Origin of the sequence: Pseudomonas sp. PDM01 (assembly GCF_014852325.1) — a bacterium.
GTDB classification, from domain to species: domain Bacteria; phylum Pseudomonadota; class Gammaproteobacteria; order Pseudomonadales; family Pseudomonadaceae; genus Aquipseudomonas; species Aquipseudomonas migulae.
In genome coordinates, this window is sequence record NZ_JACVBK010000006.1 from 114,321 (window position 1) to 171,991 (window position 57,671).

Here is a 57,671-nt window from a genome sequence, read left to right on the forward strand (position 1 = left end):
CAGGACTTTTCCTGACCGTTGCGTCAACGCGTAGAATGCGCCGCCTCGCGCATCAAAACCTTTTGGACGTTTTGCCTTTGAATTCCGTGACTGACCGCCCCGCCGCCATTTCCCTCAACCGCCCCGCCCGGGTTCGCCTCGAGCTGAAGAACCTGCTCGGCCTGGCGTTGCCGATCATGATCGCGCAACTGGCCACCACGGCGATGGGCTTCGTCGATGCGGTGATGGCCGGTCGCGTCGGGCCACGGGATCTGGCGGCGGTGGCGTTGGGCAACTCGATCTGGGTCCCGGTGTTTCTGTTGATGACCGGTACGCTGCTGGCCACCACGCCGAAAGTCGCCCAGCGCTTTGGTGCCGGCACCCACAGCGAGATCGGCCCGATCGTGCGCCAGGCGTTGTGGCTGGCGCTGGTGGTGGGCGTGATGGCGACTGGCATGCTGTTCAGCGCCGAACCGATTTTGCACCTGATGAAGGTCGATCCCGAGCTGATCGGCCCGTGCATGCAATACCTGCACGGCATCGCCAGCGGACTGCCCGCCGTCGCGCTTTACCATGTGTTGCGCTGTTTCAGTGACGGCCTGGGACGCACGCGCCCGGCGATGGTCCTGGGTTTGTGCGGGCTCGCGCTGAACATTCCGCTGAACTATGTCTTCATTTATGGCCACTTCGGTGTACCCGCCATGGGCGGCGTCGGTTGTGGCTGGGCCACGGCGATTGTGATGTGGGTGATGGCGCTGGGCATGGCCGGCTGGGAACGCTGGGCGCCGGCGTATCAGTCGAGCCAGTTGTTCAGCCGTTTCGACTGGCCACAATGGGCGGTGATCAAACGCCTGCTGAGCATCGGCTTGCCGATCGGCATCGCGGTGTTTGCCGAATCGAGCATCTTCGCGGTGATTGCCCTGCTGATCGGCAGCCTCGGCGCCACGGTGGTGGCCGGGCATCAGATTGCCCTGAATGTCAGCTCGCTGGTGTTCATGATCCCTTACTCCTTGGGCATGGCTGTGACCGTACGCGTCGGTCAGGCACTGGGACGTGAAGAGCCGCGCGAAGCGCGTTTTGCGGCGGGTGTCGGCATGGGCACCGCGCTGGCCTACGCCTGCCTGTCGGCGAGCATGATGTTGCTGATGCGCGAGCACATCGCTGCGATCTACACCGCAGACCCGACGGTGATCCATATCGCGGCGATGCTGATTGTGTACTCGGCGCTGTTCCAGTTTTCCGACGCCATCCAGGTGACAGCGGCCGGCGCCCTGCGCGGTTTTCAGGACACTCGGGTGACGATGATCCTCACCCTGTTCGCCTATTGGGGCATCGGCTTGCCGGTGGGTTACGCCCTCGGCCTGACCGACTGGTTCGGCGAACCCCGTGGCCCGAGCGGGCTGTGGCAGGGTTTGATCGTCGGCCTGAGTTGCGCGGCGCTGATGCTGTCGATTCGCCTGACGCGCAGTGCACGCAAGCGGATCCGCATGAGCCATTCGATGGGTTGACCGCACAAAAAAGGCCTGCAAATGCAGGCCTTTTTTTCGAATCGATTAATCCGATTTCTTGCGAATCCAGTACAGGTAAGTGCCGGCCTCTTCGTGCTGCGCGATCAGCTCGTGGTCGAGGAACACGCAGAACTTGGGAATGTCCCGACGGGTCGACGGGTCGGTGGCGATCACCTTGAGCAGGCCGCCGGGCGCCAGGTCACGGATGTGCTGGTGCAGCATCATCACCGGCTCCGGGCAGTTGAGGCCGGTGGCGTCGAGGGTGCCGTCTACCGGCGTATCAAGCATTTCACTCATGATTCACTCCTGAAACTGGCCGGCATTGTCGCGCATTGCCGGGTGTTCGGTCATCTGTGGCATGACGCCATCCCTGTAGGAGCGAGGCTTGCCCGCGAAGAGGCCCTTAAGGACGCCAAAAGCTTCGCGGGCAAGCCTCGCTCCTACACGGGTTGTGTACATCAGCGGGATTTTGGTTTCTTCACGTCCAGGCGGCGCAGGTGGCACGTCACTTCTTCGCGGTCGTGATACAGCTGCTTGCAGCCGATCTCGACGCGAATCCCGCGCTCCTTGAAACCGTCGGCAATGCGCTCCAGCAAGCGTTTCACTTCGGCGTAACGCTGCTTCATCGGCAGCTTGAGGTTGACCACCGCTTCGCGGCAATGCCCTTCGCCAATCCACTCTTCCAGCATCGCCGCGTTGCGTGCCGGTTTCTCGACGATGTCGCAGACCATCCAGTCCACCGGTTGCCGTGGCTTGAAGGTGAAACCGTCGGCCATCAAATGCTGCACCAGACCAGTGTCCATCAGGCTTTCAGCCATCGGGCCATTGTCGATGGCGGTCACTAGCATGCCACGATTGACCAGTTGCCAGGTCCAGCCACCCGGCGCCGCGCCGAGGTCGACGCCGGTCATGTCGCTGTGCAGACGCTCGTCCCACTGATCGCGCGGGATGAAATGGTGCCACGCCTCTTCCAGCTTCAACGTCGAACGGCTCGGCGCCTCGCGCGGAAACTTCAGGCGTGGAATGCCCATCGGCCACATGGCCGAGTTGTTCGACTCGGCCAGCCCCATGAACACTTCGCGGCCACTCTTGAACGTCAGCAGCAAACGCGGCTTGTTCGCGTCTTCCACCAGTTTGCCGGCCGCCATCAGCGCCTTGCGCAGGTGCACTTCGAATTTCTTGCAGAAGTTCGACAGCTCTTTGCCGTCGTTGGTGTCGACCATTTCCAGCCACAGGCTGCCGCACAGCGGGAAGTCGGCCATGTGCGCGAGAATCACGCTGATACGGTCGGTTTCCGGCAGGTCGATGAAAATCCCCCGCGCCCATTGGCGCGGGAAGATCAGATCGGCGAAACGCTGACCGCGCATCAGGCGCTCGGCGCCGTCTTCTTCGGTGCAGATGAATTCGGCGCAGGCGCTGGCGGTTTTTGCCTTGGCATAACCGGCCACGTTCAGCCGTGCGGCGTGTTCGGAAATCTCGGAACAGACTTCGCCTTCGAAGCCCGGCCGGCAATGCATAAAGAGGGTGTTCATTCTTACTCCTGGGCAGTTGGCGAAGAATTCAGCCACTGCGCGATGCCCAGACTTGCGTTGAAGCAAAGCCTGTCACGAAAACCGGCGCATGATAGCCGAGTTCGGAACCTCGGACTTGCCCATAGAGTCCGGTTATTAGCTTTAACGTTCAAACGGGGCTAGGTTGAAAGCTCTGTCCGTCCCCTCAGTCCGTAGCCGTGCGGACTTTAAGGAGTGATCGTAATGCCGTCCCTCGATAGCCTGAAAACCCTTAAAACCCTGCAAGTCGACGACAAGACCTACCATTACTTCAGTCTGCCCGATGCCGCCAAGAGCCTCGGTGATCTCGACAAGCTACCTATGTCGTTGAAAGTGCTGCTGGAAAACCTGCTGCGCTGGGAAGACGAAAAAACCGTCACCGGCGCCGACCTGCGAGCGATTGCCGCCTGGCTCAAGGAGCGCCGCTCCGACCGCGAGATCCAGTACCGCCCCGCCCGCGTCTTGATGCAAGACTTTACCGGCGTTCCCGCCGTGGTCGACCTGGCCGCCATGCGCGCCGCCATGGCCAAGGCCGGCGGCGACCCGCAGCGGATCAATCCACTGTCTCCGGTGGACCTGGTGATCGACCACTCGGTGATGGTCGACAAGTTCGGCAGCGCCAGCGCCTTCGAACAGAACGTCGACATTGAGATGCAGCGCAACGGCGAGCGTTACGCCTTTCTGCGCTGGGGCCAGAGCGCCTTCGACAACTTCAGCGTGGTGCCGCCGGGCACCGGGATTTGCCATCAGGTGAACCTCGAATACCTCGGCCGCACGGTCTGGACCAAGGATGAAGACGGCCGCACCTACGCGTTCCCCGACACGCTGGTCGGCACCGATTCCCACACCACCATGATCAACGGCCTCGGCGTACTTGGCTGGGGCGTCGGCGGGATCGAGGCGGAAGCGGCGATGCTCGGCCAACCGGTGTCGATGCTCATTCCAGAAGTGATCGGCTTCAAACTCACCGGCAAATTGAAGGAAGGCATCACGGCCACCGACCTGGTGCTGACCGTGACCCAGATGCTGCGCAAGAAAGGTGTGGTCGGCAAATTCGTCGAGTTCTACGGCGACGGTCTCGCCGACCTGCCGCTGGCCGACCGCGCGACCATCGCCAACATGGCCCCGGAATATGGCGCTACGTGCGGCTTTTTCCCGGTGGATGACATCACTCTGGATTATCTGCGCCTGTCCGGTCGTCCACTTGAAACCGTGAAACTGGTCGAGGCCTACAGCAAGGCGCAAGGCCTGTGGCGCCAGTCGGGCAAGGAACCGGTGTTCACCGACAGCCTGGCGCTGGACATGCGCAGCGTCGAAGCCAGCCTCGCCGGGCCGAAACGCCCACAGGACAGGGTGTCGTTGCCGAATGTCGCGCAAGCATTCAGTGACTTCACCGACCTGCAATTCAAACCTGCCAGCAAGGAAGAAGGTCGCCTCGAAAGTGAAGGCGGCGGTGGCGTTGCGGTGGGCAATGCCGACTTGGCCGGTGAAGCCGACTACGATTTTGAAGGTCAAACCTATCGCTTGAAAAACGGCGCGGTGGTCATCGCCGCAATCACCTCCTGCACCAACACCTCCAATCCGAGCGTGATGATGGCCGCCGGCCTGGTGGCAAAAAAAGCCGTGGAGAAAGGCCTCAAGCGCAAACCGTGGGTGAAAAGCTCGCTCGCTCCCGGTTCCAAAGTAGTGACCGACTACTACAAGGCTGCCGGGCTGACGCAATACCTGGATCAACTCGGTTTCGACCTGGTCGGTTATGGCTGCACCACCTGCATCGGCAACTCCGGGCCGCTGCCGGAGCCGATCGAAAAAGCCATCCAGAAAGCCGACCTGACCGTCGCTTCGGTGCTGTCGGGCAACCGCAACTTCGAAGGCCGCGTGCATCCGCTGGTGAAAACCAACTGGCTGGCCTCGCCGCCGCTGGTCGTCGCGTTTGCGCTGGCCGGCACGGTGCGCATTGATATCAGCAGTGAGCCATTGGGTGACGACAAGGACGGCAACCCGGTTTACTTGCGGGACATCTGGCCAAGCACCCAAGAAATCGCCGATGCGGTGAATCAGGTCAACACCGCGATGTTCCATAAGGAATACGCCGAAGTGTTTGCCGGCGATGAGCAATGGCAGGCGATTGAAGTGCCTCAAGCGGCGACCTACGTCTGGCAGGACGATTCGACTTACATCCAGCACCCACCGTTTTTCGACGACATCGGCGGACCGCCGCCCGTGGTCAAGGACGTCGCGGGCGCACGGGTCCTTGCGCTGCTCGGCGACTCGGTGACCACCGACCACATCTCCCCCGCCGGCAACATCAAGACCGAGAGCCCCGCCGGCCATTACCTGCGCGGTAAAGGTGTGGAGCCGCGGGACTTCAACTCCTACGGCTCCCGTCGCGGCAACCATGAAGTGATGATGCGCGGCACCTTTGCCAACATCCGCATTCGCAACGAGATGCTCGGCGGCGAGGAAGGCGGCAATACCCTTTACATTCCTACCGGGGAAAAACTGGCGATCTACGATGCAGCCATGCGTTACCAAGCCTCGGGCACGCCGCTGGTGGTGATTGCCGGGCAAGAATACGGCACCGGTTCGAGCCGCGACTGGGCGGCCAAGGGCACCAATCTGTTGGGCGTGAAAGCGGTCATCGCCGAAAGCTTCGAGCGGATTCACCGCTCCAATCTGGTCGGCATGGGCGTGCTGCCCTTGCAGTTCAAGCTGGATCAGAACCGCAAGAGCCTCAATCTGACCGGCAAGGAGACCCTGGACATTCAGGGCCTGAGCGGCGTCGAGCTGACGCCGCGAATGAACCTGACGCTGATCATCACCCGTGAAAACGGCAGCCGCGAGAAGATCGAAGTGTTGTGCCGGATCGATACGCTGAATGAAGTCGAGTACTTCAAGTCAGGGGGGATTTTGCATTACGTGTTGCGGCAGTTGATTGCGTCGTAAGTGTTTGCAGAAAAAGACACCGCCTTCGGGCGGTGTTTTTGTTTGCGGACACGCCTCTATAATCGCCGCGCTTTTATAGCCCCACACAAGACCACTGTGGGAGCGAGCCTGCTCGCGATGGGGCCGTAACATCCAATATCAGTGCCGCCTGACACTCCGCCATCGCGAGCAAGCTTGCTCCTACAGTGGACCGAGGCGACCCGCAGAATTTCGAACACAAGGACTTCAGATGTTTGCTTTGCCATGGACCTTCCTGGCCCTGCTCTCCCTCGGTTATGCCATGGCGCTGTCCTACGGCCATCTCGGCTGGCTGGCGCTTATCTCGGTCGCATTGCTACTGATCGCCGGTTTCGCCGTGCGTCAGCAACAACTCCGAATCGGCCATTACCTCGGTCACGGCCTGTTTATTTTCATGGCGCTGGCACTGGCGATGCACTGGCTCCCCGGCTTCTACAACGGTCGAGGTATCAATCCGCATCGTATTACCGACGATGCCGTACCGTTTGCGCTGTACCTGAATCTGGACAAACCGCTGATTGGTTTCTGGCTGTTGCTGGTCTGCCCGTGGATTGTCGGCCGGCATTCGCTGCGGCTTTCCATTCCCGCCGCGCTGCTGGGGCTGACACTGAGCAGCGTGCTGGCATTGGGTGGCGCGCTGTTGTTGGGTGTGATCAGTTGGGCCCCCAAATGGCCTGATCAGGCCTGGCTGTGGCTGTTCAACAACCTGTTGCTGGTGACGCTGGTGGAAGAAGCGCTGTTTCGCGGCTACCTTCAGGGCGGCCTCAGCCGGTACTTTAAACACCTGCCTTATGGTGAAAACCTGGCGCTGCTGCTCGCCTCGCTGTTGTTTGGCCTGGTGCATGCGGGCGCTGGCTGGCAATGGGTGTTGCTGGCGAGTCTGGCAGGTGTCGGCTATGGTCTGGCCTACCGTTTCGGCGGGTTAGGTGCGGCCATTGCCACGCATTTCGGTTTGAACCTGCTGCATTTCAGCCTGTTCACCTATCCGATGCTGGCGGGCTGACGCAACGGTCGTTTTGCGACGCGCCGCTGATTATTGAAAAATATTCTTCAATAAATCCCTGACGGTGCCGACAACCTCTCAAAGCCTTGCGGATTGAAAAAAGCCATGCGTAACAACCAGCCCATTACACAACGCGAACGGACCTTCCCGGCTCAGCAACGGTTGATCTCCACCACCGATGCCAAGGGCGTGATCACCTACTGCAACGACGCTTTCGTCGAAATCAGTGGGTATTCCCGCGAGGAACTGATCCGTGCACCGCATAACCTGGTTCGTCACCCCGACGTACCGGCCGCGGTGTTCGCGCACATGTGGGGCACATTGAAACAAGGCTTGCCATGGATGGGCATTGTCAAGAATCGCTGCAAGACCGGTGACCACTACTGGGTTAACGCCTACGTCACACCGGTGTTCGATGGCAACCAGGTGATCGGTTACGAGTCGGTGCGGGTCAAACCCACCGCCGAGCAGATCCAGCGTGCCGAAGCGCTCTACCAACGCATCAACCAGGGCAAGTCAGCGATTCCTTCCACCGATAAATGGCTGCCGGTCCTGCAGGACTGGTTGCCGTTCATTCTGGTCAGCCAGCTGAGCTTCATGATCGGTGCCACGCTCAACTCCCAATGGGGTTTTGCCTTGGCCGCCGGTCTTTCGGTGCCATTGGGCCTGCTGGGGTTGAGCTGGCAACAGCGTGGTCTCAAGCGCTTGCTGCGCCTGGCCGAGCAGACCACCTCCGACCCGCTGATCGCGCAGATGTACACCGACAGCCGTGGTGCCCAGGCGCGTCTGGAGATGTCGATCCTCAGCCAGGAAGCCCGCCTGAAAACCTGCCTGACCCGTCTGCAGGACACCGCCGAGCACCTGAGCGACCAGGCGAAACAGTCCGACACACTGGCTCACAGCAGCTCCACCGGCCTGGAACGTCAGCGCGTCGAAACCGAGCAGGTGGCCACCGCCGTCAATCAGATGGCCGCCACCACCCAGGAAGTCGCCAGCCACGTGCAACGCACGGCGGACGCGACTCAAGAAGCCAATCGCCTGACCGGGCGCGGCCGTGACATCGCCGGGGAAACCCGCGAAGCCATTCAGCGCCTGTCGGAGGTGGTCGGCGAAACCGGCCTGACCGTGACGCAACTGGCCAAGGACAGCGATGAAATCGGCGGCGTGGTCGACGTAATCAAAGGCATCGCCGACCAGACCAACCTGCTGGCGTTGAACGCCGCCATCGAAGCGGCGCGTGCCGGCGAGATGGGTCGCGGCTTTGCGGTGGTTGCCGACGAAGTTCGCCAATTGGCGCAACGCACCAGCGAATCCACCGGGCAGATTCACGCCCTGATCGCCAAGCTCCAGCAAACCGCCAGCACCGCCGTGCAAACCATGGAATCCGGGCATCGCCAGGCGGAAGAAGGTGTGGCGCGGGTACTCGAAGCGGATCAGGCACTGGTCGGGATCAGCGAAGCGGTGGCACACATCACCGACATGACCACCCAGATTGCGGCCGCGACCGAAGAGCAAAGCTCGGTGGCCGAAGAAATCAGCCGCAACATCAGCAACATCTCGCAACTGGCCGACCAGACGTCGGAACAGGCGCAACACTCGGCGTTGTTGAGTGAAGAGCTGACGAAAACGGCGAATACCCAGTATTCGTTGGTGGAGCGGTTTAACCGCTGATTGATGCTGGAAAAACAAAACCCGGACGGTGAAAGCCTCCGGGTTTTTTATTGCCTGATGAAAGTCAAAAATCGACAGCGCGCATTTGGCCGCCACTGCGCGAAATCCAGCTGAAAGTACGCACCCAACTGTCAGTTATGACAGTAGACACGCCAGTACGGTGGGGTAGCATTTAAATGCCGTTACACCCGGCATTTACTTCCTTCGACTTTAAACAGAAAAGGATTTTTTCGATGAGTGCTTTTCCTATTTTTTTCCCGGACGACCATAAAAGTCAGGCAGCTGGTAACGATTTTCACTGGAGATTCACAGGGGAACCGATCTACGCTGAATCTACTTTATTTACGGCGTTTCGTGGCGGACCTGGTATCGACCATTGGGTTTTCCAAGGTTCTACCGGCAAGACTGAAGACGGTACGTTCTTCGCGCTTCAATTCTCAGTGCCTTATGAGGGTGAAGACCTGCTAGAGAAAACCTACAAGATTGGGGATGGGCAGTGGTTTTACGTATTCCATATCCATTCAGTTCCCCCCGCACCTAACTTCACATCCACCCTGGCAGACAAAGCGGAACTTACTATCAGGCTCGATCCAGCCAAGGGGACAGTGCATGGCGATTTCAATGCAATTTTTTATAGCGGGGGCTATCGAATGAATCCGATAGGCACATTCGATTTGAAAAGAGCCGACCAATAACACATGAAGCAGGAAGGCAAAAGTGCCGATCCAAGAACGATGGCTCTCATGACCTCTTCGTGATCAGGCTCCTCGCACGTTTTTGTTGAGCGCACATGTGTGTGCGTGGCAAAACTTCGGAGCACCTGCTAGCGATGAGGTCATTTCTGTAAGGAATGACCTCGCTGAAGAAGCTCAGCCACCCTCCCCACCGCAGCCGCCAAATGCTGCTCATGGCTAAACCCCGAAGCCTTCAACGGCTTCAAATCATGATCCCCCGCCACCAGCCAGAACACCTCGATACTCGGCGCCAACGCATAGGCCTCTACCGCCTCACGATTCCCCAACGCATCGCGCTCGCCCTGGACAATCAGCGTCCGGGTCTTCAGCGCAGCCAGATGTTCGACCCGTGGCTTCTCCGGTTTGCCTACGGCATAGAACGGATAGCCGAGGCACACCAACGCATCGGCTTTGAGCTCATCGGCCAAAAGACTGGCCATCCGCCCGCCCATGGACTTGCCGCCAATGGCCAGGCGGCCAGTGACACGGCGTCGCACCACGGCATACACCTCACGCCAGCACTCCAGCAGTTTCGGCGCCGGGTTCGGGGGACGCTTGCCGCCATCGACACGTCGTTGCGCCATGTAGGGGAACTCGAAGCGCAGCACGTTGACGCCCTGCGCAGCAAGGCGCGCGGCCATGTCGTTCATCCAGGCGCTGTCCATCGGCGCCCCGGCGCCATGCGCAAGAATCAGCGTCACAGGTTCACCCGAAACCGTTGAAGCGGCTTCATTCCACAGCCATCCATGCTCCCGCACACACTGCGCCCATTGATCCCCGTCAATACTGGCCTTGTGCTCTTTGTCCATGCTTGCCTCGCTTTTAGTCTGCCTATAACTCCAGGCGAAGGGAGCGTCTGCCTTGCGCGAACGCCCTTTCGGCTGAACCGTGGATGGGGAACCATGAACACTTCTATCAGTACCGCCTACAACTACAAGGTGGTCCGCCAATTCGCCATTATGACGGTGGTGTGGGGCATCGTCGGCATGGGGCTCGGGGTTTTTCTCGCGGCTCAATTGGTCTGGCCCGAACTCAACTTCAATTTGCCGTGGACCAGTTTCGGCCGCTTGCGCCCGCTGCACACCAACGCGGTGATCTTCGCGTTCGGCGGTTGCGCCCTGTTCGCCAGTTCGTTCTATTCGGTGCAACGCACCTGCCAGACGCAACTGTTTGCGCCGAAAATCGCCGCGTTCTGCTTCTGGGGCTGGCAACTGGTGATTCTGCTGGCGGCGATCAGCCTGCCGCTGGGTTACACCAGTTCCAAGGAATACGCCGAGCTGGAATGGCCGATCGACATCCTGATCACCATCGTCTGGGTCGCCTACGCCATCGTGTTTTTCGGCACGCTGGCCAAGCGCAAGACCAAGCACATCTATGTGGGCAACTGGTTCTTCGGTGGTTTCATCATCACCGTGGCGATTTTGCACATCGTCAACAACCTTGAGCTGCCGGTGAGTTTCACCAAGTCCTACTCGCTGTACGCCGGTGCGACCGATGCCATGGTGCAGTGGTGGTACGGCCACAACGCCGTAGGCTTTTTCCTTACCGCCGGTTTCCTCGGGATGATGTATTACTTCGTGCCGAAACAGGCCGAGCGTCCGGTGTATTCCTATCGCCTGTCGATCGTGCACTTCTGGGCGCTGATCACCCTGTACATCTGGGCCGGCCCGCACCACTTGCACTACACCGCGCTGCCGGACTGGGCGCAGTCGCTGGGCATGGTGATGTCACTGATCCTGCTGGCGCCAAGCTGGGGCGGCATGATCAACGGCATGATGACGCTCTCCGGTGCCTGGCATAAGTTGCGCAGCGACCCGATCCTGCGCTTCCTCGTGGTCTCGCTCGCGTTCTACGGCATGTCGACCTTCGAAGGGCCGATGATGGCGATCAAGACCGTGAACGCCCTCTCCCACTACACCGACTGGACCATCGGCCACGTACACGCCGGCGCACTCGGCTGGGTGGCGATGATTTCCATCGGCGCGCTGTACCACATGATCCCGAAAATCTTCGGTCGCCCGCAGATGCACAGCATCGGCCTGATCAACGCGCACTTCTGGCTGGCCACTATCGGCACCGTGCTGTACATCGCCTCGATGTGGGTCAACGGCATCGCCCAGGGCCTGATGTGGCGCGCAGTCAACGAAGACGGCACGCTGACCTACTCCTTCGTCGAAACCCTGGTGGCCAGCCACCCAGGCTTCATCGTGCGACTGGTGGGCGGTGCGATCTTCCTCAGCGGCATGTTCCTGATGGCTTACAACACCTGGCGCACCGTGCGGGCCTCGCAGCCTGCCGAAGTCGCCGCTGCCGCGCAGATGGCCTGAGGAGTCCGAGATGAAACACGAAACAATCGAAAAAAACGTCGGCCTGCTGATGCTGCTGATGGTCCTGGCCGTGAGCATCGGCGGCCTGACGCAGATCGTCCCGCTGTTCTTCCAGGACGTGACCAATAAACCGGTGGAAGGCATGAAGCCCTACACCGCGCTGCAACTGGAAGGTCGCGACATTTACATCCGCGAAGGCTGCGTCGGTTGCCACTCGCAGATGATCCGGCCGTTCCGCGCCGAGACCGAGCGCTACGGTCACTACTCGGTGGCCGGGGAAAGCGTCTGGGATCACCCGTTCCTGTGGGGTTCCAAGCGTACCGGCCCGGACCTGGCCCGTGTCGGCGGTCGCTACTCCGAAGACTGGCACCGCGCGCACTTGTACAACCCGCGCAACGTGGTGCCGGAATCGAAGATGCCGGCCTATCCATGGCTGGTGGCCAATCAGCTCGACAGCAGCCACACCGAAACCAAGATCAAGGCGATGCGCACCCTCGGCGTGCCGTACACCGATGCCGACATCGCAGGCTCGGTCGAATCGCTCAAGGGCAAGACCGAAATGGACGCACTGGTCGCCTACCTGCAAGTGCTCGGCACTGCCATCAAGAGCAAGAGGTGAGCCATGCCCTTTGAAATAATGAGCGTAATGAGCAGTGGATTGATTCGCGGCCTGGGCACGGTCGTGGTGTTCGTGGCCTTTGTCGGCCTGACGTTGTGGGTGTTCAACAGCAAGCGCAATCCGGAGTTCGCCGAAGCACGTTTGCTGCCGTTCGCCGATGAGCCACAAGCCGATAGCACCCAAGAACCTGAAGCAAGGAGTACCCGGTCATGACCACTTTCTGGAGTACGTGGATCTGCGTACTGACCATCGGCAGCCTGATCGGCCTGACCTGGCTGCTGATCGGCACCCGCAAGGGCGAAACCAAGGGCAGCGTCGACCAGACCATGGGCCACAGCTTCGACGGCATCGAGGAGTACGACAATCCGCTGCCGCAGTGGTGGTTCATGCTGTTCGCCGGCACGCTGGTGTTCGCCGTGGGCTACCTGATTCTTTACCCGGGCCTGGGCAACTGGAAAGGCATCCTGCCGGGTTACGAGAACGGCTGGACCGGCGTTCACGAATGGGAAAAGGAGATGAACAAGGCCGACGCTAAGTTCGGACCGATCTTCGCCAAATTCGCCGCCATGCCGGTGGAAGAAGTGGCCAAGGACCCGCAAGCGCTGAAAATGGGCGGTCGCCTGTTCGCCTCGAACTGCTCGGTGTGTCACGGCTCGGATGCCAAGGGCGCTTTCGGCTTCCCGAACCTGGCCGACAGCAACTGGCGCTGGGGCGGTGACGCCGAGATGATCAAGACCACGATCATGGGTGGACGCATGGCGGCGATGCCGGCCTGGGGTGAAATCCTCGGTGAAGCCGGCGTGAAAAACGTTGCAGCGTATGTGCGTCATGAACTGGCCGGCCTGCCATTGCCGGCTGGCGACACCGCCGACCTGCAAGCCGGACAGCAAGCATTCAGCACCACCTGCGTAGCCTGTCACGGGGCAAACGGCCAGGGCACTGAAGCCATGGGGGCGCCGAACCTGACGCAACCGGCCGGTTTTATCTACGGTACAAGCCTGGCGCAACTGCAACAAACGATCCGCCATGGCCGCCAGGGCCATATGCCAGCGCAGAACGAACTGCTCGGCAACGACAAAGTGCAACTGCTGGCCGCTTATGTGTACAGCCTGTCCCACGGTCTGAATACAGAGCGTTTGCAGGCCGAAGGCAAAAGCGAATAATTCTTGACCGCTCTGCTGCCGCATTCTTCTCGGATGCGGCAGTTCCCTGCCCCTTTGCGACCCATTGTCGCACCCCTCCGTTAGTCCGCCTTTCGGTTCACCAGATTCGGGTCTAAGCTTGCCCCGATGCGGACTGGCTTGAGCCGGTTCCAGGTCGACCCGACCCGATGTGTTCGACGAATCAGCTCGATGACAAGCCGCAAAGGCTGGTAGATACCGGCTGTCGTGCCAATTGCCATCGGTCACCCGATCGTTGCGTTTGAACACACCCCGTTACAACTGACCTGACCCTCTCATCATTTTCGTTCGCTGCGACATTTTGTCCGAGGGCGATTTTGTCCTTACGCGGCGCATGGAAAGGCCGCAGAATCAGCTTTTGAAAGCATTGACCCAGGTCATGGCGCGTTGCAATGACCCCCTGCTTTCTCCATACTTGCGGCCGATTTTTACTCCTAATAAAACACCCAAACCGTGGAACCTTAGAATGAGCACAGCAATCAGTCCGACTGCTTATAACTATAAGGTAGTCCGCCAGTTCGCCATCATGACGGTGGTCTGGGGGATCCTTGGCATGGGGCTCGGTGTCTTCATCGCCTCGCAACTGGTCTGGCCGGAGTTGAACTTCGGTCTGCCGTGGACGAGCTTTGGACGCCTGCGCCCGTTGCACACTAACCTGGTGATTTTCGCCTTTGGTGGTTGTGCACTGTTTGCCACTTCTTATTACGTCGTGCAGCGAACCTGCCAAACGCGACTGATTTCCGACAGCCTCGCGGCCTTCACCTTCTGGGGTTGGCAAGCGGTGATCGTCGGCGCCATCGTTACCTTGCCGTTGGGTTACACCACCACCAAGGAATACGCTGAGCTGGAATGGCCCCTGGCTATTCTGCTGGCCATCGTCTGGGTCACCTACGGTCTGGTGTTCTTCGGCACCATCACCAAGCGCAAGACCAAGCACATCTATGTGGGCAACTGGTTCTACGGTGCCTTCATCGTCGTGACGGCGATGCTGCACATCGTCAACCACGCCTCGCTGCCGGTCAGTTTCTTCAAGTCCTACTCGGCCTACGCCGGTGCGACGGATGCGATGATCCAGTGGTGGTACGGCCACAACGCCGTAGGTTTCTTCCTGACCACCGGCTTCCTCGGGATGATGTACTACTTCGTTCCGAAGCAGGCCGAGCGTCCGATCTACTCCTATCGCCTGTCCATCGTGCACTTCTGGGCGCTGATCACCCTGTACATCTGGGCCGGTCCGCACCACCTGCACTACACCGCGCTGCCGGACTGGGCGCAGTCGCTGGGCATGGCCATGTCGATCATCCTGCTGGCACCAAGCTGGGGCGGCATGATCAACGGCATGATGACCCTGTCGGGCGCCTGGCATAAGCTGCGCACCGACCCGATCCTGCGCTTCCTCGTGGTATCGCTGGCGTTCTACGGCATGTCGACCTTCGAAGGTCCGATGATGGCGATCAAGACCGTCAACTCGCTGTCGCACTACACCGACTGGACCATCGGCCACGTACACGCCGGCGCTCTTGGCTGGGTAGCGATGATCTCGATCGGCGCGATCTACCACATGATCCCGAAACTGTTCGGTCGCGCGCAGATGCACAGCATCGGCCTGATCAACGCACACTTCTGGCTCGCGACCATCGGTACCGTTCTGTACATCGCTTCGATGTGGGTCAACGGCATCACCCAGGGTCTGATGTGGCGTGCAATCAACGACGACGGCACCCTCACCTACTCCTTCGTCGAAGCGCTGCAAGCCAGCCACCCGGGCTTCATCGTTCGCGCATTGGGCGGCGCATTCTTCGCCACCGGCATGCTGCTCATGGCCTACAACGTATGGCGTACCGTACGTGCCTCGAACCCGGCCGAAGCTGAAGCCGCCGAACAGATTGCTGTAGTTGGAGCTCACTGATGAAGCATGAAGCAGTCGAGAAGAATATTGGCCTGCTGGCCTTCTTCATGGTCATCGCCGTCAGCATCGGCGGCCTGACCCAGATCGTTCCGCTGTTTTTCCAGGACGTCACCAACAAGCCGGTCGAAGGCATGAAGCCTCGTACCGCCCTTGAACTGGAAGGCCGCGACATCTACATCGCCAACGGTTGTGTCAGCTGCCACTCGCAGATGATCCGCCCGTTCCGTGCTGAAACCGAACGCTACGGCCACTACTCGGTTGCCGGTGAAAGCGTCTGGGACCACCCGTTCCTGTGGGGTTCCAAGCGTACCGGTCCAGACCTGGCCCGTGTCGGCGGTCGTTACTCCGATGACTGGCAGCGTGCGCATTTGTACAACCCGCGCAACGTAGTGCCCGAGTCGAAAATGCCGGCCTACCCGTTCCTCGTGGAAAACAAGCTCGACGGCAAAGACACCGCCAAGAAAATGGAAGTCTTGCGCACGCTCGGCGTCCCTTACACCGACGAAGACATCGCCGGCGCCAAGGATGCTGTGAAGGGCAAAACCGAAATGGACGCGCTGGTGGCCTATCTGCAAGGCCTGGGCACCATCATCAAAAGCAAACGGTGATTTAGATGGATATCGGGATGATTCGTGGCCTGGGCACCGTTGTTGTGATGGTGGCCTTCATCGGTCTGGCGCTGTGGGTGTTCAGCCCCAAGCGCAAGTCGGAGTTTGAAGACGCGACCTTGCTGCCTTTCGCGGATGATCCCGAAGCCATCAAGCACGTCGAGCAAGCTTCTAGGAGTAACAAAGAATGACTACGTTCTGGAGTCTGTACGTCACAGTCCTCAGTCTCGGCACCATCTTCGCCCTGACCTGGCTGTTGCTGTCCACCCGCAAGGGCCAGCGCAGCGAAGCCACCGAAGAAACGGTTGGCCACTCCTTCGACGGTATCGAGGAGTACGACAACCCGCTGCCAAAATGGTGGTTCATGCTGTTCGTGGGCACCATCATTTTCGCCCTGGGTTACCTGGTGCTGTACCCGGGCCTGGGCAACTGGAAAGGCCTGCTGCCGGGTTACAACTACCTGGATAACGAGAAGCAGACCGCGTTCGCCAACGGCCAGAGCGGCTGGACCGGCGTTCACGAGTGGGAAAAGGAAATGGCCAAGTCGGACGCCAAGTTCGGCCCGATCTTCGCCAAATTCGCTTCCATGCCGATCGAAGAAGTCGCCAAGGACCCGCAAGCCCTGAAGATGGGTGGCCGTTTGTTCGCCTCCAACTGCTCGGTTTGCCACGGCTCCGACGCCAAAGGCGCTTATGGATTTCCGAACCTGACCGACGCCGACTGGCGCTGGGGTGGCGAAGCACAAACCATCAAGGCCACCATCATGGGCGGCCGCCACGCGGTCATGCCGGCGTGGGCTGAAGTGATCGGCGAGCAAGGTGTTGCGGACGTTGCTGCGTTCGTCCTGACCAGCCTCGATGGCCGCAAGCTGCCGGAAGGCACCAAGGCTGACCCGGCTGCCGGGCAGAAACTGTTCGCCGCCAACTGCGTGGCGTGCCACGGTCCGGCCGGCAAAGGGACGCCAGCGATGGGCGCACCTGACCTGACCCACCCGGGTGCGTTCATCTACGGTTCGAGCTTCGCTCAACTGCAGCAGACCATCCGTTACGGCCGTCAGGGCCAGATGCCTGCGCAAGAACAGCTGCAAGGCAACGACAAGGTTCACCTGCTGGCCGCTTACGTCTACAGCTTGTCTCACGGCGAGAAAGCTCCGGCGGCGGATGCCCAGTAAGGCAAACGCTTGATGCAAAAAAAGGCCCCGCCAGTGATCTGGCGGGGCCTTTTTTATGGGCTATTGGCCAGAATTCATGACACCGGCACTGTCGCTATCAGCTCACGTTTTTGCCACTGGTTGTTATCGACCGCATAGACGTGCAGGTTTTTGCGATCCTCGGAAAAACTGGCGATCAGATAGGTCTGCTGGGATGCACTGCCGCTGATGAAACCGGGCACACCGTTCGTGTACCACATGGAGCCGCTGTTCCCATGGAGATGACCGGCGAATATTGCAGTCACTTCATACTTATCGATCATATCCCTGAACCGTTTTTCCTGACTCCAGTCACCCATAAAATCATTGGGTTTATGCATGTTCAGTAGAATGATTTTCCCCTGCGCGCGTGCCTGCTGAAGGTCACGCTCAAGCCAATCGAGTGCAGGGGTAATTTCAAAAACCGTCGGACTGAAAAAAGTCCCCGAAGAGAAGGTCACCGAGTAAGTTGGCTCGTTATGTAACTGCACCAAGTGCACATCGCCATAATCCCTGGAGTACGCGAGACTTCCGTAATAAGTGGTGCTCGGCCATGAAGCCCGCGCTGCCAGATCCATACTGCCGACTTTTCCCCAATAGCGCTCCTTCAGATTTTCAATGCTTCCAGCGGCGCAACTATTCAGAAAACAATCATCCACGTTATTTTGATAGTCATGATTACCCAACCCGTAGTCATAATCCCCTTGAAGTTTCGCATCCAGCGTCTGCTGGACATAGGAACGCTCATCCGCATGACCGAAGGCAGTCATATCGCCATTGATCATCACGGGAACCGCCGCGCTCCCACCCTGTTGCCGCCTGAAGTCGGCAATACTGTCGTACTGCGTTTCGATCAGCCAACGGGAGCGCTCCCGCTTCTGCGAATCGGACTCCGGCAACCGGGCGTCAGTGTTATCGGTCCAGGGAAACTGCGGGTCCGAAGCGAACACGATATGCCGTGGCGTTTGCGCCGACGACACAACAGGAACTACCCACACACCTACCAGCAACATCAACAACTGCCATCCTTTGCTTAATTCCATCTTGTCTTTTTCCCTAATATTTAATAGTGAGCGCACTCACACAAATCCAATTTAAAAAATTACTTGCGACAAGCAAACTACAACAACACCCACCCAGACACCAACAAACAACATATTTGGAATCATGAAACATCAACTATAAAAACAAACGAACTTACCAGTTGAGCCCACAAACTTATTTAATCTAAATTCTGCCAAACCTTCAACGCAACCATCACATCAATGAAAATGGACTTCTATGAACTTTTATACATTACCGACCGCCCTGATATTGGCGCTCTCTGTAACGACCACCTTTTCCATGGCCTCTGACTTCGCGCCGCAACATATCGTCTTTGCCTCGGACCCCAAGTTCCCCTCAAGTGAAAAGTCCGACAATGGAGAAAGTGAATCCACCTCAAGCAAAGAAGAGCGTTCACGCTGGCTGATCGATGCGCAGTACTCCAGCATCGCTGACTTGCGCAAACAATCGGGCGGCGCCTCCGCTGTTCCCGTCATGATCAACGGCAACATGACTGCGTCGGGACAACCCGGCGAACGCACCTACCTCAACGCGGTATTGCAGAACAAACTGAGCAACCTCTATGACTACGGCCTGGGCAATCACGACTACGACTTCAATGTCGCCAGTTGCGCAAGTTGCGCCGCTGGAAGCGTGGACGACCTCAAGGACCGGTACTGGGGAAAAGTCGCCAACATGGACCTCGCCGCGCGGGCTTCCGGCCTGACGAAAACCTGGTACGGCAGCCTGGCTTACTCCCGGGATTACGGTGATGTTCACGTGGTTCAGTTGCACAACGAACCCACTTACACCACCAACTTTTCCACCAGTTCGTTCTTCCAGACCACCGCCTATGAAATCACGGCATCCCTCGACTGGCTGGAACGCGATCTGCAGCAGGCGCGGGCGCAAGGCAAAATCATTTTGCTGAACTTGCATCAGCCGTTTCACTGGCCGGTCAGGGAGACCGAGATTTTCCGGTTCACAAAGATGATCGAGGACTATGGCGTGACCGCTGTGTTTTCCGCGAATGCGAACAAGCAAAGCGGGAAATATGAGTCGAGCAACTACATCTACGGCGACATTCCCTTGTTCATGAGTGGCTCGGCGGTTCAGCAAAGCTGGTTGTATGCCACGTTCTCTGCCGATAGAACGCAAATGACAGTGAACGTCGTCGCGGGCAATGACTGGCGCAACCCCGTCGCGACTCACACTGTCCCGGTCAAGTAAGCGGCGATCGGCGCCAGGCATACAAGATGCTGGCGCCGATGAACAACCCCCAGCCGGCTATACTCCACAAGTCAATTGACCTGAATCATGTTTTGTTACATCTGCTACACCATTCATGATTTTTCCCCAACGCGACCAAAGGTCGCACCCTTGATCTAGAGCTACAGGCGTATCATTGCGCCACTGCAACACCCCTTTTTGACCGCGGTCGGCATGTACTGACCGAGGCATTTTTCCACTGCCGTGGGATGCAACTGATGAGCAACCAGATTCCGGTACACGACGTTACCCCGCCTGCCAAGAACGCGAACAACAGCGTCGACCTCTACGCCTCTCGAGAAAAGATCTACACCCGCGCCTTCACTGGCCTGTTCCGTAACCTGCGGATGATGGGCGGCGCGTTTTTGTTTCTGTTGTATTTCGGCACGGTCTGGCTGAACTGGGCCGGTCATCAAGCCGTCTGGTGGAACCTGCCGGAGCGTAAATTCTTTATTTTTGGCGCAACGTTCTGGCCGCAGGATTTCATCCTGCTCTCGGGCATTCTGATTGTCAGCGCGTTCGGCCTGTTCTTCATTACCGTGTACGCCGGTCGTGTCTGGTGCGGTTATACCTGCCCGCAGAGCGTCTGGACGTGGATTTTCATGTGGTGCGAGAAGGTCACCGAAGGCGATCGCAATCAGCGCATCAAGCTCGACAAGGCGCCGATGAGCGCCAACAAGTTCCTGCGTAAATTCAGCAAGCACTCGATGTGGCTGCTGATCGGCTTCGCAACCGGCATGACCTTCGTCGGTTACTTCTCGCCGATCCGCGAACTGACCATCGAATTCTTCACTGGCGAAGCGGATGGCTGGTCGTATTTCTGGGTCGGGTTCTTCACCCTCGCCACTTACGGCAACGCCGGCTGGTTGCGCGAGCAGGTGTGCATTTACATGTGTCCGTATGCGCGCTTCCAGAGCGTGATGTTCGACAAGGACACGCTGATCGTTTCCTACGATCCGCGTCGCGGTGAAAGCCGCGGGCCGCGCAAGAAAGGCATCGACTACAAGGCTCAGGGCCTGGGCGATTGCATCGACTGCACCATGTGCGTCCAGGTCTGCCCGACCGGCATCGACATCCGCGACGGCCTGCAAATCGAATGCATCGGTTGTGCTGCGTGCATCGATGCCTGCGACAGCATCATGGACAAGATGGATTACCCGCGCGGCCTGATCAGCTACACCACCGAGCACAACCTGTCCGGGCAAAAAACCCATAAACTGCGCCCGCGCCTGATCGGCTACGCCGCTGTATTGCTGGCGATGATGGCGTTGCTGGCGACGGCGTTCTTCATGCGTTCGCTGGTCGGTTTCGACGTCAGCAAAGACCGCGTGCTGTACCGCGAGAACGCCGAAGGCCGGATTGAAAACGTCTACAGCCTGAAGATCATGAACAAGGATCAGCGCGACCACACCTACGTGCTGGAAGCCGCCGGCCTGCCGGATCTCAAGCTGCAAGGCAAACGCGAGATCAAGGTCGCCGCCGGCGAAATTTTCAGCCAGCCGGTGGAACTGTCCATCGCGCCGGAAAAATTGCCATCGAGCACCAACGAGGTGAAATTCATCCTCAAGGATGCCGATGACGAGAGCATCCACGTTGAAGCCAAGAGCCGGTTCATCGGCCCACAAATTCGTTAAGAGAAGTGATCATGCCCGCAGCAAACGCCGCAAGTCCCTGGTACAAGCATCTTTGGCCGTGGATCATCATTGCCATCCTCGCCTGTTCGGTGACTTTGACCTTGTCCATGGTGACCATCGCGGTGAACAACCCGGACAACCTGGTCAACGACAACTACTACGAGGCCGGCAAAGGCATCAACCGCTCCCTCGACCGTGAGTTGCTGGCGCAAACCCTGCTCCTGCGCGCCAGCGTGCACCTGGATGACGTGACCGGCGAAGTCGACCTGCGCCTGAGCGGCAACAGCCAACCGAAAACCCTCGAACTGAACCTGATCTCGCCGACCCAGCCGGAGAAGGATCGCAAGATCACCCTCGCCCAAAGCGAAACCGAACAGGGCCGCTACATCGGCCAGTTGAGCGACAAGGTGGAAGGTCGTCGTTTTGTCGAATTGCTGGGTACTCAGGACGACCACATCTGGCGTATGTTCGAAGAAGAGCTGGTCAGCCATGACAAGGATCTGCTGCTGGGTGACGAACCGCTGCAGGGCGCCGAAGACCTGAAAAAGTAACAACCAGCGCTTCGCGCATCGCGAGCAGGCTCGCTCCCACATTAGATTTGTGGCGTTCACAAAACCCTGTGGGAGCGAGCCTGCTCGCGATGAGGCCCTTCCAGACGACATAGATCCAACATCATGACCACCCCAACCCCCTGCTACCACTGCGCCCTGCCCGTCCCGGCCGGCAGCCGCTTCACCGCGGCCGTCCTCGGTGAAACCCGCGAGTTCTGCTGCCCGGGTTGTCAGGCAGTGGCCGAAGCGATTGTCGCCGGTGGGCTGGAAAGCTATTACCAGCACCGCAGCGAAGCCTCGGCCAACCCCGAAGCGTTGCCGGTGCAGTTGGTGGATGAACTGGCGCTGTACGATCGCGCCGACGTGCAAAAACCCTTCGTGCGCCACGAAGGCGAACTCGCCGAGACCACGCTGCTGATGGAAGGCATCAGTTGCGCGGCCTGTGGCTGGCTGATCGAGAAACACCTGCGCGGCTTGCCGGCGGTGGCCGAAGCGCGCCTCAACCTGTCCAACCATCGCCTGCACGTACGCTGGGCCGATGCGCAATTGCCGCTGAGCCAGGTGCTCAGCGAGTTACGCCACATCGGTTACGCCGCCCATCCCTATCAGGCCGACCGCGCCAGCGAACAACTGGCCAGCGAAAACCGCCTGGCCCTGCGCCAACTCGGGGTTGCCGGGCTGCTGTGGTTCCAGGCGATGATGGCGACCATGGCCACCTGGCCGGAATTCAATATCGACCTCAGCCCCGAGCTGCACACCATCCTGCGCTGGGTCGCGCTGTTCCTCACCACGCCGATCGTGTTCTACAGCTGCGCGCCGTTCTTCAAAGGGGCGATGCGCGATTTGCGTACCCGCCACCTGACCATGGACGTCTCGGTGTCGCTGGCGATTGGCAGTGCCTACATCGCCGGGATATGGACTTCGATCACCGGGGTCGGCGAATTGTATTTTGATGCCGTCGGCATGTTTGCGCTGTTCCTGCTGGCCGGGCGCTATCTGGAGCGTCGTGCCCGCGAACGCACCGCCGCCGCCACCGCACAACTCGTCAATCTGCTGCCCGCCTCGTGTTTGCGCCTGAGCGCCAACGGTCAGAGCGAGCGGATCCTGCTCAGCGAACTGCGCGTCGGCGATCAGGTTCTGGTGCATCCCGGTGCGATCCTGCCGGCCGACGGTAAGATCCTCGACGGCCAGTCGAGCATCGACGAATCCCTGCTGACTGGCGAATACCTGCCACAGCCGCGCACGCTCGGTGATGCCGTCACTGCCGGCACCCTGAACGTCGAGGGCGCGCTGACCGTGGAAGTCCTCGCCCTCGGCCAGGACACCCGACTGTCTGCCATCGTCCGCCTGCTCGACCGCGCCCAGGCCGAGAAGCCACGACTGGCAGAGATCGCCGACCGCGCCGCGCAATGGTTCCTGCTGCTGACGCTGATCGCCTCCGCTTGCATTGGTCTGCTGTGGTGGGAGCTGGACTCATCGCGCGCCTTCTGGATTGTCCTGGCGATGCTCGTCGCGACCTGCCCGTGCGCCTTGTCCCTCGCCACACCGACCGCCCTCACTGCCGCCACCGGTACGCTGCACAAGTTGGGTTTGTTGTTGACCCGCGGCCATGTGCTGGAAGGCCTGAACCAGATCGACACGGTTATTTTCGACAAGACCGGCACCCTCACCGAAGGGCGCCTGGCGCTGCGCTCGATCCGCCCGCTCGGCGCGCTCGACAGCGATCAATGCCTGGGCCTCGCCGCCGCCCTCGAAAACCGTTCCGAACACCCCATCGCCCGTGCGTTTGGTCGCGCGCCACTGGCCGCCGAAGAAGTCCACAGCACGCCGGGGCTGGGCCTGGAAGGCGTGGTCGGTAAGCAACGCCTGCGCATCGGCCAACCGGGTTTTGTCTGCGAACTCAGTGGCGCTGCCATCCCGTTGATGCCGGATGAAGCCGGCCAATGGCTGCTGCTCGGCGACAATGCCGGACCGCTGGCATGGTTCGTCCTCGACGACCGTTTGCGCGCCGATGCACCCGCGTTGCTGGAAGCCTGCCGGGCGCGCGGCTGGCGCACGTTGCTGCTGTCGGGTGACAGCTCGCCGATGGTCGCCAGCGTCGCCGCCGAGCTGGGCATCGACGAGGCCCGTGGCGGTTTGCGTCCGGACGACAAATTGCAGGTCCTGCAACAGCTGCACAAGGAAGGACGCAAGGTGTTGATGCTCGGTGACGGCGTGAATGACGTGCCGGTGCTGGCCGCCGCCGACATCAGCGTCGCCATGGGTTCGGCCACCGATCTGGCGAAAACCAGTGCGGATGCGGTGCTGTTGTCCAACCGCCTGGACGCGCTGGTGCAAGCCTTCAGCCTCGCTCGGCGCACCCGTCGGGTCATCATCGAGAACCTGTTGTGGGCCGGGCTGTACAATGGCCTCATGTTGCCGTTCGCCGCCCTCGGCTGGATCACGCCGGTGTGGGCGGCGGTCGGCATGTCCATCAGTTCGTTGACCGTGGTGCTGAACGCCCTGCGCCTGACTCGCCTGCCGAGCACGCCGGCCGCCAGCGCCACGCCAGAAACCCGCCCGCTGCCGGCCTGAGCCGCGCGGGCATGGAGCCTCACCATGCCAGCTCTCTACGTGATGATCCCGGCCGCACTGCTGATCGTCGCCATCGCGGTCTACATCTTTTTCTGGGCGGTCGACAGCGGTCAGTACGACGACCTCGACGGCCCGGCCCACAGCATCCTGTTCGACGACCAGGACCCGAACCACACCGCGGCGGTCGACGAGGCCAGCGGCCATCCGGCCAAACCGGACGACAAGGCGCCCCCGCATGTTTGAGCTGGCGCCCCTGCTGGTGTCGGCGGTCATCCTGGGCCTGCTCGGCGGCGGGCATTGCCTGGGCATGTGCGGCGGTTTGATGGGCGCGTTGACCCTGGCGATTCCCAAGGAACAGCGCAGCCGCCGGTTTCGATTGCTGCTGGCCTACAACCTCGGGCGGATTCTCAGTTACGCAGCGGCCGGCCTGCTGATCGGCCTGGCGGGTTGGGCGGTGGCGAACAGTCCGGCGGCGATGTTCATGCGTATCCTCGCCGGATTGCTGCTGATCGCCATGGGGCTTTATCTCGCCGGCTGGTGGAGCGGCCTGACCCGCATCGAAAGCCTCGGTCGCGGTCTGTGGCGGCATATTCAGCCCGTCGCGAACAAGCTGTTGCCAGTGTCGAGCCTGCCGCGGGCCTTGTTGCTCGGCGCGCTCTGGGGCTGGCTGCCGTGTGGGCTGGTTTACAGCACGTTGCTGTGGTCGGCGAGCCAGGGCAATGCGCTGGACAGTGCATTGCTGATGCTCGCGTTCGGGCTGGGCACCTGGCCGGTGTTGCTTGCCACGGGGCTGGCGGCCGAGCGGGTCACGGCGCTGTTGCGCAAACGGTACGTACGCATGACGGGGGGGTTGCTGGTGATGCTGTTTGGCATCTGGACCTTGCCGGGGCCGCATCAGCATTGGCTTATGGGGCATTGATCGGCGGCGCGGCCTTCGCGGGCAAGTCGAATCGTCGCACCGCTCGCTCCTACAGGGGAATGTAATTCAACGTAGGAGCGAGGCTTGCCCGCGAAGAGGCCCGCACCGAAAACACAAATCCTGACCGTTGATGCAAATCAAGATGCCCCAACGCCGCACCCCATAGACTTGCCGACACTGCCAGCCTATCCGGGGGAATGCCCGCATGATGCTCGACGCCATTCGTTGGGATACCGATCTGATCCGCCGTTATGACCTGGCGGGACCGCGTTACACCTCCTACCCGACCGCCGTGCAGTTCGATGGTCATGTCGGCACCTTCGACCTGTTCCATGCGCTGCGCGAAAGTCGCAAGGCCCTGCGGCCTTTGTCGCTGTATGTGCACGTGCCGTTCTGCGCGAACATCTGCTACTACTGCGCCTGCAACAAAGTCATCACCAAGGATCGCGGCCGCGCCCTGCCCTACTTGCAGCGCCTGGAGCAGGAAATCCAGCTGATCGCCTGCCATCTCGACCCGGCGCAGAAGGTCGAGCAATTGCATTTCGGTGGCGGCACACCGACCTTTCTCAGCCATGACGAACTGCGTCAACTGATGGCCCAGTTGCGTAAAAGCTTCAATTTGCTGGAGGACGATTCCGGCGACTACGGCATCGAGATCGACCCGCGCGAAGCCGATTGGTCGACCATGGGCCTGCTGCGCGAACTGGGTTTCAACCGGGTCAGCATCGGCCTGCAAGACCTCGACCCGGCCGTGCAACGCGCGGTGAATCGCCTGCAAAGCCTGGAAGAAACCCGGGCGGTGATCGACGCCGCACGGACGCTGCAATTTCGCTCGATCAACATCGACCTGATCTACGGTTTGCCAAGGCAGACACCGGAGAACTTCGCCCGCACGGTCGACGAAGTGATCAACCTGCAACCGGACCGCCTGTCGGTGTTCAACTACGCGCACTTGCCGGAGCGCTTCATGCCGCAACGGCGAATCAACAGCGACGAATTGCCGACGCCGGCACAGAAGCTGGAAATGCTCCAGCGCACCATCGAACAGCTGACCGCCGCCGGCTACCGTTACATCGGCATGGATCACTTCGCCCTGCCCGACGATGAGCTGGCAATTGCTCAGGAAGAATCAACCCTGCAACGCAACTTCCAGGGCTACACCACTCACGGCCATTGCGACCTGATCGGCCTCGGCGTCTCGGCCATCAGCCAGATTGGCGACTTGTACTGCCAGAACAGCAGCGACCTGAATCAGTACCAGAACGCACTGGCCTCAGCACAACTGGCCACCAATCGCGGCCTGCTGTGCAATGCCGATGACCGCCTGCGGCGAGCGGTGATTCAACAATTGATTTGCAGTTTCAACCTGGAATTCGCCGAGATCGAGAAGGCTTTCAACATCGATTTTCGCGGTTACTTCGGCGAATTGTGGCCGCAACTGCAACGCATGGCCGAAGACGGACTGATCGAACTGAACAATGAACGGATCACCGTATTGCCGGCCGGGCGGTTGCTGGTGCGTTCGGTGTGCATGGTGTTCGACGCGTACCTGGAGCAACAGAATCGCCAGCGGTTTTCGCGTGTCATCTAACGTTCCAACAGCAGGGAAGTCGTCTTCAGCACTTGCTCAGGGCTCAGGCTCGCCTGCGAGATGGCTTTGGACAGCACCATATTGGCCGTGATCAGCCCGCCATTGAGGGTGGTGATGGTCGCTTGCAGCGCGCCGAGCTTGGCCCTGCGTTCTTCGGCAGAAAGTCGCTTGTCTGCCATTACCGCTTGCATGCTCGCGACTTTCTCGGCGATCTGCTTCTGTATTCGGCGAATCATTTTCAGGATCTGTTGAATGTTTTCCGGCAACCCGCTTTCTTCAATGTCCTTGTTGTCATCGTGGGAACTGGCAGCCTTGGTCAAACCGGCGCCAGACAACGAGACTTTGATGCCTTCAGCCACGGACGAAGTGGCCGGGCCAATGGCGATTGCCGAGTCTTCGCCGGCCAGGCCGTTTGCAGGCTCATGCAGTGTTTGCACACCACTGTTGCCGGGGTTGAGCACGCCGATAGTGGCCATGAAACGAGTACCTGCGCATAGGTTGATGCCAGGTTATCGGCCACCGGCAGCGGCGCTTTACCATGGCGTGACAAATCGGCACAGCGCTGGCCTGAACGTCTTCCGGTGAGGTACCCTTACGTCTTATGTGTGCTTTCCCACAAGGATTTAAGAAATGTCCGAGCCAGTAAAACTGCGCGCTCATAACCAGGCCCATTGCAAGGACTGCAGCCTGGCTCCCCTCTGCTTGCCACTTTCTCTGAATCTGGAAGACATGGATGCGCTGGACGAAATCGTTAAACGTGGCCGCCCACTGAAGAAGGGCGAGTTCCTGTTCCGTCAGGGTGACGTTTTCGACTCCGTTTATGCAGTACGTTCTGGCGCCCTGAAAACCTTCAGTCTCAGCGATGGCGGTGAAGAACAACTCACCGGCTTCCATCTGCCGAGCGAGCTGGTTGGCCTGTCGGGCATGGACACCGAAAAGCATCCGGTCTCGGCGCAGGCGCTGGAAACCACCTCGGTTTGCGAAATTCCGTTCGAACGCCTCGACGAACTGGCGCTGCAACTGCCACAACTGCGCCGTCAGTTGATGCGCGTGATGAGCCGTGAAATCCGCGACGATCAACAGATGATGTTGCTGCTGTCGAAAAAAACCGCTGACGAGCGCATCGCCACCTTCCTGGTCAACCTGTCGGCACGCTTCCGCGCTCGCGGCTTCTCGGCCAATCAGTTTCGCCTGAGCATGTCGCGCAATGAAATCGGCAACTACCTGGGCCTGGCGGTGGAAACCGTGTCGCGGGTGTTTACGCGCTTCCAGCAGAACGAGCTGATCGCCGCCGAAGGCAAGGAAATCCACATCCTCGACCCGATCCAGCTCTGCGCCCTCGCCGGCGGTTCGATCGAAGGCTGATTACGACCACGGCGGCTGAGCGAAACGGTTCAGCCGCCGTTATACTGCGACGTTTGCAGCCTGCCAGGACACCTAGACAATGGTCTTCGACTCCTTCGACATCAAATCCCTGATCCGCCCGGTGATCGACTTCCCGAAACCGGGCGTCATTTTTCGCGACATCACCCCGCTGTTCCAGTCGCCCACGGCTCTGCGTCTGGTGATGGACAGCTTTGCCCACCGTTATGTCGAGGCTGATTTCACCCACATCGGCGCCATGGATGCCCGCGGCTTCCTGATCGGTTCGGTGCTGGCCTATCAGTTGAACAAGCCGCTGGTGCTGTTCCGCAAGCAAGGCAAACTGCCGGCGGATGTGCTGGCCGAAGGTTATGCGACCGAGTACGGCGAAGCCTTCCTCGAAGTCCACGCCGACAGCTTGTGTGAAGGCGACTCGGTGGTGATGTTCGATGATTTGATCGCCACCGGCGGCACGCTGATTGCGGCGGCGAACCTGATTCGACGCATGGGCGCGCGGGTGCATGAAGCGGCGGCGATTATTGATCTGCCGGAGTTGGGTGGGTCGCAACGCCTGGAAGACATGGGGATTCCGACGTTTTGCCTGACGCAGTTTGCCCTGGCTGATAAATAAGCGGCGTCTGTACTGGCCTATTCGCGGGCAAGCCTCGCTCCTACAAGGGAACGCATAATCCTGTAGGAGCGAGGCTTGCCCGCGAAGGCGTCAGCCGCAACACCGCAGGATTCAAAGCCCCATCTGCTTACTGATGATCTCGTTCATCACTTCCCGCGTCCCGCCACCAATCGACAGAATCCGGTTATCCCGGTACAGCCGCTCCACCAGACTTTCGCGCATGTAGCCGAGACCGCCAAGAATCTGCACCGCATCCGTGGTAATCCGATCCGCCGTGTCCGTCGCGAAATTCTTCGCCATGGAAATCTCCTTGATCACACTCTGCCCCGCCGCCATTTTCGCCGCCTGGCGGTAAGTGAACTCCCGTGACACTTCCAGCGCCGTGGCCATTTCGGCGAGGCGATGCTTGAGCACCTGAAACTTGCCGATGGGCTTGCCGAATGCTTCGCGCTGACGGGCCCATTTCAGGCTTTCCTCCAGCGCCAGTTGCGCGGTCATGTTGGCCATCAGCGCCAACGCCAGGCGTTCGCTCTGGAAGTTGCCCATGATGCAAGCGAAGCCCATGTTCTCCGCGCCGATCAGATGGCCTACAGGTACGCGGCAATCATCGAAGAACAATTCAGCGGTGTCCGACGCCCACCAGCCCATTTTCTTCAACTGACGGCCTACGGTGAACCCTGGTGTGCCCTTCTCGATCAGCAAAAGGCTGATGCCACCAAAACCGGGCGCACCGGTGCGCACCGCGACGGTGTAGTAATCCGCACGCACGCCACTGGTGATAAAGGTTTTGCTGCCACTGACCCGGTAGACGTCGCCGTCACGCACGGCGCGGGTTTGCAGGTTGGCCACGTCGGAGCCACCGCTGGGCTCGGTGACGGCCAGGGCGCTGATCTTCTCGCCAGCCAGTACGGCCGGCACGACGCGATCGCGAACGTCCGGCCTGGCCCATTTGAGAATGGGCGGCAGACCGATGTCCAGCGAACCCAACCCGGCGACCAGACCGCCAGAGCCGCAGCGCATCAACTCTTCGCTGGCGGCGATCTTGGCGAACAGATCACCTTCATGGCTGCCACCCAGGGCTTCGGGGTAACCGATGCCCAGGATCCCCGCTGCACCGGCCTTGAGGTAGAGTTCGCGGGGAAAGCTTTCGGCTTCTTCCCACTGGTCGATGTCCGGAAGAATCTCGCGCTCGACGAAACGTCTGACGCTGTCGCGGACCAATTGGTGGCTGGGGTCGAAGTATTCCTGGAAGGCAGGCATCGGCGAACTCCATGGAAGGGTTCAGCGACGTTAACCGAGCGCTTGCTTGGTTTTCAACAGGATTGTGTGAATCAGATGGACCGAGGTGCTCCCTTCGCGGGCAAGCCTCGCTCCTACAGGTTTTGCATAGCCCCTGTAGGAGCGAGGCTTGCCCGCGAAGGCGTCAGTCCAGACGCCACACACTACAAAGCGATCGGCTTACGCCCCGCAAACGAATGCGCCAACGTCCCGCCATCCACCAGTTCCAGCTCGCCACCCAACGGCACGCCGTGGGCAATGCGCGAGGCGATCAGGCCTTTGTTGCTGAGCAACTGGGCGATGTAGTGCGCCGTGGCTTCACCCTCGACCGTCGGGTTGGTCGCAAGGATGACTTCGGTAAAAGTGCCCGCCTCTTCGATCCGCGCCATCAATTGCGGAATCCCGATGGCTTCCGGCCCGAGCCCGTCGAGCGGCGACAGGTGGCCCTTGAGCACGAAGTAACGACCGCGGAAACCGGTCTGCTCCACCGCGTAGACGTCCATCGGCCCTTCCACCACGCACAGCAAGGTGTCGTCGCGGCGGTTATCGGCGCATTGCGGGCACAGGTCGTCTTCGGTCAGCGTGCGGCACAACCGGCAATGCCCCACCCCTTCCATCGCCTGGCTGAGTGCCAGGGCCAGTCGCGAGCCACCGCTGCGATCACGCTCGAGCAGCTGCAACGCCATGCGTTGGGCAGTTTTCTGACCCACACCTGGCAAAATTCGCAGGGCATCGATCAGTTGGCGAATCAAAGGGCTGAAGCTCATGGGGAAACGTCCGACAAAACAACGAGACGCGGTTTATACCCGCGCCTCTCTTTAGCGTCAAATACTCAGTCCTGCGCGACCCGCACCACCAGTTTGCCGAAGTTGCGTCCCTCCAGCAGACCGATGAACGCCTCAGGCGCATTCTCAAGACCCTCGACCACATCTTCGCGGAATTTCACCTTGCCGTCGCGCACCCACGGCGCCATGGCGCTGACGAATTCCGGCTGACGATCACCGTAGTCGTCGAACACGATGAAGCCCTGAATCCGTACACGCTTGGTCAGCAAGGTGCGCTGCAACTGCGGCAGGCGATCCGGGCCGGTCGGCGCCTCGCTGGCGTTGTAGGAAGCGATCAGGCCGCACAGCGGAATCCGCGCCTTGGGGTTGAGCAACGGCACCACCGCGTCGAATACCTTGCCACCGACGTTCTCGTAATAAATGTCGATGCCCTGGGGACACGCCTGAGCCAGCTCATCGGCGAAGTCGGGACTCTTGTGGTCGATGCAGGCATCGAAACCCAACTCATCCACAACATAGCGGCACTTGTCCGCGCCACCGGCCACGCCGACCACACGCAGGCCTTTGATCTTCGCCACTTGCCCGACCACTGAGCCCACCGCGCCGGACGCCGCCGCGACCACAAGGGTTTCTCCAGAGGCTGGCTGGCCGATGTCCATCAAGCCCATGTAGGCGGTCATGCCCGGCATGCCGAGCACACCCAGCGCCATCGACGGGCTCGGCAGCCCGGACGGCACCGGAATGATATTGCGACCGTCGCTGATGCTGTGGCTCTGCCACCCGGTAGCGCCGACGACCAGGTCACCTTGCTGAAATTTCGGATTCAGCGAGCGCTCGACACGGCTGACGGCGCCACCGGTCATCACTTCGTCGATGGCCACCGGCGCCGCGTAGGACGGCGCGTCACTCATGCGGCCGCGCATGTAGGGGTCCAGCGACAGGTAAAGGGTTTTGAGCAATATCTGGCCATCCGCCAGGTCCGGCAGTGCTTCCCGCTCCAGGCGAAAATTCTCCGGTGTCGGTGCGCCCACCGGGCGGGACGCCAGGACGATACGTTGGTTGAGGGTCAATGCTTGTGGCATGTGAGCGTCTCCTTTGATCGATGAATTTGGCGGTATAGGGAAGCAGACCTTTGTGGCGGTCGGGTGTTCGATGTTTCTGTCGGGGACCGCGTCGCTTTCTTCGCGGGCAAGCCTCGCTCCTACAGGTATTGCATAGCACTTGTAGGAGCGAGGCTTGCCCGCGAAGGCAGCGTATCAGGCGCCGCATGACCAACAGACAGAAACAAAAATGCCAGGCGCAATGCCTGGCATTTTTTTGTAGCTCATCCGACGCGCTTTGGCGAATCAGAACGGCAGCTTCATCCCCGGCGGCAGTTGCATGCCAGCGGTCATGCCGGACATTTTGTCCTGGCTGTTGGCTTCGATCTTGCGCACGGCGTCGTTGACGGCGGCGGCGAATACGGCCTCCAGCATCTCTTTGTCGTCTTCACTCAGGCCTTCGACCAGGCTCGGATCGATGGTCACGCGCTTGACGTCGTGACGACCGGTCATCACCACGGTGACCATATCGCCACCCGCCTTGCCGGTGACTTCGGCGTTGGCCAGCTCTTCCTGCATCTTGGCCATTTTTTCCTGCATCTGCTGCGCCTGCTTCATCAGGCCGGCCATGCCACCTTTCATCATGGGAATCACCTCAAAGTACTTGGATAAAAACAGCGCCCGGCCCTTTCGGCCGAACGCCTTCAGTTATTAGCCCTGACTGACCAGGGCTTCGACAGGTTCAATAGTATCGTTACGGACCACCGCACCGAACTGCTGCATCATTTGCTGGATGAACGGATCACCGTGGATCGACTCTTCCGCCTCGCGCTGACGGTTGGCACGACGCCGGGATGCAGCCTGGGCCGGGGTCTCCTGCTCGGGCTTGATCAGTTCCATGCTCAGGGTCAGCGTGCGCCCGTGAAACTGGTTCAGCGCATCGTTGAGACGACGTTGCTGGGTCGCGTTGAACAAGGCGCTATGGGCCGGGTCCAGGTGCATCAGCCAGTGGTCACCTTCCACGGAGATCAGCGTGCAGTTGGCGGCGATGCTGCCGGTCATACCGGAAATCGGCAGTTTCGGGAACAGTTCCAGCCATTGCAGGGCCAGACCGGTGGCGGGCATCGCGGCCGGCTCAGGTTCAGGTTCCGGCGCGGGTTCGGCGGCGTGCTCACTCGCCAGTTCGTCGAGATAGCTGTACGCCGAATCCATGTCCGGTTCGATGTAGTCCTCGTCCAGCGGCGGCTCGTCGTCGGGGTCGATGCCCCGTGTCGCGGCGTCGACGTCGGCCACGGAAGGTTCCGGGATCGGCGCAGCGGCCCATTCCGGCGCGTCTGGCACAACGCTGTCAGGCGTCGGCAACGGCATCGGGGGCAATTCGGGTTGTTCAGCGGCGGTTTCCAGCACCGGCTCGACGGCTGGCTGCTGGACGACTTCGGGTTCGACCGGATCATTCCACGGCAGGTCGACGACGGCTTCGACCGCTACCGGCGCAACAACGGGCTCCGGCACGATGACCGGTTCCGGCACGACAACGGCCGCAACCGGCTCAGGCTCGGGAGCAACCACCGGCGCGACCGGCGCGGCAACAACCGGTGCAACTGCCGCAGCGACTACCGGCGCAACAACTGGCGCGGCAGCCACTGAGTTTGCGGAATCAACTGTGGCCTGGCTGATCCCCACTGGCTTTAGCGGTTGCCTCGGCGCATCCGCGGTGTCCGCCGGGCGGAACGCGAGCATCCGCAGCAAGACCATTTCGAAGCCGCCGCGCGGGTCCGGCGCCAGCGGTAAATCGCGGCGGCCGATCAGGCCCATCTGGTAATAAAACTGCACGTCTTCGGCCGGCAAGGCCTGGGCCAGCGCCAGCACCCGATCACGGTCGCCGTGACCGTTGTCGACGCCTTCAGGCAAGGCCTGGGCGATGGCGACACGGTGCAGTACGTTGAGAATTTCCGAGAGCACGCCGTTCCAGTCCGGGCCTTGTTCCGCCAGATGGCGGACGGCCTCGAGCAACGCCTTGGCGTCGCCTTCGATCAGCGAGTGCAGAACGTCATAGACCTGACCGTGATCGAGCGTGCCGAGCATCGCCCGCACATCGGCGGCCATGACCCGACCTTCACCGAAGGCAATCGCCTGGTCGGTCAGGCTCATGGCATCGCGCATCGAACCGTCGGCGGCGCGGCCCAGCAGCCACAGCGCGTCGTCTTCGAACGGTACGTTTTCGACGCCCAGCACGTGGGTCAAATGCTCGACCACCCGTTCAGGGGTCATGTTCTTCAGCGAGAACTGCAGGCACCGCGAAAGAATCGTTGCAGGAAGTTTCTGCGGGTCGGTGGTCGCCAGGATGAACTTGACGTAGGGCGGCGGCTCTTCGAGGGTTTTCAACAGCGCATTAAAGGAATGGCTGGAGAGCATGTGCACTTCGTCGATCAGGTAGACCTTGAAGCGACCGCGGCTCGGGGCGTACTGCACGTTGTCGAGCAGCTCGCGGGTGTCCTCGACCTTGGTCCGGCTCGCGGCGTCGATCTCGATCAGGTCGACGAAACGGCCTTCATCGATCTCGCGGCACACCGAACACTCGCCACACGGCGTCGAAGTAATACCCGTTTCACAGTTCAGGCATTTGGCGATGATCCGCGCGATGGTGGTCTTGCCGACCCCGCGCGTGCCCGTAAAGAGGTAAGCGTGGTGCAGCCGCTGGCTGTCCAAGGCATTGATCAGAGCCTTGAGCACATGGGTCTGGCCGACCATTTCGCGGAACGAGCGCGGACGCCATTTACGTGCAAGAACCTGATAACTCATCGAAAACCATCGCCACTGGGAAGCAGAAGCGGCTAATGCTAGCGGAGCAAGGCCAAAATTGCATCCGGCGCGCTCGTCTAATCTGGCTAAGCTGCACTTGCGGTGATTTTTATCGGCTCGATTTTCATCGATAGCGGAGCGTTTATGCGGCTGGCCTTGGGGGCACTGCTGTTGATGAGTCTGAACGTCATGGCTGCCAACGCGCCGCTGCGCTTCGTGGTGCCCGACAGTTGGGCGATGCCGATGGTGCAGCTTTATCAAGGCCAGCCGACCCAAGGCATCCTGCATGACGTGATGGTCAGCCTCGCGACCCAGGTTGGCGTTCCGGCCGAGTTTCACGTACTGCCACGGGCCCGGGTGCAAAATGCCATGGAGCACGGCGAGATCGATGTCCGCTGCTACGCCGCGCAAACGTGGTCGCCAAACCAGTCCGGGGACTACATCTGGAGCATTCCGCTCTGGACCCAGCCGGACGTGCTGATCAGCCGGCACGAGTTGCAGACCTCAATCGATCCGGTGAATTTGCCACAACAATCCATCGGCACGGTGCTCGGCTACAGTTACCCCACCCTGCAACCGCTGTTCGATGCCGGGCGCCTGCTTCGCGAGGACGCGCGCAATCAGGAACAGGTCCTGGAAAAACTCATGGCCGGACGCTACCGCTATGCCGTGAGCAACCAATGGACGCTGGACTGGTTCAATCAGCGCCTGCTACCTGAGCAGCAACTGCAAGGCGTGGCGGTGCTGCAAGTGCAGAGTGTCGGTTGTTACGTGCGCAATGACCCGAAAGTGCCCGTGCAACGCATCCTGCGCACGTTGCTGAGGATGAAAATGTCCGGGGAGATCGATGACATTATCCGGCTTTATGTCGGCAAACCCTGAACCTGTGGGAGTGAGCCTGCTCGCGATTGCGTACTTTCAGCCAGCACTTGCGTGATAGACACACCGTCATCGCGAGCAGGCTCGCTCCCACATTTGATCTTCATAGGTCTGACAGCCTCAGGCTGTTTGATCGAGCGCTCGCCATTGCGCCGGCGCGACAAAACCTTCGACCCAGCCCGGCACATCAACCGCCGGCATCGGCCGGGCGATGAAATAACCCTGGGCAACGTCGCACCCCAACTGCATCAACAGCTCGCCATGCTCGATACTTTCCAGCCCTTCGGCGATCACTTGTCGGCCAAACGCGCGGGCCAGGCCAATCACTGCGGTGGTGAGGGCCAAGTCGTCGCGGTCATGCAGAATGTCGCGGATAAACGACTTGTCGATCTTGATGGTCTGGGTGCGCAAGCGCTTGAGGTAGTTCAAGGACGAATAACCGGTGCCGAAGTCGCCCAGTGAAAACTGCACGCCGAGCGCCTGACAGGCCTGTAGACAGGCGCTGACATGCTGGATGTTTTCTATCGCCACCGACTCGACGATTTCCAGATCGAGCATCTGCGGCGCGACCCGGGCATGCCGGGCGAGCACCTGCCTGAGCCGGTCGACGAAATCCGCTCGCTGAAAATGCCGGGCGGCGATGTTGACGCTGATCGGCCAGCCCTGCCCCGCTTGCTGCCAACGGTCCAACTGCATCAACACCTGATCCATCACCCATTCACCGATATCGATGATCAGGTCCGTCTCCTCCACCATCGGCAAAAACTCTCGGGCCGGCACCATGCCATTTTGCGGATGCTCCCAACGCAAGAGCGCCTCGAAGCCGACGACGATACCGCGACGCATGTTCACTTTTGGCTGGAAATGCACACGCAGCTCGCCGGCGGCCAACGCCTGCCGAACCCGTTCGACGGTCTGGTGAGTGGCCTTGACCTCTCGATCCCGGAACACGTCGAATAAATGAAAGCGATTGCGCCCGCTCTGCTTGGCCACGTACATCGCCTGATCGGCGTGACGCAGCAAAGTTTCGGCATCTTGATTGTCATCGGGGAACAGGGTGACGCCGATGCTGGCAAATACATTCAGGGTCTTGCCCCGCAGCTGGTACGGCGCCGAAATCGCACCCAGCACACGGTTCAGTGCCGCGCGCAGCTCCGGCACATCACGCACGTAGCGCAACACCAGCACGAACTCGTCACCGGCCAGCCGCGCCACCACATCCTCGCCGCGAACAATGTCGCGCAAACGCTTGGCCACCTCCACCAGCAACAGATCGCCACTGGCATGCCCGTAGCCGTCGTTGACCGCCTTGAAGCCGTCGAGGTCGAGCATGCACACCGCCAGCGGGATGTTTTCCTCACGCGAGAACGCCAGCGCCTGATCCAGCAGGTCCGAGAGAAACGCGCGATTGGGCAGCCCGGTCAGCACGTCATGGCCGACCCGCCATTGCAGGGAATGCAGCAGTTGGCGTTTTTCGCTGATGTCGAAACGGATCGCCAGGTAACGATGAATCCGCCCGGTGGCGTCATCCAGCAGCGGCACCAACGTACTTTCTACCCAATACAGGCTGCCATTCTTGGCGCGATTGCAGATCTCGCCCTTCCAGACATTGCCCAGCGCAATGGTGCGCCACATGCCGGCGAAGAAATCGGCAGAGTGCAGGCCGGAATTGAGCAGGCGATGGTTCTGCCCGAGCAGTTCTTCGCGGCTGTAACCGGAGACGGCGCAGAACTGATCGTTGACGTAGGTAATCCGGCCGGTCAGATCGGTCTCGGAAAAAATTGCGGCGGCGTCCACGGCCCTGCGGTATTTCTCATCCATGAGTCAGGCTCACTGTCGCTAGCGGTGGTACCGCTCGACCAGCGCAAAATGCCCGGAAGAGATGTTTTGATTCGTACTGCGCAGAGCCACGTGATCACTCCAGGAACAGCGATTGATGGCCCTTTGGCCGCCGAAGATCAACTAGGCTCAAAGACCCGGACAAAGGGCAGCAACAACGATTTCGATAACATTTTGCAAGGCTTCAGGGAGGCTTCGGCACTCCACATATTGTTCAAGGGAGCACCGTACTGGCTCTTTCGCATCAGCCAAACTTACGCAAACAGGTCACAAAATACCCTTTGGAGGAGGCAATTCTACGAAATGCATCACATTTTGCAAAGCAAGGTGATGGATCATGCAGTTGTCTAATGCAAAAATCTATCGTTAAGTTCTTGATTCTAAATGGGAATTGAGCGATGCAAATTTCAAGTTTGGGTTCAGCCATTCGGCGTTACCGCAAGGTCGCGGGGCTTACTCAGGCTGAACTCGGCGAAAAAACCGGTTTTGACCCGAAAACCATCAGCCGTTTTGAAACCGGCACCTACACCCCCAGCGTGGAAGCCCTGTTCCTGCTTGCCGGCGTGCTGGGGGTGAAACTGAAAGCCTTCTTCGCAGATTTGGGCGATGAGGATGAACAGCGGGCGTACCTGTTCGGAGTCATCCACAAAGCCACCCCGAAGGATCTGGGAAAGCTGATTGCAGCGGTTGACCAGGCCATGTCCAAGCCTTAGTGGCAGAAATGAAAAAAGGAGGCCGACTTGTCGTGATTCGACAGGTCGGCCTCCTTTTTTGCGCCTGCTTTCAAAACGGAAACGACGAAAAATCCGCCCTGGACGAAATCCATGGCAGAGCAACAAGACGGTATTTTTTGATGAAAAACGCGAGAGAAGGCTCGCGGTGCGTTATGGAGGCAACCCCACCAGCCACACCCCGGCACACAATGTTCCCGCTGTGGCTGCTTCCTTCCGGATCTGACCAGGTTCACGGGTAATCGTTGCGGGGGGACCGATGGGGTCAAGGTTTCAGGCCTTGGAGGTTGCAGGATATCTACCGTGCGGACTCGCAGCACGGACAGTCAAAACTCTGGGGTGTAGCCAGCATTGTCACACTTTGCTGTAACACTTTGGTGTCACACCCATGGCCTACCTGATCAAACGCGAAGCCGTCTATTACCTGAATCTTAAGCTACCCAAGCACCTCTTCCCGAGGTGTCACACTTTACGCTTGAGCCTGAACATCCGACAGCGGCAGAGCGCCCTGTTCCTCGCCGCTTCGATCGCCCAGCAAGTCCACAGTCACTTGAAAGAACATCCCATGGCAGACCTTCAAACTCTCCGTGCGTTGTGTTCCCAGTGGCGAGACTCCGCCCCCTTGCCAACCATCCAGCCTGCTACAAACAAGCCACGAACGGCTACGGTAAAGCAGAACAGCAACGGCCCTACCCTCGCCACTTTGTCCAAGCTCTATATAGAAGAAGGGAAACGTGGCGGCACATGGCGGGAAGTCAGCACCTTCGAGGTGGAACGTGCCATTCGGGATTTGTTCGATCTGATTGGCGACATGCCTGTTTCAGCCTTCGACGCAGGACAAGCACGTACGCTCAAGGACCGGCTGAGTCGGTGCCCGCAATACTTCGGGCTCTTGCCGAAGTTCAAGGGCAAGACGTTGGGGCAGGTGGTCGATTCAAACATCACATACAAAACCATCAGCGCCGTAACGGTGAACAACCGACTCCGAAAGCTTTCTGCTTTTTTTAACTGGTGCAAGGTCAACGGTTACACCAGTGAAAATCCGTTGGCTGGTCTTCGGGTCATGACCGGTGCTGCGAAAGATGCACGGATTTCGTTCGATCAAGATGACTTAGTCAAGCTGTTAAACCTGAAAACATTGACATTTGAAGCACGAAAGCATTCGTGGCGCTACTGGCTCCCTTTGCTAGGTCGTACTACAGGGGCAAGACTTGAAGAATTGTGTCAGCTTCATGTCGATGACTTTATTCTGCAACAAGGTATTCACTGCATCCGTATTGATGACAACCGTGAAGATCAGAAACTAAAGAATTCCAGTAGCCGCCGCGTGCTACCGATCCATCCCGCGCTGATTGCACTCGGACTACTTAACCATATCCAGGCTATTCGCAGCAGTGGTGCCACTCGTCTTTTTTCAGAACTGGAACCGACGCGCGGCAAATTAGGGCATGCCCCAAGCAAATGGTTCGGTCGATACAAAACGAAGCTGGGCATTACCGACTCCAGAAAGACCTTCCACAGCTTCCGCCACACGCTCATTGATGAAATGCGGGATGCTGGGGTACAGGACTCTCTAATTAAACGCATAGCAGGTCATGAAGACAGCTCAGTCACTTTTGGCATCTACGGAAGCCGCACCCCGATGAACGCCATGATGGACGCAATGAAACATATTGAACTGCCCATATCCCAATTCAGCTGAGCGATCAATCCAACCCATAAAATAACGACAACGGAATGCCACAGCCCATTCGAACTAAAAATTTTAACAAGGACATATTCATGAAGGTCCAGCCATACGCAGTCTTGTTAACTAGAACCACACACCCACAACATGAAAATTTTTTCAATTGGATAATGCAATAAAATAATTTTATAAAATAAGGCTTTGGATACTTTCAAAGCCTTCCCCCTCGGTAAATTTGATACAACCCGAGCGCATAATATAAAGGGCAGCCCATTGATAGGCGTCGACATTTGACACAATGAATTTGACGCTTGATGGAATTACAAAAAATTTATTGATAAGTGTAAATTACAGCCCGTAAAACATTCATCCTAGTCAATGTTTATTGAGGCCGAAAATCATGCGAAGATGATGGCAAGCAATAACGCTTTCGATCGAATTCATGATGAACAAAATTATCAACATCGCTTTAGCTCGTCCCGGAACAGGAAAAACCACCAACGCGTGTCAGATCATTCCCCAGTGGATGGCCTCGGGCAACCGGGTATTATTTGTGGTGCCGACAATGGCTCTTGCAGATGACGTTTGCAGTAAGTTACTTGGCTTGGGACTTAAGCCTTTGAAAGTTGATAGTCGCAATGGTATTGCCGCGATTGCAACGCTGAATCAGAGCCTTGATCCGGCGGAGCTTAACAATTTAATAGTATGCCAGCATGCATCGTTTCACCAGTGCAAAGCCAAACATCTTAGCAATTGGACGGTGATTGTTGATGAGTTGCCTTCGCCTGTAAGGCCGCAAGCTATGAAGGTCAAACAATCCCAGCTGGCATCATTACAGCACCTTGATATTGATTTGTCCGGCAGCGTAACAATCAAATCAGGTTGCAGAAAAAAAGTGGAAGATGAGCTGCGTTTATTTAATGCCAATTCAGATGGGTCAGGTCCGACCTCGTTGCTGTCGAAGGATGCCCTTCAAATATACGAAGCAACGCTTGCTGGCCATAACGTTTTTATTTCTAGTGACGATGATTCAAAGTATGGCGTAGTGTTCTTTGCTGATGAAGCTGGTTTCTTCGATCGATTCAAACACTGCCGCGAAGTACATTTACTTACTGCTACATGGACCGGATCGCTTTTTGAATGGTTCGCAAACGCCCATGGCTTTAACAACCGAAAATCAATCCTGACCCCAAGCAAACCACCGAAACACAAAAATAAAGTAACAGTTTATCCTATGCTTACTTCGGATCAATGTAGCAAATCGGTTTTGAACGCTACATTCAAACCAAAAAATGAAATTGAGCAGGCAAACGCAGGAAAACGCAACATTCAAATTATCGCTGATTCTGCTTCTCATATCGTCGGCCCTGATCGTGAATGCTTGGTATTCGTACAAGATTGGGCAATACTCGACTACCAAAACAACTTGATTAAATGCCCTATGGATAGCCGTGGTCTAAATGATTGGTTATACGTATCGAACGTGTTGTGTATGTTTCACGGAAACCATGTCACTACCGCTACAAAATGCTTGCAGTACTTATCAGAAAAATACAATAAGTCTTATGAATCATTGCGTGAAGCATGGAAGCAAACGTACCTGTTCGACGCAACGCTCCAAAACGTATACCGTTGTTCGTTGCGGGATAATACATCCATCGCAGATGTAAACCTGTATGTTCAAACATACGAGGTCGCCGAATATTTGGTGGCTATGTACCTGGATGATGCGACCATCGATATGAAATACGCCCGAACGTATAGGCAGCATGAGACCCCAGGACCCAAACCGGAAGACCGGAAGATCGAAGCAATGCGTTTGCTGGCATCTGGTTTGAAGCCTGCCATCGTGGCGTTGACGACGGAAATCTCCGTGAGGAAGATATACAACTACAATAAAACGGTAAAAAAGCTTGTTTCGGCTAGCAGGACATCATAATTAGTTCGGCGATTCAAAAAATTAGTTAATTCTCTTATGTACTTTAAGGGAATAGACTAAAATTAAAGTCCTAGAACGTATATTCGCATAGCGAATAATTCGGAAGCGTAGCGGACGAATTCATTCACCATACATTACGGTTGAGGTCTAAATGACGATGTACGATCCCTTGCGATGCAAGGGATACTCCGCTTCGCGTCGGACTTTCTTTATTCGAGCAATATCTTCTACCGCCTTTCTAGCAGCGTTTCAGCAGCAGTTAAGCCTGTACAAGACCATCAGGCTTCGGCTAGGGCTTGATCGAAACTAAAACGCCACTGGGTTACCCCAAAGCAGTTTCGGGCTCCAAAACGCTGTATAGACGCTCACAGGACATGCTGCGCATTGCATGCTGTTCCAGATAGCTGATCTTTGATAACTCGAACTGTTGAAGGATCAGCTGCGCTTAATTACCGTGAAAGCCGATCCAAACCATAGGATTCACAGGCCCCGTGTTCCATCTCATCAACACATACAAAGCCTAGATAATTAAAAAAATGCAACGCGGTTGTCACAAAGACAAATCGTTTGGCGTAAATCTCATCTTGAATGACCGATACCGGTTGATATCCGACGGTTTCATTGTTTGCATTTCCGTTAAACGACCAATATTTTTGACGGCCGCAACAGCGGATTTATCAAATGGTGTATCACCACTGGTGCTGACCACACTGACCGATGTAACTGTACCGTCCGGTGTCATGCTGATTTCCAATTCAACTACCATTTCTTTCTTTGTAGATGGTGGTCGGGCCCAGCCTTCTGCGGATCGCGCCTTAATCAGTTCATCAAAGTTATCAGTTAAATTAGGATAGTCTGGTTTGACAGGGTTAGGGCTTGGTTGTATTGCTATCTGGTTAACCCGCTTTTTGTGCAGGTTCAATCTGGTAATAATCATGGTTCCGTATATGTCTGTACCGATAACCCGAACCAACTGTCCTTGGAGCTTTCGCCCGTTGAAGTCACCTTCCTCTTGCTCTACGGCAATCAGCGTCGGCCCATTACTTTCTCGGATGTAACACAGGTCGTCACCGCACATTCTGATGGTGAACTCTTTGTCGAGTTCAAACGCCTTGTTTTTGAACCAGTTCAACCCCTTGTCTTGATTGCTCGTAAAAGCATTTGAAAGTCCCCCTGCGTATTTAACGCCGTTAGCGTTTTCCAGCGCTTTCAAGTCGGATTGATTCAATGCCTGTCCGAAGGTAACCGCTGGCAAAAAGGCCAAGACCAAAATAGCATTTCGCATAATTTTTCCGTCGTTAAAGTTGGAAGATGTCCTTTCTTTCAGTGGGGTCAACCACCGTCAGGTAACAGCCCTGCTGACAACCATAAGCATCTAGTGCTATGTGTTGCATACCGAAAAAAGTATTTGGTTATTGATACGCATCGTAGGGGTCATTTTTTGTGTATAAACCACGCAAGCCCCATCACAATTGCCACCCAGACAGCGGCTATCAATGACCACTTCAACGCGGATAGAAATCCTGCACCGCTTGCAGCACCAAATCTAAAGCCTATCCCCCAACGCCACCACTTGTTCCCCGCATAAGCCACTGGTGGGGCCACCAGCAAGAATGCCCAAAGCATTTGGTCAGATGTGTCACTGCCAGTTGGACTAGCGGATACAGCATTGGCGGTGGTTGCAATGGCTACGATTGCCAGCCAACACCGCCGTCTAAACATGTACAAGCAGTTCATCCTTGAAAGTCAGTTGCTGGCGTTGGTCTGGGCACGTATACGCTGCAAGGTTGATGGAATGCCGCAAAGGAACATGATCAACGCCAGTAGAATCATCACCGAGCCCACGACGACGCCAATTCCAAGGGCTTGCCGTATATTCCAGACGACTTCGAATTCAAGGGCACACACGCCCGCTAGACTGGCTAGCGGCATGCTCAAAGCAGCCAAAAAAAGCCCAAAGTACAATTTCATTTCCGTTTCCCTGTGGTGCGCTTGATTTGCATGCCAATCATGATGGCAAATGGCAACACAAAATATCATCTAATGATATATTTTCAATAATTACTATCTTTCAGTGTCCTTCATGGCGACGGTTTCCGGTGTGAGCATCCTGCTTTTGATTTGGATTGTTTATGACTCGGGATGCGTCCATGGTTCTCGGCCAACGGATCAGGGCATTACGAAAGGCTTTGGGGTTGACCCAGGCACAGCTTGCAGAATCGCTGGACTACGAACCGATGACCATAAGTAGGTTTGAACGTGGTGAGTATTCGCCGGGATTTGATGCGTTGCATCAGCTTGCAAAGGCATTGGGTGTTTCGCTGGCGTCACTTCTTCAATTTGAAGCCAAAGAACCATTGGGTGCTGGCGAGCTTCGGCATCAGCTTTGCGACATCATTTATGAAACCGAAGACCCAAAAGTACTGATGGGCATGCTCAAAGCGATTCGAAAGGCTAAGGGCGACGGATGATTGTCACGGGCATAGGTCACAAAGTGAGCCCCTACAAGCCAGCCCTTTGCGGACACCCGATAAACTTAACACCCTGCTGACTGTTGGCGCTGATCGAGGGCACCCACACCTTGCCGATTGAAATTGGACCCAGGGCGGATGCTGATTTTGCATCAGCAGTGTGGTCGTGATACGGAGCGTGGATACCCTACCGCAGGCAGTCATGCAGCAGGACATCTCCCCGACGATAGTCTGTCTTTAGTGTCATGAATACGCGACGTTGAAAAGCGTTGCATTTCCTTTTTCTTTGACACTGATTATGTTGATTTTATCGCCCGCCAGAACTTCCTTGATCTCTTCAAGGACGTTGCCATCTATGCCAGTCGCATCCGCTTCGTAGGTCAGGGAGAAACCTTCCGGGTCTTGGGTTTTCTTAGTCTCGACCAAGGATTTTATCTCGCTTACGACCCGCTGGTTCAGCGTTTTCCGATTGATTATCTTTTCAAAGTCCATTGCTTGAACCATCTCTGTCGGTAGGATCATCCAGACTGGATAGCCTGTGGAGATGGGACTGCCTTTGGTTACCTTGTTGGTTTTTTTATCGGTGTGTCCATTCCAGCGAAAGCCGTGCGCGTCCCTACCGTCCCACTCCAACTTCGCGAGGGAGAAGGACCCTGCGCCACCGTCATACAAAATTTCCAGGTTTTTTACGCTTCCGCGTGGGCTTAAGACGGTTTTCGGGTCGGTGTATGAGGTTTCCATTATCTCTATCCTTGGCATAAATAAAATAATTACGTAACTACATTAGCATAGCTACGTTAATGATCAAGGATGCTCAATATTTTTTCGTTTTGGACGCACCGAGCGCGGCTGAAGGGCAGATCGCAGCAGGATGCCCCCCCTTTTTCGTGGCTTTGAAGCGAACAAGACGATTTGAGTCGAATCGGGTCGTCGCATCCAGATCTGCTTTGGGCGTTCTTTGCTGGTCGTCACTACGACATCCTGGGTGGTCAATAGGAGCGCAGATGAGTGGCTGCATCGGACGTAATATCGCATCGTTACCGCGCCACCCAGAGAACGACCAAATTGCAGAATGTAAAGTAGAGCATCACTAAACGACCGATTTAGGATGCCAACCAAACCCTAGAGAAGGCAGTATCATAAATATAGGGCTTGACACTGATACCAGCAATGACATGATACCTACATGTTTAATGATACCGGAACCATCATGTCCAGAACCTTCGCGTATGTCCGAGTCAGCACCCATGACCAAACAACCCAAAATCAGGTTTTGGAGATTCAATCCGCAGGCTTTAGCATTCAGCCACAACGATTGGTGTCCGAGACAATCAGCGGCTCTGTAGCCACGTCAGAACGCCCGGTATTTCAAAAGCTACTTGAACGTATGGAATCAGGTGATGTGCTTGTGGTGAGCAAATTGGATCGCTTAGGTCGCAATGCGATGGACGTTCGTCAGACAGTTGAACAACTAGCTGAAAACGACGTTAGGGTTCATTGCCTGGCCTTAGGTGGTGTAGACCTTACTAGCCCAGCAGGAAAAATGACGATGCAAGTTCTTTCAGCAGTTGCCGAATTCGAACGTGATCTATTGATTGAAAGAACACAAGCGGGATTGGCACGAGCCAAATCAGAGGGCAAGAAGCTTGGCCGCCCAGCCGCACTGGAAACAACCAAAATGGTGCAAGAACTGAAAACACAGAAGTTCAGTCAATCACAAGTGGCGATGAAACTAGGATTGGGTATCGCGACGGTTAAACGACACTGGAAAAAATGCAGTCAGCAAATTTGATGCTGCCCTATACATATACGTGTAAAAATAGTGCAAGGTGCCCTGTCAGTATAGTGTGTGCGGATAAACCGCCGTCCCAATATATGCAAACGATGCTCCAGCTCGGCCTATTGAAGAACCATCCCAGGCTCTTTGACCAAACTCTGCCGGAGCGTTCTGACAGTATCGTAGCCACTGCCATCAAGCTAAAAGGTACACCTTGCAAACCAATACTAAATCGTTAGTAACTTTTCAGCAACTCTTTTTTCTCTAGCAACGTCATCAGCTCGGCACCATTCCAAGATATAAACCAGGGAAATTTTCCAAGATTCGTTCTAGCTCCATCTATCTCAATCTTCGTAGGTTGACGCTTCTTAACTTGCTTCAGCAATCTCTCAACTAAAGTTTCTTTCAACCTATCCGGGACGTGAGGACAAGTGAATACATCCATCAGCAAATGGACTTTTTCGGAATTCTGTCTGATATCATCAAGCTCCAAAAGCTTCTTTTTTATATTCTTAATGACATATTCCTTAATTTGGGGGTACATGTTCGACGAGCCAATATAATACAACAGCGTGACAATTTCAAAGTATGTAAGATCACGCCCCTCCGACACGTCGACGACAGCCTTCAATGTTTCCCTTGGCAAGCTAAAATCATCACCAAGCTCCTTCAATGAAATCAGAAGATTCAAAGCCTCTAACAAAGCATAGTCTTTATTAGGCTTCATCTTGATGAAGTCGCTACTTTTGAAAAATTCGTTTCCAAGGATGTATATCAGACTTCTAATCGAATTTGACTCCTCTGATATGTGAGCATCAAAGAATGAACAAGCCAGATTCGTAGCCATGCAAATTTTAACAGACCCCTTATGACTTGGACTAACGGTATAAAAATGAAACATCAGCTCAATTACAATATGAAAAAAATCCTCGTACTTACCTTTGTTTTCGGAGTCATCAAAAACACGACCAATATTTTCGTCTGTAACTTTAACTAAAAGATTACAAAGCGCAGATATCACATACCCACATGCTAAATCATATGCATCAGGGTCATTAATGCATGAAGACTTAACATCATTCAAAAAACTGACCTTTAGTTTATTCCGATTAAACACCCTCTTAGGAATGAAACCTTTTGCATCTTCGCCCACTTTTTGACCAACCAAACTATCAGTAAGCCTCGCCAGTGAAGCCTTCACACTTCGTAACGACTTAGTTTTTTGAGTAACAAACGGCCTAGCCGCCTTAACCGTTTTGCTAGTATTTAGATTAAGCTTGTACTCTTTAAAACAAGAAGCAACAACCTTTGATATTTTTGAAGAGTCTGCCTCGCTAGTTGTGAATATAAAAATGTCATCCACATACCGCTTAATTACATATGAATCCCCACAAACAAAATCCATAGCACTTAGTTTTTTCTCAATATCCAGGTCGACTTCCTGAAAAATTATTTCGGCAAACACCCTGCTTGTTTCAGGACCGATAACAATACCCGCCGTCTCATTATAATTACAGGCCTGCATAAGCCGGTCAAGAATGCTACCAAAAGAGTTTTTCACCCTAGCATTACTTTTCGAATACACCTTCGTCTTCAAAGCCCAAGTAATAGAATGAGTATATATACTGTCGAAACACTTCGAAATATCAAGAGACCAGAATGATGAAAACCGTTGTTCCAGACGAATAAACTCCTGCGAATCGAAAAATTTGTAAAGCCTGGTATATCCATTATACGAAAAGTAAGAAGAGAGAAATCGATGTCTAGATTCATCACCTAGACCAGCAACATTTTCTGAACGGTATTTATTGATGTTTTGCCTAGGATTCTTAACATAATACTTGCTTGCTATCCTAGATGGAGCACGAATGCTGAACACACTCTTTCTACACTCCAACAATATTTGTTGATCGAAGGCCTGATAAAAGTCAACAAATCTTATCTGCGCACATGGGTGCAACAAAGATAATGTTCGGAAAGAGTCTTCATCCTTCCGGATTTTGTAGATAAGCGGAATTGAGTATTCAGAATGATCATAATCAGTAAACAGATATTTTATTACATCAGCAACGTCGCTCTTCCCATCTTTAAACTTTCTAACATGCCAATAAAAACCCAAATTACTAAACAACACCGGAACTTCATATGGACAAGTTTCTGTAAGAAGAACTCGTGCAAAATCTTCTTTCCTTACCCTACGTAGATTCCCTTTCATTTCCGCCAGCACTCCTTGATCGTCTTCAAAACTTGATAAGTAAATGAATGAAAACGCGCACCAACAAATCCGGAAACAAAACTATATCCCGCCAATTGTCGACGTTGCTGAAGCGTTAAGCTCCTGCATATTCTTTGAGACAATGAATGGGTTTTAGAAAAAAGCAGCCCATGTAAAAATCCATCAAGCCCGCTCAAAGTACATCGATGAGCAAAGTTCTTATGAACGTAATTATAGTATATTCCCGTCTTTATATTGATCCCAGAAATCGGATCAGTAATATAGTAATTTCCTGCCAGAGCCATTACCCGAAATTTAAGAATAGCGTAGTCATCCTGACCTTTGGCACTTGCCATATAACTGCAAAAAGAATTAATCAATCTAGATTTAATTTTCTCAACCTTAGATGACGACAGATCAATCAACAACTTTCTTCTTTTAAATCCACACTTAAAATCCGACTCGTTACGACTGAATACTTTGAATTCATATCCCAAGAAATCAAATGACTGAAACTCATTGCGACCAACATCATCTCTTGACCTTGGAATAGCCAAGTAATTTCTCTTGCCACCACCATGAAACTCCAGCCCCTGAAACAAACACTCGGACAATTCTTTTTCAAATACAGCTCGCGGGATATTTGCAGAAGTAATGATCAGAATATCATCTACAAATCTACCGTAATAGAACACCTCAGGCATGTGCCTTATCTTGGCATCGAACTCACTTAGAGCCAATTCTGATAATGCTGAACTTACACCCAACCCACGCGGTAGACCTTGAATATCCCAAACTTCAAAAGCTTCAAACAGCTCTGAAACCAACCGCAAAGTTTGCCAAGAACACTTTGCATCACTTATAAGCTTTTGCAACACCAGCTTTCTATCAACATTCTCATAAAAATTCTTGATATCGAAACGGTACACATCATAGGCACCACCTTCTTTCAGCAAAGATATAGCATTAGCTATAACCGTTTGTCGATCAGACTGCTTTATCTTGTAATTAACCTTTATGTTTTTTGCAACTAGACGTGATATCAACTCAGATTGCAAACCCGTAAAAACATACCCTTTCTTACTTGCAATCAGGACCGGGCGCAGAGCGTTATGAAATGCCGTTTTATTTTTAATTTTTTCCAAAGATACTTTTACGGCGGATAGACGAGATTCAGTATCAAGCAGTGACTTGTCTGCCAGAATATCTTTGTAACCTACACATCGAAGAAGGTTTTTTTGCGTGTATGGGATTTCTATCATTTGCCATCCTTGGTCAAGGCCAAGATCACGGAGTTCCTGTCGAGCCTTTCGAAAGCACTGACCCTCAATGTCAAAACAATATCACACCATAAGTGCATCGCCCATGATGCCAGCGCATTTCGAATTGGACAGGACGGCGTTTAGACGAAACATCTACAGATCAATTGGATATGTTCAACGCCGCTACTGAGTCGGCGCGTATACGCCCTAACGAAGCCAGAGCGGAAATGCTGCATGGAAATGGGGGGGCGGGACCACTACACGCTGCCAGAACGGCCTAAAGGGGCTTATGGGTCCCCTTTTGATGGATAATTCCAAACTAAAAAATTGGAATCAAAAATTTTCCAGCACCTAAAATTTCCACTGGCAAATTTTACTTACAATCGCCACGTACAATGCAAAAACAAAAAAGCCCCGTAGACCTTGATCTACGGGGCTTTCATTTGTATGGCGGGTAGCTTGGAACCTGAACCATGCGCACCATCGAAAGCACGATAAAACCTATCCACTCCCCTCGCTCAACCACAGATTTAAGCAATGACAATGCGGCCTAAACGGCTTTGATGGCGAGAGATAAATGATCAAGGTAAGATCGCCAGCAAGGTGCACCACTTAGGTGTACCTATACGCTGTCACACTTCGAGATTTTTTACTGATAAATCCTTGAAAAATCAAGGACTTAGAGATAGGTGGTGAACCCACCAGCCACACCCCGGCACACAATGTTCCCGCTGTGGCTGCTTCCTTCCGGATCTGACCAGGTTCACGGGTAATCGTTGCGGGGGGACCGATGGGGTCACCATAACGACGCTCACCTGACGGCGAGCCGCGCCATTGTACCTATCTGAGGCGAAGTTACAACCGTTCGGACGGATTAAAAAATATGAGCGGCTTCAAGGACATGCGCAGTCCTGAAAAGAGCGCAGGCGCCTACAGGTCCTGCACCACTTCATCCGCCCTGCCGCCCTCCTGCTGGATCACCAGATGAATGAAGTGCAACTTGGCAATCACCGCCGGCGGCAATACGAACGGGTAGAAATCCGGCTGGCCCATGCTGCGCGACAGTTCGTTGAGCATGCCGGCGAGTTCGATCCACGCATTGACGAATGACAGGAACGCCGCGCCGCCGGGATGCTGCGGATCATAGAGGGTGCTGGACGGGAATGGCTGGTAGTCGAAATCCATTTCCCGCGCACTCATGCCGAAGCCGAGGGCGGTGTCCACCGCGTCCATCATGTGCAGGTAATGCGCCCAGGTTTCGGCCCAGTCTTCCCAGGGATGCATGGTGGCGTAGGCGCTGACGAAATGTTGCTGCCAGTCGAGCGGCGCGCCTTGCTGGTAATGCCGGTCGAGCGCCTCGGCGTAACTCGCGCGCTCGTCGCCGAACACACCACGAAATGGCTCCAGCCACTGGCTGTTGGCGATCAGCCGGTCCCAATAATAATGCCCGACCTCATGACGGAAGTGGCCGAGCAACGTGCGATACGGTTCGTGCATCTGCACCCGCACCTGCTCGCGGTGCGCGTCGTCGGCTTCTTTGATATCGAGGGTGATCAGGCCGTTGGCATGGCCCGTGGTCGGTGGCTTGCCTTCGAGGTCGACGCCAATGAAATCGAAGGCCAGCCCGCTCTCTTCGTCCACGGTTTTGGGGATGACCTGCAAACCCAGGCTGACCAGTTGCGCGACCAGCCGACGCTTGGCGATTTCGACCTTGCGCCAGCGGTCGTGATTCTCGGGAAGCGATAAATCAGGAATGGTGTGATTCAGGCTACAGGCGATGCACAAGGTTTCGTGATTGTTGGCCGGCAATAGCCAGTTGCAGGCGGCCGGGGTGTCTAGATTGGCGCAGCGCCGGAAGATACCCGCGCCGGGGTCGGCATCGAGAATCCAGGTGTCGGCTTGCGAAGCGGGCTGTAACGACGATAAGCGACTCAGTTCAGGCTGATAGCCCAAGGCCGCCGAACAGGCCAGGCACTGACTGTTGCGAAAGAACAGCGACTGCCCGCAGCGACAATGCCAGACCTTACTGTTGCGCGAGCTTTCGCCAATGAAAGGCGCGGCGATGCGTGAACTGAGCTGTTCGAAGAAGCGGTGCATGGCGATCTCTCCCTGGGCTTGCCAAGACTAGATCATGATTGGTTGTCGATCGTTCCCGGATTTTGCGTGATGGCGAATATCGCCTTCGCGAGCAGGCTCGCTCCTACAGGTAACCGCGTTCTTCCAGTAGGAATGCGGTCAAATGTGGGAGCGAGCCTGCTCGCGATTGGCATCAAACAGAAATACCGTGTGTACTCAAAAACGCGACAAACGCCTCTTCATCCAGCACCTTCAACCCCAGCTCATTGGCCTTGGCCAACTTCGAACCGGCACCCGGCCCGGCCACCACGCAATGGGTCTTGGCCGACACCGAACCGGCCACTTTGGCGCCGAGGCTTTCCAGTTTGTCCTTGGCAACATCGCGGCTCATCAATTCCAGCGAGCCGGTCAGCACCCAGGTCTGCCCTGCCAGCGGCAAGCCTTCGACGACCTTCTTCTCGCTCTGCCAATGCATGCCGAAATCGCGCAGCTGCTTTTCAGCGGCTTCAGCGATCTGACGATTTTCGGCGACGGCAAAGAACTCGCGAACCGAATTGGCCTGTTTCTCTGGCAAGGCCTGGCGCATGTCCAGCCAGTCAGCAGCAAACACACCTTCCAGCGAACCGAATTTTTCCGCCAGCTTCTGCGCCCCGCCCGGCCCGACCGAAGGAATGTGCAGCTTGTCGAGGAAACCGCCCAGCGTGGTACTCGCCGCAAACTCGGCGCCCAACTCGCCCTGATCCTGAATCTGCAGGCCATGCTTGAGCAGATCGGCGATCACCTGCTGGTTATGCGCATCTTCGAAGAAGCTGTGAATCTCGTGAGCCACTTCCAGGCCGACATCCGGCAAGTACGTGAGCACTTGCGGCAACGCCTGCTGAACCCGCTCCAGCGAGCCGAGGGAGCGTGCCAGCACCTTGGCCGTCTCTTCGCCGACATCGGGAATGCCGAGGGCGTAGATGAAGCGCGCCAGGCCCGGCTTTTTGCTGTCTTCGATGGCGCTGAGCAGGTTCTTGCTCGACAGCTCGGCAAAGCCTTCGAGATCGACGATTTGCTCGAACGTCAGGGCGTACAGATCGGCCGGCGAACTCACCAGACCTTCATCCACCAACTGCTCGACGCTCTTCTCGCCCAAACCTTCGATGTCCATGGCTCGACGGGAAACGAAGTGAATGATCGCCTGCTTGAGTTGCGCACCGCAGGCCAGGCGACCGACACAGCGATACACCGCGCCCTCGCTGATGGTCTCGCGACCCTTGCTGCGCTTGACCAATTGTGTGCGTTCGACATGCGAACCGCAGACCGGGCACTGTTCAGGGATCTGCACTGGCCGTGCGTTTTCCGGGCGGCGCTCCATGACCACTTGCACCACCTGCGGAATCACGTCACCCGCGCGGCGGATGATCACGGTGTCGCCGATCATCAGCCCCAGACGCGCCACTTCGTCCATGTTGTGCAGCGTCGCGTTGGCCACGGTGACGCCCGCCACCTTGACCGGCTTCAAGCGCGCCACCGGCGTTACGGCACCGGTTCGCCCGACCTGGAATTCCACGTCGAGCAATTCGGTGAGTTCTTCCATCGCCGGGAATTTATGGGCAATCGCCCAGCGCGGTTCGCGGGCGCGGAAGCCCAATTCACGTTGGGAGGCGATGCTGTTGACCTTGAACACCACACCGTCGATTTCATAGGCCAGACTGTTGCGACGCTCACCGATGTCGCGGTAGTAATCCAGGCATTCATCGATGCCGTGTGCCAGTTTCAGCTCGCGACTGATCGGCATGCCCCATGCCTGAAGCTGCTTCAGATTGCCGATGTGGGTGTCGGCAATCTCCGCCGAAACCTGGCCGGTGCCGTAGCAGCAGAATTCCAGCGGACGGTTGGCAGTGATCTTCGAATCCAGCTGCCGCAAGCTGCCCGCCGCCGCATTGCGCGGGTTGGCGAAGGTCTTGCCGCCGACTTCCAGTTGCGTGGCGTTGAGCCGTTCGAAACCGGCCTTGGACATGAACACTTCGCCGCGCACTTCCAGGGTCGCCGGCCAGCCGGTGCCTTGCAGCTTGAGCGGAATATTACGCACGGTGCGTACGTTGACACTGATGTCTTCACCGGTGGTGCCGTCACCGCGCGTTGCGCCGCGCACCAGCACACCGTCCTGATAAAGCAGGCTGACCGCCAGGCCATCGAGCTTCGGTTCGCAGCTGTACTCCACCGCCGCCCCGCCGCCAAACAAGTCACCGGCTGGCAGGTCGAGGCCTTCAGTCACCCGACGATCGAACTCGCGCATGTCGGTTTCTTCGAAGGCGTTGCCGAGGCTGAGCATCGGCACTTCGTGACGCACCTGGGTGAACGCCGACAGCGCCGCGCTGCCGACGCGCTGGGTTGGCGAGTCGCTGGTGATGAGGTCAGGGTTGGCTGTTTCGAGGGCCTTGAGCTCATGGAACAACCGGTCGTACTCGGCGTCCGGAATGCTCGGCTCGTCCATCACGTGGTAGCGATAGTTGTGCTGATCCAACTCAGCGCGCAGCTCTAGAATGCGGGTTTTGGCGGCGGTCATGGGTGTTCTCTCATAAAGCAAAAGAGCAGCCGAGGCTGCTCAATCTGTAAATACGGCGGTGATTTAGTTGTAGGAGCCAGGCTTGCCGGCGAAGGCGTATTTGAAATCGCCTTCGCCGGCAAGCCTGGCTCCTACAAGGTGCGGGAGTCGCGTCATGAACGCCCGCACATTGCCAATATCAGCGCTTCTGGGTCAGGGCGCGGCGTTCGAATTCGACGATGCGCTGACGGTAATGCTCGATCGTCTGCGCGGTCAGTACGCTGCGCTGGTCGTCTTTCAGTTCGCCGTTCAGCTCCTGGGACAGTTTGCGCGCCGCAGCCACCATCACGTCGAAGGCCTGCTTCGGATGACGCGGGCCTGGCAGGCCGAGGAAGAAGCTCACGGCCGGTGTGCTGAAGTGGTCGATGTCGTCCAGATCGAAGACGCCCGGCTTGACCGCATTGGCCATGGAGAACAGGACTTCGCCGTTGCCAGCCATGCTTTCGTGGCGGTGGAAAATGTCCATCTCGCCGAAGCGCAAGCCGCTTTCCAGAATGTTCTGCAACAGCGCCGGGCCTTTGAAGCCAGCGGCGTCGCGGCAGATCACGCTGATCACCAGCACTTCTTCGGCTTGCGGTTGTTCCTTGTCGCTGACCGAAGGCGAAGACTTGGCGTCAACCGGGAAATCGTCGTCACGGCTGCTGAAGCTCGGGCCGCCGTCCAGGTCCAGGCTGAGGTTCATATCGCCTTGCGACGGCTCGCCATGGCCACGCTTGCCGCGCTTGGAACCCGACTCACGGGGCTCACGGGCAGGCATGCTCACCGACGGCAGATCGTGCTCGTCCAGCTGCGGTTCTTTGTGGGTATCCAGAACGCGCGGCGGGCCCAACAGCTCGGCGCTGGTGTCCTCGTCCGGCAAATTGGACAGACTTCGATCAAGACGGAACTTCAGTTTTCCCTTGCCGCCGCGCATACGGCGCCAGCCATCGAAAAGAATACCGGCAATGACAATAATGCCGATGACGATCAGCCACTCGCGCAGACCGATTTCCATGTAATCCCGTGCCTCTATAAAAAATGCTGAAAAATAAGGGGTTTACAACTCGTAAACCGCTTTAAAACGTGGCGCCAACTCTATGTTCTGACAGGCGTTTTGCCCACGTATACGAAAAATTGACATTAAACTAGCACGACCAAAGGCAACTTTACACCGTCTGTCACAATGGCTTGCGCGAATATGTCGATTGGCCAGCAAGTCAAGGAAGGTAAATAAGTCCTACGGACAAAAAATACTCAACCTACAGACGTCGACTCAGGCATCCACCATCGCCATCGCCTCCTCGACATCCACTGCCACCAGACGCGAGCAACCCGGTTCGTGCATCGTCACCCCCATCAATTGATCGGCCATTTCCATGGCGATCTTGTTGTGGGTGATATAGATGAACTGCACCGTCTGCGACATCTCTTTCACCAGCCGGGCGTAGCGTCCAACGTTAGCGTCATCCAGCGGCGCGTCAACTTCATCGAGCATGCAGAACGGCGCCGGATTCAACTTGAAGATCGCAAAAACCAGAGCCAATGCGGTCAGGGCTTTTTCGCCACCGGAGAGCAAATGGATGGTGCTGTTCTTCTTTCCGGGCGGCTGCGCCATGATCGTCACCCCTGTATCGAGTAGATCTTCGCCCGTCAGTTCCAAATACGCGCGTCCTCCACCGAAAACTTTTGGGAAAAGCGCCTGTAAACCGCCATTGATCTGATCAAAGGTATCCTTGAAGCGGTTGCGTGTTTCCTTGTCGATCTTGCGGATCACGTTCTCGAGGGTGTCCAGCGCTTCGACCAGATCGTCGTTCTGCGCATCCAGATAACGTTTACGCTCGGATTGTTGCTGATATTCGTCGATGGCCGCGAGATTGATCGCGCCGAGGCGCTGAATGCGTGCGGCAATGCGTTCGAGTTCCTCTTCGGCGTCCTTCTCGCTGGCTTCGGTCGTCAGCGTGGCGAGTACGCCGTGCAGGTCGTAACCGTCTTCCAGCAACTGATCTTCCAGGGTCTTGCGGCGCACGGTCAGGGCTTGCCATTCCATGCGCTGGGTTTCCATCTGGCCACGAATCAACTGCGATTGCTGCTCGGCCTGGTGGCGGCGTTTTTCGGCGTCACGCAATTCGCGGTCGGCGTCTTCGAGGGCAATCTGTGCGGTCTTGAGTTCTTCGTCGACGGTCATGCGCTTGTCGAGCAACTCTTCCAGCTTCAGGCGCAGCTCTTCCAGCGGCGCCTCGCCCTCCTCCAGATTGAGGCTGAGCTGTTCGCGTTTTTCGGTGAGGCGCTCGGACTGCATTTCCAGCCGTTCCAGCGCCTGACGCGTCGAGTCGTGTTGCGCCTTGAGCGAACCCAGACGCACCGCCAATTGATGCGCGTGATCCTTGTGCTGCCGGGCTTCCTGACGCACGCGATCAAGGCGCTCGCGCAAGCTGTCGCGCTGGGCCAGCAGCAGCTCACGCTGCTCGGTGTCCAACGCCATGGCGTCGAGAGCTTCCTGCAATTGCAGACGTGCTTCGCCGATGTTTTCGTGTTCCAGCGCGCGCTGCTCGGCCAGTTCGGTGAGCTCTTCATCGAGCCGCGTACGGCGCAAGGTCAGTTGCTCGACCTTGGCTTTGCCGGCGGACAACTGGGCTTTCAATTCACCTTGCTGACGCGCTTCGTCCTGCAGCAAACGGCGCAAATGTTCGCGACCGTTTTCCTGCTGACGCTGCTGCGCCCGCAGATTCTGAAGTTGGGTTTCGAGGGTTTCGACCGTGGCTTCACGCTCTTCGCGCTCAACGCTCAGTCGCTGGATTTCCTGACCGCGAGCCAGCACGCCACTTTCCGCTTCGCTGGCGCGGCGCACCCGTAAAAAGTGCCGGCCGACCCAGTATCCATCGCGGCTGATCAGGCTCTGACCGGCGCTCAACTGACTGCGCAATGCCAAGGCCTGTTCGAGGTTTTCAACCGGCTTGACCTGCCCCAGCCACGGCGACAGATCGATCTGCGCCTCGACCTTGTCGAGCAAGCTGCCTGGCACACGCACGCCATCGCTGGCGGGGCTGAGCAATCGCAAATCGCCTTGGGCAAAACCGGCCAGATCGAAACCGCCGAAATCGTCCACCAGCACCGCTTGCAGATCGGCGCCGAGCACGGTTTCCACCGCCAGCTCCCAGCCGGCTTCAACCTTGAGGCCTTCGGCCAGGCGTGGACGGTCCGCCAAGTGTTGCTCGCGCAGCCATTCAGCGGTGCCGGTGCCCGGGTCGAGCGCGGCTTGCTGCAAGGCTTCAAGCGAAGCGAGACGCCCGTTGAGACGCTGCAAATCGCCCTGCGCCTGTTGCTGCGCTGACAACGCTTGCTGCAATTCCTGACGCAGTTGCTCAAGTCGCTCGACCTGCGCTTCTTCACTGGCCTGCAAGTCTTCGAGCGTGGCCTCGGAAGCGGCCAACTGCTCGCTGAGCTCCATGATCGCCGCGTCTTCCGGGTCCGCCGAAAGCAAGGCGCGTTCTTCGCCGAGGCGCT

47 protein-coding genes, 2 other RNA genes and 1 pseudogene (1 of these 50 only partly in view) are annotated in these 57,671 nt (G+C 57.0%); 28 read left to right on the forward strand and 22 right to left on the reverse strand.

From position 1 onward, the window contains the following. Positions 1-77 precede the first annotated feature (77 nt). On the forward strand, positions 78-1,487 hold the full coding sequence (locus IB246_RS16580; RefSeq protein ID WP_008037723.1) for an MATE family efflux transporter: 1,410 nt from the start codon (positions 78-80) through the stop codon (positions 1,485-1,487). 45 nt (positions 1,488-1,532) lie between these two features. Here the strand turns inward: IB246_RS16580 and tusA are convergent, their stop codons facing one another. Together tusA and rlmM are read right to left on the reverse strand one after the other, a co-directional pair. Next, positions 1,533-1,784, reverse strand: coding sequence for a sulfurtransferase TusA (tusA, locus tag IB246_RS16585; protein WP_008037724.1), 252 nt, complete (start codon positions 1,782-1,784; stop codon positions 1,533-1,535). 161 nt (positions 1,785-1,945) lie between these two features. After that, the gene (gene rlmM / locus IB246_RS16590; RefSeq protein ID WP_008028511.1) at positions 1,946-3,019 is read right to left on the reverse strand and encodes a 23S rRNA (cytidine(2498)-2'-O)-methyltransferase RlmM; all 1,074 of its coding nucleotides are present in this window, start codon (positions 3,017-3,019) and stop codon (positions 1,946-1,948) included. A 222-nt stretch (positions 3,020-3,241) separates the two neighbouring features. On the opposite strand from rlmM, the gene acnA reads away from it, so the two are divergent. The 4 genes from acnA to IB246_RS16610 all read left to right on the forward strand — a co-directional run bounded on the left by acnA (position 3,242) and on the right by IB246_RS16610 (position 9,370). Then, the gene (gene acnA / locus IB246_RS16595; protein ID WP_008037727.1) at positions 3,242-5,983 is read left to right on the forward strand and encodes an aconitate hydratase AcnA; all 2,742 of its coding nucleotides are present in this window, start codon (positions 3,242-3,244) and stop codon (positions 5,981-5,983) included. Positions 5,984-6,212: 229 nt separating this feature from the next. Then, complete coding sequence (locus IB246_RS16600; protein WP_008037729.1) at positions 6,213-7,004, forward strand: CPBP family intramembrane glutamic endopeptidase; 792 nt, start codon at positions 6,213-6,215, stop codon at positions 7,002-7,004. 105 nt (positions 7,005-7,109) lie between these two features. Next, complete coding sequence (locus IB246_RS16605) at positions 7,110-8,675, forward strand: methyl-accepting chemotaxis protein (RefSeq protein WP_008028517.1); 1,566 nt, start codon at positions 7,110-7,112, stop codon at positions 8,673-8,675. Between the two features lie 233 nt (positions 8,676-8,908). Next, positions 8,909-9,370, forward strand: coding sequence for a hypothetical protein (locus IB246_RS16610; protein WP_008037730.1), 462 nt, complete (start codon positions 8,909-8,911; stop codon positions 9,368-9,370). Between the two features lie 140 nt (positions 9,371-9,510). Here the strand turns inward: IB246_RS16610 and IB246_RS16615 are convergent, their stop codons facing one another. Further along, positions 9,511-10,218, reverse strand: a complete 708-nt coding sequence (locus IB246_RS16615; RefSeq protein ID WP_008037732.1) for an alpha/beta family hydrolase — start codon at positions 10,216-10,218, stop codon at positions 9,511-9,513. A 93-nt stretch (positions 10,219-10,311) separates the two neighbouring features. On the opposite strand from IB246_RS16615, the gene ccoN (IB246_RS16620) reads away from it, so the two are divergent. The 8 genes from ccoN (IB246_RS16620) (at position 10,312) to ccoP (IB246_RS16655) (ending at position 17,224) form a co-directional block, all read left to right on the forward strand. Further along, positions 10,312-11,736, forward strand: a complete 1,425-nt coding sequence (gene ccoN, locus IB246_RS16620) for a cytochrome-c oxidase, cbb3-type subunit I (RefSeq protein ID WP_008028521.1) — start codon at positions 10,312-10,314, stop codon at positions 11,734-11,736. A 10-nt stretch (positions 11,737-11,746) separates the two neighbouring features. Next, on the forward strand, positions 11,747-12,355 hold the full coding sequence (gene ccoO, locus IB246_RS16625; RefSeq protein WP_008028522.1) for a cytochrome-c oxidase, cbb3-type subunit II: 609 nt from the start codon (positions 11,747-11,749) through the stop codon (positions 12,353-12,355). A gap of 3 nt (positions 12,356-12,358) precedes the next feature. Beyond that, positions 12,359-12,568 carry a cbb3-type cytochrome oxidase subunit 3 gene (locus IB246_RS16630; protein WP_008028524.1) on the forward strand — a complete coding sequence of 70 codons (210 nt, stop codon included), beginning with the start codon at positions 12,359-12,361 and terminating at the stop codon, positions 12,566-12,568. Next, a complete protein-coding gene (ccoP, locus tag IB246_RS16635; protein ID WP_008037736.1) occupies positions 12,565-13,518 on the forward strand; it encodes a cytochrome-c oxidase, cbb3-type subunit III in 954 nt (317 codons plus the stop codon). Before IB246_RS16630 ends, ccoP (IB246_RS16635) begins: the two co-directional genes overlap by 4 nt. Positions 13,519-14,002: 484 nt before the next feature. Next, the gene (ccoN, locus tag IB246_RS16640; protein WP_008028528.1) at positions 14,003-15,445 is read left to right on the forward strand and encodes a cytochrome-c oxidase, cbb3-type subunit I; all 1,443 of its coding nucleotides are present in this window, start codon (positions 14,003-14,005) and stop codon (positions 15,443-15,445) included. Then, positions 15,445-16,053 (forward strand): cytochrome-c oxidase, cbb3-type subunit II, encoded by a 609-nt coding sequence (gene ccoO / locus IB246_RS16645; protein ID WP_008028530.1) that lies wholly within the window; start codon positions 15,445-15,447, stop codon positions 16,051-16,053. The genes ccoN (IB246_RS16640) and ccoO (IB246_RS16645) overlap by 1 nt, the downstream gene beginning before the upstream one ends. 5 nt (positions 16,054-16,058) lie before the next feature. Further along, complete coding sequence (locus tag IB246_RS16650; protein ID WP_003175465.1) at positions 16,059-16,244, forward strand: CcoQ/FixQ family Cbb3-type cytochrome c oxidase assembly chaperone; 186 nt, start codon at positions 16,059-16,061, stop codon at positions 16,242-16,244. Beyond that, the gene (ccoP, locus tag IB246_RS16655) at positions 16,241-17,224 is read left to right on the forward strand and encodes a cytochrome-c oxidase, cbb3-type subunit III (protein ID WP_008037742.1); all 984 of its coding nucleotides are present in this window, start codon (positions 16,241-16,243) and stop codon (positions 17,222-17,224) included. The genes IB246_RS16650 and ccoP (IB246_RS16655) overlap by 4 nt, the downstream gene beginning before the upstream one ends. A gap of 74 nt (positions 17,225-17,298) precedes the next feature. On the opposite strand, the gene IB246_RS16660 is transcribed toward ccoP (IB246_RS16655), so the two are convergent. Beyond that, on the reverse strand, positions 17,299-18,285 hold the full coding sequence (locus tag IB246_RS16660; protein WP_008037744.1) for a metallophosphoesterase family protein: 987 nt from the start codon (positions 18,283-18,285) through the stop codon (positions 17,299-17,301). Positions 18,286-18,586: 301 nt separating this feature from the next. Here IB246_RS16660 and IB246_RS16665 point away from each other — a divergent pair, with 301 nt between their 5' ends. The 7 genes from IB246_RS16665 (at position 18,587) to hemN (ending at position 26,824) form a co-directional block, all read left to right on the forward strand. Continuing rightward, positions 18,587-19,516 (forward strand): metallophosphoesterase family protein, encoded by a 930-nt coding sequence (locus IB246_RS16665; protein ID WP_177318163.1) that lies wholly within the window; start codon positions 18,587-18,589, stop codon positions 19,514-19,516. A gap of 257 nt (positions 19,517-19,773) precedes the next feature. Beyond that, entirely contained in the window at positions 19,774-21,189 is a 1,416-nt protein-coding gene (gene ccoG, locus IB246_RS16670; RefSeq protein WP_008028537.1) for a cytochrome c oxidase accessory protein CcoG, read from the forward strand. Positions 21,190-21,200: 11 nt separating this feature from the next. After that, a complete protein-coding gene (locus IB246_RS16675) occupies positions 21,201-21,740 on the forward strand; it encodes a FixH family protein (RefSeq protein WP_008028539.1) in 540 nt (179 codons plus the stop codon). Between the two features lie 123 nt (positions 21,741-21,863). Beyond that, positions 21,864-24,314, forward strand: coding sequence for a heavy metal translocating P-type ATPase (locus IB246_RS16680; protein ID WP_008037746.1), 2,451 nt, complete (start codon positions 21,864-21,866; stop codon positions 24,312-24,314). A 24-nt stretch (positions 24,315-24,338) separates the two neighbouring features. Then, complete coding sequence (ccoS, locus tag IB246_RS16685) at positions 24,339-24,557, forward strand: cbb3-type cytochrome oxidase assembly protein CcoS (RefSeq protein ID WP_008028543.1); 219 nt, start codon at positions 24,339-24,341, stop codon at positions 24,555-24,557. Next, positions 24,550-25,233 carry a sulfite exporter TauE/SafE family protein gene (locus IB246_RS16690; protein WP_008028545.1) on the forward strand — a complete coding sequence of 228 codons (684 nt, stop codon included), beginning with the start codon at positions 24,550-24,552 and terminating at the stop codon, positions 25,231-25,233. The genes ccoS and IB246_RS16690 overlap by 8 nt, the downstream gene beginning before the upstream one ends. Before the next feature lie 208 nt (positions 25,234-25,441). Further along, positions 25,442-26,824, forward strand: a complete 1,383-nt coding sequence (hemN, locus tag IB246_RS16695; RefSeq protein WP_192226574.1) for an oxygen-independent coproporphyrinogen III oxidase — start codon at positions 25,442-25,444, stop codon at positions 26,822-26,824. Here the strand turns inward: hemN and IB246_RS16700 are convergent. Further along, positions 26,821-27,300, reverse strand: coding sequence for a hypothetical protein (locus tag IB246_RS16700; RefSeq protein ID WP_008037748.1), 480 nt, complete (start codon positions 27,298-27,300; stop codon positions 26,821-26,823). The two genes, hemN and IB246_RS16700, sit on opposite strands and share 4 nt — an antisense overlap. 154 nt (positions 27,301-27,454) lie before the next feature. On the opposite strand from IB246_RS16700, the gene fnr reads away from it, so the two are divergent. Together fnr and IB246_RS16710 are read left to right on the forward strand one after the other, a co-directional pair. Further along, entirely contained in the window at positions 27,455-28,189 is a 735-nt protein-coding gene (fnr, locus tag IB246_RS16705; RefSeq protein ID WP_008028550.1) for a fumarate/nitrate reduction transcriptional regulator Fnr, read from the forward strand. 79 nt (positions 28,190-28,268) lie between these two features. Continuing rightward, positions 28,269-28,817: an adenine phosphoribosyltransferase gene (locus IB246_RS16710; protein ID WP_008028553.1), complete on the forward strand. Its 549-nt coding sequence runs from the start codon at positions 28,269-28,271 to the stop codon at positions 28,815-28,817. Between the two features lie 111 nt (positions 28,818-28,928). Here the strand turns inward: IB246_RS16710 and IB246_RS16715 are convergent, their stop codons facing one another. The 5 genes from IB246_RS16715 to dnaX form a co-directional block, all read right to left on the reverse strand. Continuing rightward, positions 28,929-30,077 carry an acyl-CoA dehydrogenase family protein gene (locus IB246_RS16715; protein ID WP_008037749.1) on the reverse strand — a complete coding sequence of 383 codons (1,149 nt, stop codon included), beginning with the start codon at positions 30,075-30,077 and terminating at the stop codon, positions 28,929-28,931. Between the two features lie 182 nt (positions 30,078-30,259). Beyond that, complete coding sequence (recR, locus tag IB246_RS16720; protein ID WP_008028557.1) at positions 30,260-30,862, reverse strand: recombination mediator RecR; 603 nt, start codon at positions 30,860-30,862, stop codon at positions 30,260-30,262. Positions 30,863-30,927: 65 nt separating this feature from the next. After that, on the reverse strand, positions 30,928-31,962 hold the full coding sequence (locus IB246_RS16725) for an NADP-dependent oxidoreductase (protein WP_008028559.1): 1,035 nt from the start codon (positions 31,960-31,962) through the stop codon (positions 30,928-30,930). 264 nt (positions 31,963-32,226) lie between these two features. Next, the gene (locus IB246_RS16730; protein ID WP_008028561.1) at positions 32,227-32,565 is read right to left on the reverse strand and encodes a YbaB/EbfC family nucleoid-associated protein; all 339 of its coding nucleotides are present in this window, start codon (positions 32,563-32,565) and stop codon (positions 32,227-32,229) included. A gap of 66 nt (positions 32,566-32,631) precedes the next feature. Next, positions 32,632-34,722, reverse strand: coding sequence for a DNA polymerase III subunit gamma/tau (gene dnaX / locus IB246_RS16735; protein WP_008028562.1), 2,091 nt, complete (start codon positions 34,720-34,722; stop codon positions 32,632-32,634). 144 nt (positions 34,723-34,866) lie between these two features. Between dnaX and IB246_RS16740 the strand changes: the two genes are divergently transcribed. Beyond that, positions 34,867-35,604, forward strand: a complete 738-nt coding sequence (locus IB246_RS16740; protein WP_008037750.1) for a substrate-binding periplasmic protein — start codon at positions 34,867-34,869, stop codon at positions 35,602-35,604. Between the two features lie 117 nt (positions 35,605-35,721). On the opposite strand, the gene IB246_RS16745 is transcribed toward IB246_RS16740, so the two are convergent. After that, a complete protein-coding gene (locus tag IB246_RS16745; protein ID WP_008037751.1) occupies positions 35,722-37,422 on the reverse strand; it encodes a putative bifunctional diguanylate cyclase/phosphodiesterase in 1,701 nt (566 codons plus the stop codon). 416 nt (positions 37,423-37,838) lie between these two features. Here IB246_RS16745 and IB246_RS16750 point away from each other — a divergent pair, with 416 nt between their 5' ends. Beyond that, positions 37,839-38,153, forward strand: coding sequence for a helix-turn-helix domain-containing protein (locus IB246_RS16750; RefSeq protein WP_008028568.1), 315 nt, complete (start codon positions 37,839-37,841; stop codon positions 38,151-38,153). A 183-nt stretch (positions 38,154-38,336) separates the two neighbouring features. Here the strand turns inward: IB246_RS16750 and ffs (IB246_RS16755) are convergent. Next, positions 38,337-38,433: signal recognition particle sRNA small type (gene ffs, locus IB246_RS16755), an RNA gene on the reverse strand. A 126-nt stretch (positions 38,434-38,559) separates the two neighbouring features. Between ffs (IB246_RS16755) and IB246_RS16760 the strand changes: the two genes are divergently transcribed. Further along, entirely contained in the window at positions 38,560-39,873 is a 1,314-nt protein-coding gene (locus IB246_RS16760; RefSeq protein WP_192230070.1) for a site-specific integrase, read from the forward strand. Between the two features lie 430 nt (positions 39,874-40,303). Beyond that, entirely contained in the window at positions 40,304-41,797 is a 1,494-nt protein-coding gene (locus tag IB246_RS16765) for a DEAD/DEAH box helicase (RefSeq protein ID WP_192230072.1), read from the forward strand. Between the two features lie 550 nt (positions 41,798-42,347). Here the strand turns inward: IB246_RS16765 and IB246_RS28710 are convergent. Beyond that, positions 42,348-42,632: pseudogene (locus IB246_RS28710) on the reverse strand (TonB family protein); the annotation flags it as partial. Positions 42,633-43,543: 911 nt separating this feature from the next. Next, positions 43,544-43,768, reverse strand: a complete 225-nt coding sequence (locus tag IB246_RS16775) for a hypothetical protein (protein ID WP_192230076.1) — start codon at positions 43,766-43,768, stop codon at positions 43,544-43,546. Between the two features lie 179 nt (positions 43,769-43,947). On the opposite strand from IB246_RS16775, the gene IB246_RS16780 reads away from it, so the two are divergent. Beyond that, a complete protein-coding gene (locus tag IB246_RS16780) occupies positions 43,948-44,268 on the forward strand; it encodes a helix-turn-helix domain-containing protein (protein WP_225609092.1) in 321 nt (106 codons plus the stop codon). Positions 44,269-44,511: 243 nt separating this feature from the next. On the opposite strand, the gene IB246_RS16785 is transcribed toward IB246_RS16780, so the two are convergent. After that, positions 44,512-45,009, reverse strand: coding sequence for a hypothetical protein (locus IB246_RS16785; RefSeq protein WP_192230080.1), 498 nt, complete (start codon positions 45,007-45,009; stop codon positions 44,512-44,514). Between the two features lie 469 nt (positions 45,010-45,478). Between IB246_RS16785 and IB246_RS16790 the strand changes: the two genes are divergently transcribed. After that, on the forward strand, positions 45,479-46,060 hold the full coding sequence (locus tag IB246_RS16790; RefSeq protein ID WP_192230099.1) for a recombinase family protein: 582 nt from the start codon (positions 45,479-45,481) through the stop codon (positions 46,058-46,060). 220 nt (positions 46,061-46,280) lie between these two features. Here IB246_RS16790 and drt3b read toward each other — a convergent pair whose 3' ends face one another. From drt3b to smc, 7 genes are all read right to left on the reverse strand, one after another. After that, the gene (gene drt3b / locus IB246_RS16795; RefSeq protein ID WP_192230082.1) at positions 46,281-48,260 is read right to left on the reverse strand and encodes an antiviral reverse transcriptase Drt3b; all 1,980 of its coding nucleotides are present in this window, start codon (positions 48,258-48,260) and stop codon (positions 46,281-46,283) included. After that, the gene (gene drt3a, locus IB246_RS16800) at positions 48,257-49,522 is read right to left on the reverse strand and encodes an antiviral reverse transcriptase Drt3a (protein WP_192230084.1); all 1,266 of its coding nucleotides are present in this window, start codon (positions 49,520-49,522) and stop codon (positions 48,257-48,259) included. Before drt3a ends, drt3b begins: the two co-directional genes overlap by 4 nt. 696 nt (positions 49,523-50,218) lie before the next feature. Further along, positions 50,219-50,315, reverse strand: an RNA gene (ffs, locus tag IB246_RS16805) — signal recognition particle sRNA small type. A 137-nt stretch (positions 50,316-50,452) separates the two neighbouring features. Then, positions 50,453-51,619: a putative zinc-binding metallopeptidase gene (locus IB246_RS16810; protein ID WP_008037752.1), complete on the reverse strand. Its 1,167-nt coding sequence runs from the start codon at positions 51,617-51,619 to the stop codon at positions 50,453-50,455. A 172-nt stretch (positions 51,620-51,791) separates the two neighbouring features. Next, positions 51,792-54,149, reverse strand: a complete 2,358-nt coding sequence (gene ligA, locus IB246_RS16815; protein ID WP_008037753.1) for an NAD-dependent DNA ligase LigA — start codon at positions 54,147-54,149, stop codon at positions 51,792-51,794. Positions 54,150-54,327: 178 nt separating this feature from the next. After that, entirely contained in the window at positions 54,328-55,182 is an 855-nt protein-coding gene (gene zipA / locus IB246_RS16820; protein ID WP_008027358.1) for a cell division protein ZipA, read from the reverse strand. Between the two features lie 258 nt (positions 55,183-55,440). After that, a protein-coding gene (gene smc, locus IB246_RS16825) for a chromosome segregation protein SMC (protein WP_008037755.1) crosses the window boundary here: on the reverse strand, positions 55,441-57,671 show its 3' portion. Its footprint extends 1,258 nt past the window's final position; only the last 2,231 of its 3,489 coding nucleotides appear in the window; its start codon lies off the right edge, out of view — the gene reads right to left on this strand; it ends in the stop codon at positions 55,441-55,443.

Coding starts and splice junctions, on each gene's coding strand:
- tusA (WP_008037724.1), bottom strand. CDS start 1,784: ATGAGTGAAATGCTTGATACGCCGGTAGACGGCACCCTCGACGCCACC.
- rlmM (WP_008028511.1), bottom strand. CDS start 3,019: ATGAACACCCTCTTTATGCATTGCCGGCCGGGCTTCGAAGGCGAAGTC.
- acnA (WP_008037727.1), top strand. CDS start 3,242: ATGCCGTCCCTCGATAGCCTGAAAACCCTTAAAACCCTGCAAGTCGAC.
- IB246_RS16600 (WP_008037729.1), top strand. CDS start 6,213: ATGTTTGCTTTGCCATGGACCTTCCTGGCCCTGCTCTCCCTCGGTTAT.
- IB246_RS16605 (WP_008028517.1), top strand. CDS start 7,110: ATGCGTAACAACCAGCCCATTACACAACGCGAACGGACCTTCCCGGCT.
- IB246_RS16610 (WP_008037730.1), top strand. CDS start 8,909: ATGAGTGCTTTTCCTATTTTTTTCCCGGACGACCATAAAAGTCAGGCA.
- IB246_RS16615 (WP_008037732.1), bottom strand. CDS start 10,218: ATGGACAAAGAGCACAAGGCCAGTATTGACGGGGATCAATGGGCGCAG.
- ccoN (WP_008028521.1), top strand. CDS start 10,312: ATGAACACTTCTATCAGTACCGCCTACAACTACAAGGTGGTCCGCCAA.
- ccoO (WP_008028522.1), top strand. CDS start 11,747: ATGAAACACGAAACAATCGAAAAAAACGTCGGCCTGCTGATGCTGCTG.
- IB246_RS16630 (WP_008028524.1), top strand. CDS start 12,359: ATGCCCTTTGAAATAATGAGCGTAATGAGCAGTGGATTGATTCGCGGC.
- ccoP (WP_008037736.1), top strand. CDS start 12,565: ATGACCACTTTCTGGAGTACGTGGATCTGCGTACTGACCATCGGCAGC.
- ccoN (WP_008028528.1), top strand. CDS start 14,003: ATGAGCACAGCAATCAGTCCGACTGCTTATAACTATAAGGTAGTCCGC.
- ccoO (WP_008028530.1), top strand. CDS start 15,445: ATGAAGCATGAAGCAGTCGAGAAGAATATTGGCCTGCTGGCCTTCTTC.
- IB246_RS16650 (WP_003175465.1), top strand. CDS start 16,059: ATGGATATCGGGATGATTCGTGGCCTGGGCACCGTTGTTGTGATGGTG.
- ccoP (WP_008037742.1), top strand. CDS start 16,241: ATGACTACGTTCTGGAGTCTGTACGTCACAGTCCTCAGTCTCGGCACC.
- IB246_RS16660 (WP_008037744.1), bottom strand. CDS start 18,285: ATGGAATTAAGCAAAGGATGGCAGTTGTTGATGTTGCTGGTAGGTGTG.
- IB246_RS16665 (WP_177318163.1), top strand. CDS start 18,587: ATGGCCTCTGACTTCGCGCCGCAACATATCGTCTTTGCCTCGGACCCC.
- ccoG (WP_008028537.1), top strand. CDS start 19,774: ATGAGCAACCAGATTCCGGTACACGACGTTACCCCGCCTGCCAAGAAC.
- IB246_RS16675 (WP_008028539.1), top strand. CDS start 21,201: ATGCCCGCAGCAAACGCCGCAAGTCCCTGGTACAAGCATCTTTGGCCG.
- IB246_RS16680 (WP_008037746.1), top strand. CDS start 21,864: ATGACCACCCCAACCCCCTGCTACCACTGCGCCCTGCCCGTCCCGGCC.
- ccoS (WP_008028543.1), top strand. CDS start 24,339: ATGCCAGCTCTCTACGTGATGATCCCGGCCGCACTGCTGATCGTCGCC.
- IB246_RS16690 (WP_008028545.1), top strand. CDS start 24,550: ATGTTTGAGCTGGCGCCCCTGCTGGTGTCGGCGGTCATCCTGGGCCTG.
- hemN (WP_192226574.1), top strand. CDS start 25,442: ATGCTCGACGCCATTCGTTGGGATACCGATCTGATCCGCCGTTATGAC.
- IB246_RS16700 (WP_008037748.1), bottom strand. CDS start 27,300: ATGGCCACTATCGGCGTGCTCAACCCCGGCAACAGTGGTGTGCAAACA.
- fnr (WP_008028550.1), top strand. CDS start 27,455: ATGTCCGAGCCAGTAAAACTGCGCGCTCATAACCAGGCCCATTGCAAG.
- IB246_RS16710 (WP_008028553.1), top strand. CDS start 28,269: ATGGTCTTCGACTCCTTCGACATCAAATCCCTGATCCGCCCGGTGATC.
- IB246_RS16715 (WP_008037749.1), bottom strand. CDS start 30,077: ATGCCTGCCTTCCAGGAATACTTCGACCCCAGCCACCAATTGGTCCGC.
- recR (WP_008028557.1), bottom strand. CDS start 30,862: ATGAGCTTCAGCCCTTTGATTCGCCAACTGATCGATGCCCTGCGAATT.
- IB246_RS16725 (WP_008028559.1), bottom strand. CDS start 31,962: ATGCCACAAGCATTGACCCTCAACCAACGTATCGTCCTGGCGTCCCGC.
- IB246_RS16730 (WP_008028561.1), bottom strand. CDS start 32,565: ATGATGAAAGGTGGCATGGCCGGCCTGATGAAGCAGGCGCAGCAGATG.
- dnaX (WP_008028562.1), bottom strand. CDS start 34,722: ATGAGTTATCAGGTTCTTGCACGTAAATGGCGTCCGCGCTCGTTCCGC.
- IB246_RS16740 (WP_008037750.1), top strand. CDS start 34,867: ATGCGGCTGGCCTTGGGGGCACTGCTGTTGATGAGTCTGAACGTCATG.
- IB246_RS16745 (WP_008037751.1), bottom strand. CDS start 37,422: ATGGATGAGAAATACCGCAGGGCCGTGGACGCCGCCGCAATTTTTTCC.
- IB246_RS16750 (WP_008028568.1), top strand. CDS start 37,839: ATGCAAATTTCAAGTTTGGGTTCAGCCATTCGGCGTTACCGCAAGGTC.
- IB246_RS16760 (WP_192230070.1), top strand. CDS start 38,560: ATGGCCTACCTGATCAAACGCGAAGCCGTCTATTACCTGAATCTTAAG.
- IB246_RS16765 (WP_192230072.1), top strand. CDS start 40,304: ATGAACAAAATTATCAACATCGCTTTAGCTCGTCCCGGAACAGGAAAA.
- IB246_RS16775 (WP_192230076.1), bottom strand. CDS start 43,768: ATGAAATTGTACTTTGGGCTTTTTTTGGCTGCTTTGAGCATGCCGCTA.
- IB246_RS16780 (WP_225609092.1), top strand. CDS start 43,948: ATGGTTCTCGGCCAACGGATCAGGGCATTACGAAAGGCTTTGGGGTTG.
- IB246_RS16785 (WP_192230080.1), bottom strand. CDS start 45,009: ATGGAAACCTCATACACCGACCCGAAAACCGTCTTAAGCCCACGCGGA.
- IB246_RS16790 (WP_192230099.1), top strand. CDS start 45,479: ATGTCCAGAACCTTCGCGTATGTCCGAGTCAGCACCCATGACCAAACA.
- drt3b (WP_192230082.1), bottom strand. CDS start 48,260: ATGAAAGGGAATCTACGTAGGGTAAGGAAAGAAGATTTTGCACGAGTT.
- drt3a (WP_192230084.1), bottom strand. CDS start 49,522: ATGATAGAAATCCCATACACGCAAAAAAACCTTCTTCGATGTGTAGGT.
- IB246_RS16810 (WP_008037752.1), bottom strand. CDS start 51,619: ATGCACCGCTTCTTCGAACAGCTCAGTTCACGCATCGCCGCGCCTTTC.
- ligA (WP_008037753.1), bottom strand. CDS start 54,149: ATGACCGCCGCCAAAACCCGCATTCTAGAGCTGCGCGCTGAGTTGGAT.
- zipA (WP_008027358.1), bottom strand. CDS start 55,182: ATGGAAATCGGTCTGCGCGAGTGGCTGATCGTCATCGGCATTATTGTC.